The following is a 46,057-nucleotide window of genomic DNA, read 5'->3' on the forward strand; positions in this document are numbered from 1 at the left end:
CCCGCTCGATATCGCTGCTGCTGCCGCCATAGCCCTACATCTGGTATGTCACTTTGTTTCAGTTGTGGATAATAAGCACGACCCGCCCCGGGTGGCCGGTGATCACCGGCCACCCGGGGAGAACCACACACGGTGCACCCCGGGACCGAGACCGCCGTACCCCCGGTGTCCGCAGGCGGCGGGGAACCCGACTCCTCGCGGGACAGCCGTCCGTACGAGGCCGCCGGCCCCACCGTCTCGGCAGCCAGACCCACCCCCGGCTCCGCCCCGCACTGTCTTCTCCACGTCCGTACTGGTCAGCGTCCCATTCGACCGGAACTCGCGGGGTTTTCATGACCGCAAACGCGCCACGGGGATTCAGCACGTCCAGGCGGTGATCGCCCTCGCCCGCCGACGCGTCAGCGTCATCCGGGCTCCGATTCGTGACCGCGGTGCTGCGAAGTGACACCGTCGGTGACTGTGACAGCTCGACACCAGCCTTAGGGAGCGATCTCGCGGTGAGCGGCGGGCCGGGGTGCCTTCGCGGCGGTGCTGCGGGCCGCGGCGCGGGCTGCGGCGTCCGGGAGGGTGAAGGCGAAGACCGCGGTCGCCGCCGCGAGAGCGGCCAGGGCGAGGTAGGTGTACTGGTAGGCGGAGACCGGCGGGTCGGCGGCCGCCGACGCGGGGGTGCTCAGGACGAGGGCGGTGGTGACCGCGACGGGCGCCAGGGCTCCGCCGGTCTGGCGTACCACGGTGTTGAGCGTGGACGCCTGGGCCAGGTCGTGGCGGTCGATGTTGGCGAGCGAGGCCACCGTCGTCGGCATGAAGACTCCGCCCATGGCGATGCCGAGCAGGAACATGTAGACGCGGAACGTCCACAGGCCGGTGTCCTGGTCGCAGGTCGCGAACAGCACGAGGACCGCGGCGACGCCGGCCATGCCGCACCCGATGATGATCCGCGGGCCGACACGGGCGTAGAGGACTCCGGCGACCTGGACGGTCAGCAGGACGCCGAAGGCCTCGGGGAAGGTGCTGGTGCCGGACTCCAGGGCGGTGCGGCCCTGCGCCTGCTGGAGGAAGAGCGGGCCGAGGTACATGGCGCCGAGGATCGGGATCAGGCCGACCAGGTTGATCAGGTTGGTGTCACGGAAGAGGCGGTCGGCGAACAGGCGGAGCTTCAGCAACGGTTCGGCGGCGCGCAGTTGGTGGACGGCGGTGGCGGCCAGCAGGACCGCTCCGAGGGCGAGGGAGACGAGCACGGCGGCGGAGGACCAGCCGCGGTTGGGGCCTTCGGATATCCCGAACATCGCGGCGCCGAGGCCGGCGGCGCTCAGCAGCAGGCCTGTCAGGTCGAAGCGGCCGGGGAGCCTGCCGCGGTGCCCGGTCAGGAAGAGCAGACCGAACAGGACGACTGGGAGGCCCACCGGGACGTTGACGTAGAAGACCCAGCGCCAGGACAGGTGGTCCACGAGCAGGCCGCCGAGGACGGGGGCGGCGGCCGGGGCCATCTGCTGCGGGATGATCATGTACCGGGAGATCCGCACCTGGTCGGACGTGTTGAAGGTGGCGAAGAGCAGCGCGGCGGAGGCCGGGAAGAGCACGCCGGCGGACAGGCCCTGGAGCGCGCGGAAGGCGACGAGCTGGACGAGGTCGGCGGCCAGGCCGCACAGCAGGGAGGAGCCGAGGAAGGCGGTGAGCGCGGTGAGCAGGACGCGCTTGCCGCCGAAGCGTTCGACGAGCCAGGCGGAGGCGGGGATCGTCATGGCCAGGCACACCGTGTAGGCCACGACCACCCCGTCGAGGGCGGCCGTCGTCAGCTGGAACTGCCGGGCGATGGAGGGGAGCGCCACCGTGGTGATCGCCCCGTCGACGATCGCGATGAAGGTGACGCTGACGCACATCACGGGCACGACCAGCCGCTGGCTCAGCCGGAGGGAGCGCGGCGGTCTGCGGGAGCGGGAGGAAGGAGACTGCGACACATGCTGAGCATACTCACTATGTCGGTGCTCATAGAATCGGTTTCACGGCGGAACGCGCGACGGGGAGCGGCACATGGCAGTGCAGGGCAGCAGTGACGTCCTGATCGACGAGCTGTACGACACGACGTACCGGCTGCGCCGCTTCGTGGAGGCCCGGCTGAGGACGAGCGGGGCATCGGTGGCGCGGCTGCGCGCGATGCGGATGCTGGCGCGCAGCGAACGTCCTCTGCGGATGCGGGACCTGAGCGAGATGACGGGCGTCGCGGCGCGCACCGCGACCAGCATCGTCGACAGCCTGGAACGAGACGGTCTGGTCGAGCGCGTGCGTCACCCCGAGGACCGGCGCGCCTTCCTGCTGCGGCTGACCGACGCGGGCCGCGCGTGCCACCGTGAGGCGGAGGAGGTGGACCGGCTCGCGCTCGCGGAGGCGACGGCCGGGCTCAGCGCCGAGGACCGCGCCCGGTTCCGGGCCCTGCTGGCCGTCGTCCGCGAGGCGACGGCCGGACAGGACTGATCCCGGGGGACGGCCGCTTCGTCCCGGCCCGTCAGGATCGACCGGGCCCACGTCCGCCACCGCCCGCCGGTGATACCCGTGCACCTTCGCGGTCGGCACCCCGTACACCGGGCACGGCACCGGGACATCCCGTGTCCGGGCTGTCACCCGGACCACCTCACCATCGTCCACCATCCACCACATCCTCGATGATCAACGCCGATCGCCCGGAAAACACCACATTCGCGGGAGAGTTGACCTCGCCCGCACCTCGTGATCGCAGCCAGGCACCGCAGCGTCACCACCGGCTACGGAACAGACCCGTTGATCAGACACTCCCCCGCATCCCCCGGTTGCTGCCGTCGAGTGATTTGTCTGACCGCATGCATGTCGCTGGGCCGTGGAACACGGTCCGCGATCTGTCCATGGCTCGCGCGATGCATACCGGTGCGTCGTTTCCGGCGGCGTCGGAGGAGCGGGTCATGGGCTCGACCGTGGCAGGCAGCGACGGACGTGCAGGAAGCCGCCGGCCGCGCGGCGAAGCTGCTGGCGGGCGCGGGCCTGACCGAGTGTCCAGTGAACCTACGCGGCCGGTCCGCACGAAGCATGTCCTGTTCGACGTCGACGGCACGTTGATCGACGCGGTGAGCAACCAGCGCAAGGTCTGGGGAACCTGGGTGGAGCGGTACGGGCTGGATGCGGAGGAGGTCCACCAGGTGCTCTGCGGACGCGGCCGATGGAGACGTTCGCCCAGGTCGCTGCGGACCGAGACCCGCGTGAGGGCCTGGCCACGCTGCATGCGCTGAAGGACGAAGACGTCCGATCCGGCGTCTGCACGGCCTCGACGGCGCGTCGGAGCTGATGCACGGCCTGCCATTGAAGTCGTGGGCGCTGGTGCCCTGGAACTACGAGCACCGGGTCCGCGGCCGTTTCCTGCGGACGGGCTTGCCGGTGCCGGGCGTGATCGTGCACACGGCCGCTGTCGAGGAGGGCAAGCCGTCTCCCGTCCCGTATCTGCCGGCCTCCGAGCAACTCCGAGCCGAGCCGGGAGACTGCCTGGTCATCGCAGCGGCCTGCGGCGCGTGACGCCGTCACCGTCGCGGGATGTTCCCGGAGTGTTCGAGACGGCCGTCCGTGAGTGCTCGGTCGGGCGCCATCGTGGCCTCTCCTCCGGCGGGGGCCCGGGCATCCCGCACCGCGCACCCCTTCGTGTGTTCAGGGCTTCTCCTCCTGTTCCCCCATCGCGCTCTTCGAGTCACGCTGGTTCGCCTGCGTGTCGGTCGGACGGCCTCGGGCTCTTCACGGTCGCCGTCGATTCATCAGGCCGCTTGGAGTCGATCACCTAGGCTGGCGCGGTGACTGATGAGCAGCAGTGGGTGCAGCCGTCGGGAGTGTGGGCCACGGCGGTGGGGGTGGCCAGGGTGCGGGCGCTGGAGACCGAGCGGGAGGACGCGCTGTTCCGCGACCCACTGGCGCAGGCCTTCGCCGCGGTCGGTGGCCTGTGGCCCTCCTCGCCGCCGCAGCCCGACGGCGAGGCCGCGCGCCGCCGCCGGCTGGCCGTGGCGTTCTCCGTCGTCATCAGAACGAAGTTCCTCGACGACCTGTTGCGGCAGGCCGTCGCGTCCGGGATCCGGCAGGTCGTTCTGCTGGGCGCCGGCATGGACAGCCGGGCCTTCCGGATGGACTGGCCCGAGGGCACCCGGCTGTTCGAGGTCGACACCGCCGCGCCACTGGACTTCAAGGCTTCGGTGCTGCGCCGGGAGCGGGCCGTCGCACTCTGCGAGCGGATCACCGTCGCGGCGGATCTGCGTGAGGACTGGCCGGCCGCGCTGGCCGCCGCAGGGCACGACCCGGCGGCGGCGACCGTGTGGATCGCCGAAGGACTGCTGATCTATCTGCCCGAGGACGCGGTGGAACTGCTGCTGGCCCGGATCGGCGCGCAGTCGGCGGCAGGCAGCCGGATGGGGCTGACGTTGGGCTCGCGCGGCGTGATCGAGCGCTTCGGCGCGGACGCCGTGCCAGGATCGGCGGCGTCGATGTGGGTGTCGGAGATGCCTGACGATCCGGTGGGCTGGCTGGCCGGGCACGGCTGGGAGGCCGACAGCCACACCCTGCGCGAGCGCGCTGCCGCTTACGGCCGCCCGATCAGCACCCCGCCGCGGCGCGAGGAGCGGCCCGGCGGACTCATCTCGGCGGTCCGTCGGCAGACCGCCTCCCGGTTCCCTGGCTGATCCATTCCAAGGGGCCGTGCCAGGCCGCTTCGCGGTGCCCTACTCGTGTCGACGGGTCCGCGCGGGTCCGGTAGACGTATGCGCCTTCCAGTCGGCGCGCCCGCCGACACCCATGACACCGACGTCGGCAGCCAGGTCTGCCTGCGACTGCGTACGCAGTTCTCGGCGGGTGATGCTGGCCACCGCGGCCGGGAACAGGGGCCTCAGAGGCTGGCACCAGCGAAGCCACGGCGGGGCGTAGACGTGGGGGGCGCGGTGGGCGATGCCGGTGGTGAGCCACTCGGCCACCTGCGCCGGGGTGTGCACCCGGCGGGCGAACCAAGGCTGGTTCCGTCGCAGGGCGCGGAGAACGGGGTGCTCGTCGATATTGCTGACCATGTCGGTGCCGGTCCAGTGCAGGTAGGCGATGCCGACGCCCACACCGTCGGGTTCGACTTCACCACGCAGCGCTCGCGCGAAGGACTCTGCGCCCGCCTTCGAGGCACAGTAGGCGCTCATCATCGGCGCGGAGCCGAAGGCAGCCGTGGAGGCGATCTGGAGGAAGTAGCCGCGTGTTTCCGTCAGTTGGGGCAGGAATGCCCTGGCGGTGTTGGCGGCTCCGACCAGGTTGACGTCGATGACGCGCTTCCACAGGTCGGCCGCGGTCCGGTTGAAGGGTCCGCCGACGGCGATGCCGGCGTTGGCCACGACGACGCTTGCCGGGCCGAGCTCTGCCTCCACCCGGTGGGCGGCACGGTCGAGCGCGGTCTGATCGGTGACGTCGGCCTCGACGCAGATGCTCCGGGTGGGCAGGGAGGCAGCCGCCCGGCACAGGCTTTCCTCTTCACGGCCGAGGAGCGCGACACGCATCCCGGCATCGGACAGGCGTCGCGCCAGGGCTTCGCCGATGCCGCGGGCCGCTCCCGTCACGGCGGCCACGCGGCCTTGGAGCGGTGTGTCCCCAGTGAGCCTGTCTGTGGCGGTGCGGGCGGTGTGGCGCATGCGGGCCTCGGCTCTCGTGACTTGCTTGTTCTGCACGATCTTCTTTCCGATATACCCGGAATACACCCGTTTGCTGCCCGACGTGCGCCGCAGGGCGGGCGACTCGATGCTGAGAGGAGTGTTGTCCTCCTCCGACACAAGGACGGGTACGGCTCATGGACAAGGCACGGCTCATCAAGACGGCCGCTGAAAACCTCGGCAGGCACGACGAGGACGGCGGGTTGTCGCCGGAGGAGATCGAGCGCGTACTCGATGCCGTCTTCGGCACCGTCGAACGCCCGGGTGCGATCGCCCAAGCCCTGCGAAGCGGTCAGACGGTGTCCGTGGGCAGCTTCGGCAGCTTCCGCAGCGACGACGGCACGCCGGTCTTCCGGCCGGGCACGGCCCTCAGCGAGTTCCTTCAGGGCCAGGTCCGCTGACCTGACGGACCCTGCCCCGCAGCGCGTCGCGGTACGACGTCCAGCGCGAGGCGACACCGGGCGGCCTGCCACTGGGGCTGCACCTCTCCCCCGCATCCGCCTCGGGTCTGCCCCCCTCTACGGCAGACCGGCCTCCGGCGCGAACTGGGCACTGCCGCTGCCACTGCCGTCAGCGGCCGTGACGGGTGACGCCTGCGCCGGGAGACGCCGTACGGCCGGGACGCACAGCAGCGCCAGGGCGGCGGGGACGGCGATGACCGTCATCCCGTACAGGGTGGGCCGGACGCCGAGTGCTTCGGACACCGGGCCGGCCAGTGCGAGGCCGAGCGGCATGAGGCCTGCCGACAGCAGGAAGTCGTAGGAGCTCACGCGGGACAGGGCTGCTTCCGGCACGTGGGTCTGCAGCGCGGTCTCCCAGGTGACGAAGAAGAGGGAGACGGCAATGCCGGTGACCGCTTCGAGGACGGCGATGAGGGCGACCGGGGCGCCGGATCCGATGACGATCGCCTGGCAGGAGGCCACGGCCAGCGCCGCGGCGGCGAGCACCATGGGACGCCTGGCCGTGAGCCGGTAGGCGCAGACGTCCCCGACGACGGAGCCGATGCCGAAGCCCGCGGTGATGACCGACCAGCTCGCGGCACCGCCCCACTCCTGATCGGCCAGGACGGGTCCCAGCACGAACACCGACGGCAGGACGACGACGTGGTAGACCGCCATGGCCGCCATGCCGGACCACACCCACGTGCGGCTGCGCACCTGTACCCAGCCGGCGCGCAGTTCCCCGAGGAATGCACCGGCGCTGTGCCCCGCCGTCTCGGCCGCCGCGCTTCGGGGTCGCAGCCGGGCCAGGAAAGCGGCGCTGACCGCGAACGTCACGGCGTCCAGGGCCAGGGCGCCGCCGGGTCCGGCCAGCACGACCAGGCCGCTGGCGAGGGCCGGGCCCAGTACCAGCCCGGCCGACTGGACGAACCCGCGCAGGGCATTGGCCTCCCGCAGCCGTTCGGGCCCGACGACCAGAGGCATCAGCCCGGTGGACGCCGGCATGAAGAAGGCGTCCGCGGTTCCGAACACGATCATCAGCAGCACGAGATGCGGTACGGCGGCGACGCCGGTCAGCAGCAGTAGGGCGGTCAGCCCTTGTACGGCGCACCGCACCACGTCGGAGACGAGCATGATGCGGTGCCGCCGGAAGCGGTCCGCCCACACGCCACCGACCAGGGCGAACAGGAGCATGGGCACCAGGCCCGCGGCCGCCACCGCTCCGACGTCGGAGGCCGACCCGCCCACCGAGAGCACGGCGAAGGGCACGGCCACGAAGGACACGCGGTCGCCCAGGACGGACAGGGACTGCCCGATGAACAGGCGGGCGAACTGCGGCTCTTCGCGCAGCACAGGAGGAATCAGGGATCTCACGAGCGGCCGATCGGGGGGGCGGAGGGACAAGATGTGCAGCGCCCGATCCTAAGGAGGACCGTGGTCACCGGTCACCTGGATTTCTGCCGGGCAGCAGCCAGACCGTGCACTGACGGGCCGGGTGGGTGAGATATCCGACATCCCCTCCCTGGTTACAAGTCGGCTCGTCCAGCGGAGCGATCGGGACGCCGGTACACAGCCGCTCGACCGGGCCGGTGGCTCGAGTGTGCCGCAGGACTCCGCAAGATCAGCAGGATGGTGTGTCCCACCGCAGGAGAACACGCCAACGCCCGCGCTCCCTCGTCGGAAATGGTTTGAGCGAGGCGGCGCCCCACTGCTGCTTTCGCGGTGGACCGTGAAGTCGTCGTAGGGAGGTGAGCCCCGTGAACACAGTTACCCGTGGGTGCTCCCTCAACGCGTCACGGTCCGGCGGCTGACGTTCGGCCGGCTGGCGGCGGGCCGGTTTCACGATCCGGCGCCGCGAGTGGGAGTACGACGTGCCGACCGACTCGCGGGCCACAGGGCTCGGAGCGGTCCTGCCGCCTTCCGGCGTGACGATCGTGCCCGCCGGTCAGACGGACGAGAATCTGCTGCGGGCGGTGGACCGCGCGGTCCGTGACGAGGTCGAGGCGACCGTCGGGTGGCAGTCGATGCCCGCGGAGGTGATTCCCCGCCCCGAAGGCGACACCATCGTCGACCCGACGAAGTACGCGGTGGCCGCGGCGCCGGACCGCTACCTGGGTCTGATCCGGGTGGTGACGGTGAAGCGGCCGCGCATCGGGCTGGTCGCGGTCCGGGCCGTCGAGCAGCGCCGCGGCATCGCGCGGGCGCTGCTGGCCCACGCGCAGGGTACGCTGCACCGCTCCGGGTTCGCCGCGGCCTGGACCGAGGTCCAGGAGTCCAACCAAGCAGCCTCGGCGTTGTTCGAGGGCATCGGCGCCCGGCCGATGAGCAGCGACCTGGAGCTGGTGCGATGACGAAGAACAGGAACGTCATCGAGGTCGAGGGCAAGGTCGTCGAGTGCCTGCGCAGCGCGATGTTCACCTTGGAGCTCGAGAACGGCCACCAAGTGCTCGCGCACATCAGCGGGAAGATCCGCAAGAACTACATCAAGATCATGCTGGAAGACCGAGTGCTGGTGGAACTGCCGCCGTACGATCTGACGCGCGGCCGGATCGTGTTCCGGTACCGGAACTAGCGGCGGTCGGCGCCTTCTACGGTGGCTGATCCCCCCGGGCCCCGGTCACGGCGTTTCCGTGACCGGGGCCCGGATGACGGCTCGCACGGCCGCGGCGGCCACCGCCAGCAGGTCTGGGCCGGGCCGAACCACAGCTGCGGGGGCAGCAGTTGCCAGGCGACGCGCGGATGTGTAGGCGGGCCTCGGTCCGCTCGTTGTTGAGGGGGCGGCTACGCGGGCGTCGTGACAGTCCAGGTGAGTAGAGCATGGCCGGCGCAGCCCTTGTAGGGGGAAAAGGTTCCCCCCTTTGCCGACGTACTGCTCAAAGCGGGCGCTTTTAGGTCCGCTGCGGCTGTCCGCAGCGCTCAGCGGTTTTCGATCAGGGCGAGCGCCTCAGCTGTCGGACGTACGTCACCGAAGGAGCGGTAGACGGTGTGGAGGGTCGCGTTGTGGTCCTGGTCGCGGGCGGCGGCGTTCGCGTCGGCGACCATGATGACCCGGTACCCAAGGGTGAAGGCGTCGCGGGCTGCGGACTCACAGCACACGTTGGTCACCGTACCGGTGACCAGCACTGTGTCGATCCCGCGCTTGTGCAGGAGTTCGGGCAGGAAGCAGCGGCCGGGAAAGAAGGCGCTGGGTGCGGACTTCTCCACCAGGACATCGCCGGCGCTGACGGTGAACTCGCGCCACAGCCTCTTCGGGAGCGGGCCGCTGCCGCCGGAGTGGCGGAACATCTCTGCGGCTTGAGGGCCATGGAACTCGTCGCCGACCGGGGTGCGTTCGGTGCGTGCGGGCAGTACCCAGGCCACCGTTCCGCCGGCCGCGCGCAGCCGGTCGGCGAGGCTTTGGATGTTCGGCACGATGCCGCGGCAGTAGGGGTTGGCGTCGACGAAGAACGGCACCATGTCGACCACCACCAGGACGGTCCGGGCTGGGTGGAGGCTGTTGTAGGCGAACCGACGGCCGCGGCGCTGCTCCTGGCGCCGGTATTCACGGTCCTCGATGTGCCAGGCATGCGTGCGGGCCTCGTTCTCGGTCACGACGGGATTCCTGTCATTCGTGGTCCGGGCGGAGTTTTCGGTTGGTGCCGGACCTGCCGATGTCCAGGTCCAGGAACGATGTCAGCGCGGTGCCGCTGTTCCAGAAGCCGAGCAGGTTGACGTCGATGAGTACCAGTCGGTGCTTGGCGGCGAAGTCACGGGCGGGTTTGGTGAAGACGCACGAGGCCACGAAGACGGGAGTGTCGGCGCCGTGTTCGGCACGGGCGGTGCCGTTGAAGGTCTGGATGTCACGGCTGCCGACCGTGCGGTGCTTGGCGTAGCGCTTGCACTGGATGACGAAGCGGCGGCCGTCGGGCAGGAGGCCGGTGACGTCGGCCCCGAGGTCGCCGGCGCCGCCGACCCGTTTCACGTCGGTGCAGCCGTCCCGGCGGCACAGATCGGCGACGTACTCCTCGAACTGCCGGTCGTCCATTGACCAGACGGCGTCCAATGACCGGCGGGCTCGGCGGCGCGCGTCCTCGGCCAGTCGGGCCTGCTCCGCCTGCGCCTCGTGCCGTCCGGCGCTCACCAACTTGGCGACGACGACCCCGACGGCTGCCACGGCTGCTACAGCAAGCAGCACTGTCCCCATGAGCGGGTCCCCCTTCCGCGTTCTGCTGACCTGTTGCTCCCCAACCGTCGGGCCGCCCATCCAGCGCCCTGACGGGTGGCTGTCCCGGCGCGTTGTCTTTGTCGGTTCCTCCCGCCAGGGCTACCCCTGAACTGGTTGAGGACATGCCGAGCGCGGCAGCCCGAGACGCGACGACCCCGACGCGCTGCTCCCCCGCTCGAACAGTTCACGACCGACCCATGACGGCTTGACCTCGGCAAGCCTGGCGCACGCCGTCGCAACGGCAGGGAGCCTGTCCGCTCCCCAGCCAGGTAGGGCACAGGCCCCACATGTCACCAGTTGCGGAACGCGGTTGGGGCCGCGCGCAGCCGTGAGCGTCCTTCGACGTGGTGGCGGTGAGGCCTCAACGGGCAGGTTGGGCCAGGGCCCGCAGCCCTCAGCCCTCAGTCCGCGGGCCGCAGTCCGCAGTCCGCAGTCCGCAGTCCGCAGTCCGCAGTCCGCAGCCAGCAGCCCTGGCAGCACCCGCCATTCCCGGTGCCCAGGTCCGGGAGCGCAGCCCGCCGCCGGGACCGCTCGGCTACCGAATCGCTCCCCTCACACCGAGCCGGCGCCGTCGCGGTGACGTTCATGCCACCCTCGGCCAGGACCTCGAGGACCTCGGTGAAGAGGTCACAGGGCTCACCGTCCGGTGTCTGGGTCTGGGACAGGTACGCGCGTGCGGTCGCGGCGTTGCGCCAGAGCCGCTTCCTGTAGCTGCAGCGCCCGCCGGGTGCCCTTAAGCAACGCGGCTCGTAGCTGTTCACTCCGGGCGAACCCCCGCAGGACGAGCGAGGGCGCCGGCTGCCTGGGCGGCAGTAGCAGGGGGGCGGATCCTGCTGTCTATCCGGGCAGGCCCACCAGAAGGGCGGCGGCGCAGAGGACGGCCGCCGTGCCGAACAGGAGCAGTGCGCGCCGGATGAGGGCGTACTTGGTGGCGGCGATCTTCGACACCTCGTAGATCTGGTCGACGACGGAGGCTCCCGGGGTCCGCAGCGTCCGTACGAGCCGGTCCTCCAGCGTCTCCTTCGGACGGGTGACGACATCGCCGAAGTAGCTCACCAGGTGCGCCGGGGCGGCCGTGGTGCGGCGGGTGCGGGGGCAGACGGCCCAGCCGAGGAGCGTCACCCCCGCCACCGCCGCGCACAGGCCCGCCCACCACAGCCAGGCGACAGTGTCGGTCATGGGCCGGGCGTACACCCGGCCCCTGAGCGCTGCGGAGAGAGCCGCCCCGAGGGCGACCCCCGCCCCGGCCAGCAGCAGGGACGCCTTGGCGTCGGCCTGCCGGACCTCGTTGCGGGCGTCGGCCAGCAGCCGGTCCGCGTAGGCGCGGAACTCCGCGCTCTCCGGTCCCGGGCCGGTCACCGCGGGTCCAGGGAGGCGAGGCCCGGGGAGCCAGGGTCCGGGGAGCCAGGGTCCGGGGAGCCAGGGTCCGGGGAGGCGGGGACCGGGGAGGCGGGGACCGGCGCGGCCGAGTCTGTGGCGGCGATGAACTGGCGCCGGATCAGCTCCAGTTCCCCGTCGCTCACCACGCGCCGCACGCTGACCGAGGAACCCCCGCCCGGCTGGCCGAGCAGGACGTCGGCGGCCCCGGGGACCGGCAGGCTGAGCACCGCCAGTGTGGCGCAGAACCGGTTGCGCGCGATGGGCGTCGCGTGGAACGTGCGCACCGGGACCTCGTGCCAGGTCCCGGCCGGGAAGCGGGCGGCGCGCAGGGTGGGGACCACGTCGAGGTCCTCGCCGGTCTCGTGCAGTTCGTCCCTGCCCATCACCCCCGTCGGCCGGACCTCGTAGACGCGCAGGCGCCGCGCGCCGGACGGCACCTCGCGCGGGTCGTGCGGGCCCGGGTCGACGGGCCCGTACTGCGACTCCCGGTACTCGCCCGCCAGGACGCGGGAGTACAGGCGGAAGCAGTGCTGGTGGATGGACGGGTGGCCGGGCAGGCCCCGGCGGAGCCCGTCCGGCCAGAAGTGGACCCGGACGAGGCCCAGCGCGGGCACCTGAGCGATCTCGAAGGTCGCGAAGCCGGTGGGGTGCCACAGCCCGCGGCCCAGCCGGCCCGCCCGGATCGCGGCCACCGTGCCGGCCAGCAGGTCCCCGGTCGCGGCGGCCGCCTCGTCGAGGAAGCGCAGGTGCGCGGGCTCACGGCCCGGTCCGGGTATGGACACGGGGACGGGGACCGGCACGGGTACGGGTACGGCCGCGGGGTCGCCGACCGGGGTCGGGGTCACCGCGTCTCCCCCGCCGGGGACGGCCGCTCGGTCTCCGCCGTACGCACCTGGTACACGAAGGCGTCGCCCTCGTACTCCTTGGCGGTCAGGGACGTTTCGCCGAGTGCCGTCCAGGCACCGAACGGCGACCCCGACTCCGACGGTTTCACCTGCTCAGCGAGCTGCCCGCTCACCGCGACCAGATGCGATCGCCGTGGAAGGGACGCGAACATGGGTGCACTCCTCTCCTTCGAGGCCGTCGCCAGCCCCTGTTCCAGCCGGACCGCCTCGATCACCGCGGTGCCGTCGAAGGCGGCGGCGAAACTGCGGGCGCCGGCGATCCGGCCGTAGCTGTAGTCGCCCTGGTGGAGCACCATGCGGGTGCCCACGCGCTTCTCGGGCGCGCGTATGGAGCCGTTGAGCCGCTCGATGAGGCCCACGAGGGCCTCCCAGCGGGTGACGATGTTCGTGATCAGCGCGGTGGTGTTCGTGAACGCCCGCTCGGGGAAGGCGGCCACGAACCCGTCGCCCGCGAACTGGGCCTGGGTGGTGCCGAGGTCGCCCAGCATGGTGTGCAGTTCGTGCGCGACCTGCCTGCGGAACTCGTCCTGCGCCCGGTCCGCCGTGGTGGAGAAGGTGTGCATGTGCTCGAACGCGTACCGCAGCGCGGTCCCGTATCCGGCGAGGTCCACCACGCAGAGCACCCCGCGCTCCTTGCGGTGGAACAGCTCCGGCGGTACGTCGAGGCCCTCCTCGCTGATGACGAGCCGGCGCATCTCCTCCTGGAGGACGTACTCGACGTTGCTCATCAGCGGCTTGCCGAGGAACCAGCGCTCGCTGCGGCCGTGCTCCTCGCCGGGACGCACCTCCGTCGCCGTCAGGTACCCGCGCAGCGGCAGGAAGACGTAGCCGCGCCGCTGCTCGGGGTCGGCGAGGTTGCGGGAACTGGAGGCGTCCACGCCCACCAGGCCGTGCCGGAGGATGTAGTACGCCTTCACCGTGCTCGGGGAGCGCGGGGACACCTTCAGCTCCAGGAAGGGACTGCGGCGCCGGAGCTGGGTGTCCCGCAGGCCCATCTGGTAGGCGAGGTGGTTGAGGTCCCGCTCGATGTCGATGCGGCCCGCCGCATCGGTGGCGAGCTGCAGCAGGGATCCGGCCGTCGTGGGCGGCGAGAACTCGATCGGGACCGGGTAGGCGACGAACGGCGGCGCCCAGTACCCCTCGTCGTGCGGCGGGCTGTTGCGCTGTCCGGCGAGCGGATAGCTCGGGTGGACGAGCATCAGGTGGTGGTCGTCCTGCCAGGAGACGGCGATCTCCAGCGTCGAGATGATCCACACCTGTGACGGGGGCACCGGGAGCGGCATCTTCCCCGGGCTCTCGTCGGTCAGGACCTGGTAGGTCATCTGCTCACTCTCTGTTCACCCTCACGGCCCGCCGGGGGTCAGATGCTCGACCGGATGGCAGGCAGCGCGTCCGCCACGTTGGACGACACCTTGCGGCCGAACGGCGTCTCGGACCGGGCGAGTTCCTCCGCCAGCCGGGACGGCTCGATCCACACGTGCGGCAGCTCCAGATCGAGCGCGGCGACGCGGTTGAGGAAGTAGCTGAACTCGTAGGCGGTGTAACTGTTCGACGTCTTGGAGAACTTGAGGGAGTAGTTCGTGTAGAACGGCGTCCCGCTCCAGGTGCCGTTCAGGTCGGCGATGACGTTGTTCACCCCGGTCTGGATGGCCGATACGTAGGCGTCCTGACGGCCGACGCGCAGCTGTTCCAAAGCGTCCGAGAGGGCGCGGAACGTGGATCCCTCGGTGAGGGCCAGGATCGGGCGGCTGCCGTCGTCCGGGCCGTCCGGGGCGGCGGCCAGTTCGTCGCGGGTGAGAATGAGCGACGCGTAGGGGAACATCCAGGTGTCCCAGGTGCCGGCCGGGTGCGGGTCCACCACGAGGATCTGCTTGGCGCTGTTGACGACCACCTGGGGGGCGGTCAGCGCGTACCGCTGGGGGACGACGGCGGCGTCCAGGCGTTCGTCGTTGAGGTCCGAGTCCCGGTCCCAGGAGTAGTCAGCGTTGGTCATGGGGTCACTCTCTGCTTTCTGTTCGATGGTCTCCGCGGTCCGCGAGGGCGTTCGCGTTCTGCGATTCCCGGTCTGTGGTTTCGCAGTCTGCGATCTGCGGTCCGGTCTGCGGTCTGCGGTCTGCGGTCTGCGGTCGCACTCTAGGGTCCGCGGAGGCGTTCGATCTCCCGCCGGGCGCGGGACTGCGCCCGGGACAGGAAGACGTCGGTCGGCCGGAAATCAGGGTTGCCGCTGTGCCGGAACAAGGGGGTGCGGGTGCGCACCGAGCCGGAGGGCGTGACCTCGGTGAGCGGCACGGGCGATCCTGCCGGAGGCGGATGGGTCTCGGCGGTGAGCACCGAGACCCACACGGTGCCCAGACCCTGCCGGAGGGCGGCCAGGCAGCGGTGGACCCCGTCGAGGATCAGCAACCCGTTCGGGTGACGCTCGACCAGCGGGCCGAGCAGCAGCGTGCCGTCCGGCGGCGGCCCGGCGATGACGGGCCGGTACGGGGCGATCCCGGCGCGGGTGAACGCACGTAGCAGTGCCTGGGCCGACGTGTAGGGGCCGGGCGCGACCAGCTCGATCACGCTGCGGAGCGAATGCAGACCGACCTGTTCGCATGTGACTTCCACCGCCCCGAAGCGGTCGCCCCAGACGTCGGCCACCGCCTGTCGCCAGGCCCGCGCGGCCAGGTCCGGGGAGAGCGGGGTCATCGGCGGGCCGCCGTCGGCGCGGGGCTGGCGGGGAGCCGCCAGGGCGGGTCGTCCAGCCGTGAGTCCGCCCCGTCCACCACCGACAGGACCACCAAGTCGCCTGCCGGGGTGCCGAGATGGCAGAGGTCCCCGGTGAACGTGCCCCGGTCGCCCCGTTGGAAGTCGCCGCGGTCACGCATGTGGCTGACGAGGACCGGGAGTCGGCGGGCCACCTCACCGGGCAGCGCGGCCGACACCTGTTCGGGTACAAGGCCGAGCAGGGTCGGCAGATACGCGCTGTGCGCGTCCGCCACCACCCGGCCGCTCACCGTCACGTTCCGCAGCAGCGTGCGGGCGGCGGTGAGGCCGGTGAGGGGCGCGTCGGCGGGGTCCTCGTAGCGGAAGAAGGGGCACAGGATGCCCGCGCCGGTGCGCAGCCGGATCCGCCAGTCCTTGCCGTGCTCGCGCAGCCGGGCCTCGGGGTGGGCGCGGCCGTGGGCCGACAGGCGGCGGGTGATTCGGACGGCCGCCTCCGGGCCCACGTCGAACACCACGTCGTAGTCGTGCATGCTCGACACGGTGGGGTCCCCGAGCAGCAGGCGGGCCGATCCCGTGAGTCCGAGCGGACCGGCGGGCAGTGCGTCGCCCAGGACGCGGGCCAGCTCGGCGAGATGGGACTCGGCGTAGCGGCGCAGGAAGGATCCGGGCACCGTGTCGGTGCGCGGGTCGACGACGGCGGACAGGTGCAGGTCGACCTGGGAGAGCGGCACGATCGACTTCGCCGAGAAGGGGTGCGCGTGGTCGAAGCAGGTGCCCGTCGGGAAGCGGACCAGCTCCCGCTCCCGCTCGGACATCCCCCGCCCGTCCGCCACGTACGCCTTGCGGTACCGGGACCCGAACAGCGCGTATCCGCCCGCCGCGGACGGCACGAAGGCCAGTTCCCCGACCAGGTGTCCGGGCGGGTGGCAGTGGCCGTGCACCGCCAGGATCCGGCCGTCCTTCAGTAGGACGTAGTCCTGGTCCCGGATGGGCGTCCTGTTCCCCTCGGCGCCTTCCGGGCGCCGCGGTGCCGGGGTCCGTGCTCCCGCTCGCATGCCGGCTCCGCCTTTCGCCGTGTCGGAGGTGATCAACGCCGATGGCAGGTTTCCGGCGTCCGGCGGGCTCCCGCCCGCGCGACCCTCCGGCCGTGATCGACAGTCCTCCCAGGATGGGCCGATACCGCACGCGTGCCCAGGGGTTGCCCGCTAGCCTGGTGGTCCGGCAACAGGCAAGACCTTGGAGCGCACCGTGGAATCCTTCGGCACGCGACTGCGCCGGTACCGGGGCGAACGGCAGTGGTCGCTGTCGGATCTCGCCGCGCGGACGCACTACTCTCCGGGGCACCTGAGCAAGGTGGAGAACGGCCTGCGCACACCGACCCGGGAACTGGCGGCGAGTTGTGACGCGGCGCTGGGCGCCCGGGGCAGCCTCCTCGCGGCGCTGGGCGCGGGCCGGACCGACGACGCGGCGCGAGGCGCGGGCGGGCCCGGAACGTCGGCGCCCGCGGCGGCGTTACCCGACGAGGCCGCCCTGCCCGCACTGCCCGCCACCCTGTCCGCCGGAGCGGCCACCCCGGTCGTCGCGGCGCTGACCACCGTCCTCGACGGGCTGCGGACCACCGCGCAAAGCGCCGGCCCCGGAGCCGTGCTGGAGAGCGCGGCCGCACAGGTGCGGGCCCTGCGCGACATGGCGGCGCACGCCCGCGGCCCCGAGGCCGGGCATCTGCTGTCCCTGGCCGGCCGCTACGCGGAGTTCATCGCCTGGATGTGCCAGGAGGCCGACGACGAACGGTCCGCCCTCGGCTGGGCGCGCACCACGGCCTCCCTCGCCCGGCACGTCGGCTCACCGGACATGGAGGCCAACGCCGTCCTGCGGCGCTCCCTGCTCGCCCTCTACTGCGACGACGGCGCTGCCACCGTCGAACTGGCCTCCGCCGCGGCCGGCTTCACGGCCTCCCCGGCCACCCGGGTGCGGGCGCTGCTGCGCCTGGCCCAGGGCCACGCCCTCAGCGGCGACGACCTCCGCTGCCGCCGCGCGCTCGACGACGCGTACAGCCTGCTGTCCGGCACGGCGCTTTCCGGCACGGCGCTCTCCGCCACGGCCGTGGGTTCGGTCGCGGGTGCGGCCGTGGGTTCGGTCGCGGGTTCGGTCCAAGGCTCGTTTCCGGGTCCGGCCGCGGGTCGGTTCCCGACGGGGCCGCCCTCGCCGCCGCGTCCGGCGCCGCTTACGCCGCCGGTCACGGGAGCGGTCACTACGGCACCCGGCACGTCGCCGATCCCGCCGCCATGGCGAGGGGCTGGTGCCTCCAGGTGCTCGGCCACCACGAGGAGGCGCTCGGCCTGCTGGGCGCCGAGGCGCGCCGCATCCCGGCCCACGCGCACCGGGCGCGGGCCCGGTTCGAGGTCAGGGTCGCGCTCGCCGCGCTCGGCACCAACGACGTCGACCGGGCCTGCGCCACGCTGCGCGACGTCCTCACGGTCGCGCCGGGCCTCGACTCCGCCACCCTTCGCACCGACCTGCGCGGCTGTGTCCGGGCCCTGTCGCGGCACCGCCGGCACCCGGCCGTCGCGGAGCTGCTGCCCGTCGTCAGCCGCCAGGCGTCCCGCCGTACGGCCGCATGACCGCGCCCGTGCCCGTGCCCGTGCCCACCGGCATCTTCGTCAACTACCGGGTGGGCGACTGCGAGACGGAGGCGGCGCTGCTGCACCGCCTTCTGGCCGACCGGTTCGGTGACGAGCAGGTGTTCTTCGCCAGCAGTTCCATCCGTCTGTCCGAGGACTTCACCGAAGCCCTCCCCGAGGGCCTCACCCGCTCCTCCGTCCTGATCGCCCTGATCGGACCGGAGTGGTTGACCGTCACCGACGCCCACGGCGCCCCGCGGATCCATCTGGAGAAGGACTGGGTCCGCCGCGAACTCGCCCACGCCTTCCAGCACGGGATCCCTGTCGTCCCCGTCCTGGTCGACCGGGGACGGCGCATCCGGATGCCCTCGGCCGCCGAACTGCCCGACGACCTCGCCAGACTGGAACGCTGCCAATACCTGCGGATGCACTACCAGGACCTGCGACTGGACCGCCTCTTCGCGGAACTCGCGGTGCTGACCCCGCAGACCTTCGCCCACCGCGTCCTGCTGCCCGCCGAGGAACTGCCCCCCGAGCCCGTCCCCAGCATGCTGCTGCGCGCCGAGTACGGCGTCGTCCCCTTCCACGGCCGGGAGACCGAGCAGGAGGAGTTCCACGCCTGGTGCGAGGAACCGGCGGGATCGGCCGTACGCCTGATCACCGGGCCCGGCGGCCAGGGCAAGACCCGTCTCGCCCTGCACCTGTGCCGGCAGGCCGCCGAGCGGGGTTGGTTGGCGGGGTTCGTCGACGAGTCCTGCGCACCGGACGACCTCGCCGTGCTGGCCCGCTGCACCGCGCCCCTCCTTCTGGTCCTCGACTACGCCGAGGCCCGCGCCGAGCAGTTGCTCGTCCTCGCCGCCGAGTGCGTACGCCGCGACGCCGGCGCCGGGCCGGTGCGTCTGCTGCTGCTCAGCCGGGCCGGCGGGGAGTGGCAGCGCCCGCTCGCCGAGCACGCCGACGACCGGATCGCCGTCCTGTTCGCGGCCATGACGGAACGCCGGCTCGCCCCGCTGGTGCCGTCCGCGGCGCAGCGGCAGGCCGAGTTCGTCGGCGCGGCCCAGGAGTTCTCGGCCCACCTGGCCGGTACCCGCCCCGAGGCCGCCGTGGTCCCCGCCGACCTGTGCGCCGCCCGCTACGACCGGATCCTGGACGTGCACGCCGCCGCCATGGTCGCGCTGCTCGAACAGGACGAGCCGCTGGGCAGCGTTCCTTCGGCTTCACCCGACCCGGTGGCCCGGGTGCTCGCCCACGAACGCCGGTACTGGAGACGGCTGCTGGCGGTCCACGGGCTCCCCGAGGACACCTCGCTGCACGCGGACGCGCTGATCGCGGTCGCGACCCTCTTCGGGGCCGGCACCGAGGAGGGGGCGCTCGCCCTGCTGTCGGACACCCCCACCTTCGAGGACGCGTCCGTGCCGCTCCGGCGCCGCCATCTGCGCTGGGCCTCGGCCGTCCTCCAGGGTGGCCCCGGACTGCACCCCCTGCGCCCCGACCGGCTCGGCGAGGAACACGTCTCGCGCGTCCTGGCCTCCCTCCCCGAGGTGGCCACCGCCCCCCTGCCGGGGCTGGACGACGGCCAGGCCCGCCGGGCGCTGACCGTCCTCGGCCGCGCCGCCGTACGCCACCCGGTCGCCGCCCGCACCGTCACGGCGCTGCTCGCCCACGACATCGACCGCATGCTGCCCCTGGGCATGGAGGTCGCACCCCAGCTGGAGAATCCGCGCGTCTTCGCCCGGACCCTGCTGGACGCCCTGCAGGCGCACGACGACGACCACACCGTGCGCCTGGTCCTCACCCACCTGCCCGACGAGAGCGTCGCCCTCGCGGACCTGGCGGTGCTCGCCAGCGAACTCACCCTGGACAACGTCAAACGGCACGCGTCCGTCAACCCGGCCGCCACCGCCCGCCTGCTGCTGCGCTACACCTACCACCTCAAGAGCAGCGGGCGCCGCCGGGAAGGCCTGCGCGCGGCCGAGGAGGCGGCCGGGCTCTTCGAGCAGCTCGCGGCGGACAGCCGCCAGACGCATCTGGCCGACCTCGGCCGCGCCCTGCACAGCCTCGCCGTCATGCTCGACGAGACGGGCGAGCGGGAGCGGGGCCTGCGCACGATCCGCCGCGCCGTCGAGGTGCGCAGGGAGCTGTGCGAGCAGAGCGATGTCTACCTGCCCGAGCTGGCGCTCTCGCTCGACGTCCTCGGCGCCGACCTCGCCGAGCGGGGCCACCGGGCCGAGGGCCTCGCGGCCGGCCGGGAGGCCGTACGGATCTTCGAAGGGCTCGCCGCCGACCGTCCGGTGCTGTACGAGGCGCAACTGGCCACCGCCCTCGGCAACCTGGCGCTCCAGTGGGAACGCTTCGGCGATCCCGGCGAGGCATGCGCGGTCTCCGCGCGCTGCGTGGACGTGCTGCGCCGCCTGTCCGACCAGAACCCCGACGCACACCTGCTCAAGTACGCCGAGGCACTGAACCACCACGCGTCCGCACTGGCCAGGGCGGGCCGGCGCGCGGAGGCGCTCGCCCCCGTCGTGGAGGCGGTGGAACTGCTGCGCGGCCTCGTCGAGACCGACCCGGGACTCACCGAGGACGCCTCCAACCCGAGCGTCCGGCTGGCCTCGGCGCTCGTCAACCTGTCGATCGTGCAGTCCGCGAACGGACTGCACGCCGAGGCGCTCGCCTCGGCGGTGGAGGCGGTGGAGGCCCACCGGCGCCTGGCCGAGGCCCTGCACGGGGTCTACCGGCCGCGCCTGGCCGTCGCGCTCACCACGCTGGCCGCCCGGCACGGCGCGGCCGGCAATCTCAAGGAGGCGCTGGCGGCGGCCGTCGAGGCGGTCCGCATCCGCCGGTCCGACCCGGAGGGCCGCCCGGCGGACCTCGCGCACGCGTTGGGCAACCTCGCGGCGCTGCTCGCGCGGGCGAAGCAGTGGCCGTACGCAGAGCAGACCGCCGCCGACGCCGTGGCGGTCTACCGCTCGCTCGGGGATCTCGACGAGCAGGCGCACGCCGAGGCGCTGGCGGGGGCGCTGCACACCCGCGCCGCGGCGGCGAGCCACGTAGAGGGGGCCACCGACCGCATGATCGAGGCCATCGACGCCTCCGTGGAGCTGCGGCGCGCGCAGGCCGCGACGCTCGGGGGCCGCCACGAAGCGGCGCTGACCAGTGCCCTGTTCGCCCAGGCGGTCCTGCACGAACGGGCCGGCCTGCCCGACGCCCCCGCGATCCACGCCGAGGCGACGAAGCGCCGGGACGATCTCCAGAAGCCCGCGCCCTGAGCGCTCGTGGTCCGGCACGTCCACGGTCGTCTCGAGGCCCTGCCACTGTCCGGTGCCGGGCCGCGCGGCCGCCGTACCTTCGAACCTGCTCGAATCCTGGCACGGAACGTCGCGGTGGCAGGCCTCATCGGCGCAGCCTGGTGGCCCGCGGCGTGGTCGCCGGGGGAGCCGAGGGGGGACCTCACGGGTGCCCGCATAACAGGAGGGAGCGACGTGCGAATTCGTGTGCTTCAGGAGGTAGGGGGAGTATGAGTACCCGGTCACGTGCCGTCAGGTTCCTGGCGGCCGGTGCTTTGCTGTCCAGCGGGCTGACGGCCGCCGCCGGCGCGTCGGCCGTCGCGGCGCCTGCCGCGGCTCAGTCGGGTTCGAGTGCGCCCGTCGCCGCCGCCGCGGTGGGCTGCGGCGGCTCGTACAGTCGCGGACCGTACTTCTACGCCGGCGTGGACGCCAGCACTCGTGCGGGCAAGCGCATGGTCATGGACATCCAGGGTCCGTGGACCACTGCCGGTACGCAGGCTCACATGTGGAGCTGGTACAACGGTCAGAGCCAGTACTGGTGTCTGGCGCCGGTCCAGAACGGGAGCTCTGGCGGCACCTTCTACGGGGTCCGCAACTACTACACGGGCAAGTGCCTGGACTCGGGCGCCACCGGCTACGGCACCCTGGTCAAGCAGCAGGACTGCAGCCTGTCCAAGTACAGCCAGCTGTGGTGGATCACGAACAAGGGTTCGTACTCCACGCCGGAAGGCTCGAAGACCGCCTATGAGTTCAGGAGCCTGGCCAACGGCCAGGGCTACTGCCTGGACGTGAAGGACTTCGGCTCCACGGACGGCACCGTCCTTCAGACCTGGTCCTGCAGCAACGGGAGGAACCAGCGCTTCTACTGATGCGCAGGCTGGGCGCAGGGGACAGATCCAACCCTGCGCCCAGCCCCGGGTGAACCGGGCGCAGCCGTCGCGGGCGGCACGCTCCAGCAGGCCGTGACCGACCGCGCCGTACGTCGCCCCGTGCCCACGCCGGTGCTCGGCCGTGAGCGTCAGCCCGACCGAAGTGGCCGGATACGGCGGGCACCGGCCGCGGTGCCGCCGGCGCGCGCGGCCGACGGGCGGCTGGTGCCGGCCGTCGACGTCACCTGCCGGCTGCGACCGGGACGCCCACACCTCACCGCAGCGGACTCTGTGCCACACCTACGGCCGGGGCAGAACCGGCACATCCCCGCCCCAGCCGGCCATGCTCAATCGTCTGAGCCCTCGGACCGAGCCGCGGCTCGTGGTCCGCGCCCCCTGCTGGACGCCCCGCGTCTGAACCGCGGGAACGGCACCGCCACCGTCACCGCCCGGCAACTGCGCGAGCTGGTCCAGCAACTGATCAGTACAGGTGAGTGGCAGCCGGGTGACCTGGACGCCCTCGTCGTCGGGGCCGCCGGACAGGACGCACCTCGCCTGGCCTCTCTGCCGGACGGCCTGCCGGTGCAGGTGCTGTCCCGGATGCGCTCGGGCCGCATCCTGCGCGGAGCCGTCCTACCCCGGCAGCCGCACACCCCGGGCCGTCCGTCTCGCCACGGCGGCGATTTCGTTTCGGGCAGCCGGCCACCCGGGGTGCCCAGACACACCCGACACCCGGCTCTGCGGCCAAGCCACCACCTGCGCCCCCAGCACATCCGACCCACCGTCGCCTGTCCAGCCCGGGCGCCGAAACCCTCCAACCCCGGCCCCGGACTGCCGCCAGGACGCAAGGACACCCGGCCCGCCCCACGCCACGACGTACGCGCCCCGAACAGCAGACCCCGCGAAACAACGAACGAAGAAGCCGATCACCCCACGGCCCCGCCGCACAGGTCAAAGATCAAGCCACAGCCTCCCCTTCGTCGACTGGACGTACCTCACCCCCACCTCGATTCCGTGCGCTAGCCAGCGAGCTGGGCTGCGCGGCGAGCGCGGCAGGCTCAGCGAGGTGCGCGGCCGCCGTACGCCACGCGCTGGTCACCGCCGCGCGGGCTCGCGCCGTGCGTACGGTGCTGTCGCCGGTCAGAACGATCGGAGCGCCGATATGGACATGCAGTGCGGGCCGGCGCAGCGGGGCTGTGGCGAGACCGGCGATCTGCTTGATCACGCTGCCCGACGTGATGCGGCGGGCACCCGCCTGGCCGACGGGCACGACAGGGGCACCGGTGCGCTCGCAGAGGCGGGCCAGGCCGGTGCGGAAGTCACCCGGGGCCGCTTCCGCGACGTCCCTGCGGCGGGGCAGGCCGCCCTCGGCGTAGATGAGCAGGTACCGGCCCTGCTCGAGCGCGCGGGCGGCCAGGTCGAGCGCGGCCGGGGCCCGTCGGTCGCCGCGGTGCACAGGGATGTGTCCCTCGCGGGTGAGGGAGCGGCCGAGTACGGGCAAGCGCCACAGGCCGGCGGTGGCCATGATGACCGGTTCGATGCCCAGGCGGTGCAGGGCCGCGATCACGACGGCGGGGTCGGCGAGCGAGGTGTGGTTGACGGCGATGATGCTGCCCGGTGCCAGGTCGGCGCCGGGGTCGGTGGTCACCGACAGGCGGCCGAAGGCGGGCACCAAGGTGTCGGCGATGCGGCTGAGCACGGAGCGGTCTCCAGATCTCGACGATGTTGGTCTTCATCGTCGGCGGCGGGGCGCCCGTCGGCCTGAGTTGTCGTACTCATCTTCCCCGCCTGCTGGTGCTCAGCTCGGACCTGTCGCAGCCGACGGCCCCGGGCCGACGTCCGTGCCGATGCCCGCGCCGCGCCTCGTCTTCGGGCCACTGCGGCTCCGCCACCGGTCTCACCGTGTCGCGCAGACTCCGTCTCACGAATGCCCGCCGTCCGTTCGCGCGAGGTGGCACCGTCCGGCCCGGACTCCTCGCCGGTGCGGGCTCGTCCGTGCTTCGTGACGCAGTCGCCGGGGAGTCACGCCGGCACGGTGCCGGGCAGCCGACGTCCTGCGGCGGGCGGTCCGCAAGACGCGTCCCTTCCCAGTCTGGTCCGGGCCGTGGACCGGGAGACGGCGGCCGCCTTGCAGCGGGGGTTCCCGGCCGGCTGCGGGCACGGCACGGAAGGCGGGGGCCGGGGGCCATCGAGCCGTGGAGCCGTGGAGCCGACGGCTGCCGTCGGCGCGCGGTCAGCCGCCCGGGCCGCCCGTGTCCTGCCGGCCCGTCCGGTGCTCCGCCAGTTGCCGGAGGATCACCCAACGGGTCACGGCGTATCCGAGCAGACCGGTGTATGCGGCCATGAAGGCCACGAAGGCCCACAGGCCGAGGCCGGACAGCCCCAGCGCACCGAGCAGCCGCAGCACGACGGCGGCGACGACGCCCGCCGCCACCCCGATCAGCAGGCCGAGCGCCCACCACCGAGCGGGCAGCCGCGCAAGCAGGCGCCCCGACCTGGGGGGTTCGTCCGCCGCCACCAGGCGTCCGGCGGTGAGCTCGTGTCGTACTCCTTTCGTGATGAACAGCGCCACCAGCAACGACAGCAGGACCGAGGTCACGAAGACGTCGGTGGTGATGCCGTTGCTCCCGGCGAGCGGGACGAAGTCCGTGCGGCGATGGCCGAGCCAGGTGATCAGCGCGTTGACCACTACGTTGATGAGCGCGGCGGTCGTCGCCTGCCTGCGCAGGTAGGAGGTCACCGGCATACGAGTCCTCCGTTGCACGGCCGGGTCCGCTCCCGGCTACAGCCTGACCACGAGGCGCACCGGGTCGCCCTCTTTCGTCCGCAGCCGCTCCACACCCCGGGCGATTTTCTCCAGGGGCAGCACCTCGGAGACCGAGCGGGACAGGTCGAGGCGGCCGGCCGCCAGCAGGCGCATGAGCTGGGTGAGGTGGCGGCGGGTGTAGCCGTCGTGGCCGAGGACGGAGTGGTTGTGGTGGGCGAAGAGGATGGTGTTCTCGGCGAGGTGGACCGATTGCGGCGACATGCCGATCACGACGGCCCGTCCGTACCGGCCGAGACAGGAGACTGCCTGTGCGAGGGCGCTGCCGGCGCCGGAGAGTTCGGCCGTCAGGTCCAGCCCCTCGCCGTCGGTGAGCCGCCGCACCTGCTCGTGGACGTCGGTCGTCGTCGGGTCGAAGGCGTGGTCGGCTCCGGCCTCCAGCGCCCGCCGGCGGGCGGAGTCGAGGGGGTCGACGGCGACGACGAGGCTCGCCCCGGCCAGGAGGGCGACCTGGACCGCGTGCACGCCGAGGCCGCCGACACCCCATACGCCGGCCCGCTCCCCCGGGCGCAGCCCACCGCGTTCGACGATTCCCGAGAACGGTGTGGCGACCGCGTCGGCGCAGATCGCCGCCTGCTCGACGGGCACCCCGTCGGGCACCTCCACCAGGGTCTGGAACGGTGTGATGACGTACTGCGCCCAGGCGCCGTCCCAGTTCTGCCCCATCGTCTGCGGGGTGAGGCAGCCCTGTACGTCACCGCAGTGGCGGCAGGAACCGCAGGCCCTGCCCGGCGCGACGACCACCCGCCGGCCCGGCTGCCAGTAGGGGACGTCGGCGCCCACCCGGGCGATGGTGCCCGCCGGCTCGTGGCCCGGGGTGACCTCTTCCAGCGGGCAGTCGAGGGTGTCGTCGATCATATGCACGTCCGACAAGCAGATCCCGCAGGCGCCGACGCGGGCCAGCGCGTCGGACGGTCCCGGCTGCGGCACCGGCACCTGCGCCACCCGCAACTGGCGGTCGGCCCGAAAGAAGCGCGCCGCACGCATGGTCGGCGTCGTCATCAGCTCACCTCCGGTGAACGCGTTGACACGATCACCGTGTGACCAAATGACCGACATCTACGCTTCTGGCGGACCCAGCCCGGCAGCGGATCCGGGCCCCTCGTCCCGCCGTCCCTCTCTCCGGGCCCTCGGCTGTGCCCACCCGCCCTCCTCGCCCACACGCCCCGAGGCGCCGGTTCTGTGCAGCCCGGTTCGGCTGAATGCGTCCTTCGCCGAGGCAACCGCTCACTGCTAGCGTCGGGCGAGGTGCGGACCGGGCGGGTACGGGGGCGGGCGACGGGGGCGGGCGATGTCAGCAGCCGAGGTGATCGATCTGGTCGCGCTGGGCGAGGACTTCGTCCGCGATCCCTATCCGGTCTATGCGGCGCTGCGGGAACGCGGCCCCGTGCACAAGGTGCGGATTCCAGAGGGTACGGAGGCCTGGCTCGTTGTCGGGTACGAGGCCGGCCGGGCGGCGCTCGTGGACCCGCGGTTGTCCAAGCAGTGGAAGAACGCCTCGCCCTCCTTTCCGATCCCCAGTCCCTCCGCGGGGCCGCACATGCTCAACTCCGATCCGCCGGACCACGAGCGGCTGCGCAGGCTCGTCGTCCGCGAGTTCACACCGCGCCGGGTCGAGCAGCTCGCGCCGCGTGTGCAGCAGATCACCGACGAATTGCTCGACACGATGGTGGCGCTTCCGGAAGGGCGGGCCGATCTCGTCGAGGCGCTCTCGTTCCCGCTGCCGATCTCGGTGATCTGCGAGCTGCTGGGGGTGCCGATGCTGGACCGGGCCGCTTTCCGGGCCTGGACCAGCACGATCCTCACCGACCCCGACCCGGAGGCGCGGTCGGCGGCGACGGGTGAGACGTCCGCTTACCTCGTCGACTTACTGGAGCGCAAGCGCCTGGCCCCGGGCGAGGATCTGATGAGCGCTCTGATCCGCACCACCGATGAGGACGGTGACCGGCTGTCCGCGGACGAACTGCGCGGTACCGCCTGGCTGCTGCTGGTCGCGGGGCATGAGACCACGGTCAATCTGATCTCCAACGGCGTCTTGGCCCTGCTGACCCATCCCGACCAACTCACCGCACTGCGCGAGGACATGACGCTCATCGACAACGCGGTGGAGGAGATGCTGCGCTACGACGGGCCGGTGGAGACGCCGACGTTCAGGTTCACCACGGAGCCGGTCGAGATCGGCGGTACCGTCATCCCCGGCGGTGGTGAGCTGGTCCTCGTCGCCCTGGCGGACTCCAATCACGACCCGGCACGCTTCCCCGACCCCGACCGCTTCGACATCCGGCGGGCCGCGGGCGGTCACGTCGCCTTCGGTCACGGCATCCACTACTGCCTCGGCGCGCCGCTCGCCCGCATGGAGGCGCGGGTCGCGATCCGCGCCCTGCTGGAGCGCTGCCCCGACCTCGCACTCGACGCCCACCCGGCCGCCCTGACCTGGCGCCACGGCATGCTCATCCGGGGCCCCCGCCAGCTGCCGGTGCGGTGGAAGGAGCCGCGCCCTTGAGCTCGCGCGATGGCACACCCGCCGACGCCTGCGAACCGGCCGGCTTGTAGAGCAGCGAACGATCGCGGTAACCGCTGGGCGGACGCATCTCGGATCCGACCCTTCGGAGTAATCATTACTGGTCACAGTGTGCCGCTGACCAGGAATCATGAGCCGGATGAGCAATGTGTGGCAAGGGACAGTCATGTACGGCTCCCGATTCGTGGTTCCGGCGTCGGGTGTGAGGCCGAGGCATGTGCTGTGCGCGGTCGGGGTGGGCTTGGATGCCGGCGCACTCAGCGCGGCAATCGAGGAGGCTGGTGGGGGGGAGTTCACGCTCGCGGAGTTGCGGAAGCGGCCGGATCCTCGCATGCGCGCGGCGTTCGGCGCCGCGCTGGACGCCCGCCGGTCCGTCCTCGATGACGAGTTCACCGACGACGACTGGGCTGCGGTGGATGCCCACGACTCTGTCGCTTACGTGCTCTCACCGCGTATCTCGCAGTCCACCGCCCTCGATGTCTCCGAGCGGGCGCTGGCTGTGACGGCCGCACTGCTGAACTGCGGTGCCACCGCGGTGAGGAACGAGTCCAGTGGAGTGACCTGCGGGCGTGAGCGGTGGCTTGCCCTGGCGGACATGGCTGCGGCTGCTGGGGATGCGTATGACCTGGCGACCGCGCTGAGCCGGGCGTGGGTGGTACCGGCTCTCCGGAGCGAGCGCGATGGCGTGCTGTACAGCTGCGGCATGCATCTGCTCGGCGAAGCCGACGTGGAAATAGCGCCTGGCCGTCAGCACCTGGAAGAGCCAGAACTGCAGCGTGAGTGGGTGACCACCCTGCATATCGCGGCGTACTACCTGCTCACCGACCAGCCCGAACAGGGCATCCGGAACGGTGAAGGGTTCCGGATCTCTCCGGATGCACCCCGATGGGTCATGCATCGACTGGAATGTGAGCGTTACTCCTCAGAATCATTCCTCTTCAACCCCTACGGATATTGGCGGCTCACCCCCGGGTAGGACACAGGAACCTGAGAAGCCTGTGCCCAGGTCCGGCGGAGGTACAGGCATGGACGAAGCCCCGGGCGGAGCGCGACGGCCGTGGGCGGGTGCGGCCCGAGGCCCGCGGCCGTCGCCGCACCCGCCGCCGAACGCCCGAGGGACACGGCAGGGCGGGGCCAGGTCCGCAGGCCCGCGTTGCCACCGGCCGGCCCGCGTCGCGGCGTCACAGACCGCCGCCGCGACGACGGGAGCGGCACCGTGGGAGCGGCACCGTGGGAGCGGCATAGCCGGCACGGTGCCCCGCCGGCGCACGGCCGGCAGGCCGCAGGCCGCTTCCGGTCAGTTGCCGTCCACGCCGTGGTCCTGCTCCGCCACCTTCCGCAGGGCCTCGGCGACGACTTGGGCGTCCTCGTCGCTGAGGTATACCGAAAAGCGGCGGTGGATGCTGCGCAGATACACCGGAGCGGTGGCGCGCAGCATGGCAGCGCCCTCCTCGGTGATCGCCGCCCAGGACACCCGGCCGTCATACGGATCGGGCGTCTTGTGCACCAGCCCTGCGCGCACCATGTCGTCCACCAGACGGCTCACTCGGGTGCGACTCAGTACGACGCGGTCTGCGACCTCCCGCATGCGCAGGCCCTCCGCGCCGGCCGCCTTGAGTTCGAGCAGTACGTCGTACCACGTGAGCGGGACACGACCGTCGCGCTGGACGTCGCTCTCGATCGCCTGCAGTGCGGCCTTGTGGGCGAGCAACATCGCCCGCCATGCCTCTAGTCCGTAGTCGCGGTCAGCCATCAGGCCATTGTATTCAGGGTTGCGTGCGTGCGCACACAAACGTTAAAGTGTGTGCGCACGCACGGAAATCCCGGCTGGTGTGGTCGCGTGCGTTCCCACACGGCCCGTGTCTCATCGGAGGTACCACATGGTGCAGAACCTGACCCGCGACGAGGTCAAGCAGAAGATCGACGCCGGCGCGACGGTCCTTGAGGCCCTGCCGGAGCAGTACTGGGAGGACGCCCATCTGCCGGGCGCCCACTGCCTGCCGCTCGACCGGGTGGACACCCTCGCTCCGGAGCTGGTGCCCGACAAGCAGTCCGAAGTGATCGTCTACTGCACCGGTCCCACCTGCCCGAACTCCGGCCAGGCCGCCGGTCGGCTGACCCAGCTCGGCTACCAGCAGGTCTACACCTACAAGGACGGCAAGGAGGACTGGATCGGCGCCGGACTGCCGACCGAGTCCGCGAAGCAGGCACAGGGAAGCGGAGACGACCGATGACCGAGAACACGATCACGCCGACTCGCTCGGTCGGCGGTGTGGAACTGCCGGCGCCGGGCATCTGGAAGGTCGACCCGGGCCATGCCGAGGTCGGCTTCATGGGACGCCACCTGATGCTGACGAAGGTGCGTGGGCGCTTCACCTCGGTGGACGCCACCGTCCACATCGGCGATCGGCCCGAGGACACCACGGTGACCGCGGTGATCGACATGGCCAGTGTCGACAGCGGTGACCGGACGCGCGACGACCACCTGCGCTCCGGCGACCTCTTCGACGTGGAGAACCACCCGCGGGCCACCTTCCAGTCCACCTCGGTGACCTGGGACGGCACGACCGGAAAGCTCGTCGGAGACCTGACGATCAAGGGTGTGACCCACCCCGTCACGCTCGATGTCGACTACCTGGGCTACGTCCGCGACCCGTGGGGCGGCGACCGCACGGTCTTCTCCGCCGCAGGCCGGGTCAACCGGGAAGACTGGGGACTGACCTGGAACATGGCCCTCGAGACCGGCGGCATCCTCGTCTCCAAGGAGATCGAACTGTCACTGGAGATCGAGGCGATCCAGCAGGTCTGAACCCTCGACGCCCCGGGCCCGGCACCCGTCCGGGCCCGGGAGACGTCCGGCACTGGCGGCGTCCAGCCCGGGAGGCGGACGGGCCGGGAGGCATCCGGGCCGGGAGGCGGACGAAGGGCGTTCCACGGGCGGCGGCGTGTGCGTCCCCGCGGGCACCGGCCGCCCTGACGGCGCCCGGCGACTGTACCCGTCTCACCGCCGAGGATCCCACCTCCACGCCGGTCGATCACCTAAGCCGGATGAGTACGCGTGCTCAGGCGCGCCGTCGTGTCCGGCTCCTAACCTCCGTCACATGCACGAAGACCATTTGGTTCGCGGTCCCGGCCTCCGGGCGGGCATCACAGCCGTCGCCTCCTGCCTGCCCGGGCACGAGGTGACGTCCCAGGACCTGCAGCAGCGGATCACCGAAGAGTCCGGCCTCCGGTTGCCGGACCGGATGCTCGAACGCGTCACCGGCATCACCTCACGCCGGACCGCGGCACAGGACGAGTACGCCTCGACGCTCGCGGTGCGGGCGGCCCGCAGGGCGCTCAGCCGGGCCGGACTCGCGCCCTACGACGTGGACCTGCTGGTGTTCGCCTCCGCCACCCGGGACATGGCGGAACCGGCGACCGCCCATGTCGTCCAGGCCGAGCTGGGCTCGGCCGCGCACGCGCTGGACGTGACGAACGCGTGCAACAGCTTCGTCAACGGCATCGACACCGCCCGGTCGATGATCCTGGCCGGACGCGCCCGCCGGGCTCTCGTCGTGACCGGGGAGACACCGAGCCGGGCCGTCCGGTACGACCCCCGCGGCCTGGACCAGTTCCGGAACGGCTTCGCGGGCTACACCTTCGGGGATGCCGGGGCCGCGGTCGTGGTCGAGGCGGTGGACCGGGGCGGCATAGTCGACGTGGGCACCGAGACGCACTCCGAGCACTGGGACGTGGGCGGCATCTTCGGCGGCGGCTCCCGTCACCCCCGCAGTGCGGAGCACACGTACTTCACCGGCGACGGGGCCGGTCTGCGCACGGTGTTCGAGAAGGCCGGAACCGCCGTGCTGGACCGCATGAAGGAGCGCACCGGCCTGGACTGGGACGACTTCCGTCACATCCTGGTGCACCAGGTCACCATGCCCTACCTGGAACGGTTCGTGGAACTCACCGGTGTCCCGCGCGAGCGGCTCGTCGTCACCCTCCCCCGGCTCGGCAACATGGCCAGCGCCACCCTGGGCGTGCAGCTGGACCTGGTCCACGAACGGCTGCGCTCCGGCGACCGGGTGCTGTTCGTGGGCCTGGGCGGCGGCGTGAGCATGATGACGATGGTCTGGGAGAAGTCGTGAGCGCCCTGTGGGTGGTCGTCCCCGCGCACCAGGAGGCCACGCGTATCGGCGCCACACTGCACGCGCTCGCCGCGCAGCACGACCGTGACTTCACCCTCGTCGTCGTGGACAACGCCTCCAGCGACGGCACCGCGGCGGTCGTCCACGACTTCGCCCGGTGGGCACCCTTCCCCGTCCACGTCCTCAGCGAGCCGGAGAAGGGCACCGGCTGCGCGGTGGACACCGGCTTCCGCTACGCCATCGGCAACGGCGCCACGATGCTGGCCCGCACCGACGCGGACTGCCTGCCGCGCCCCGGCTGGACGGCCGCGGCCCGCGAAGCCCTGGGACGGGGCGCGGGCCTGGTGTGCGGGCGCATCGACGCGCGCCGCGACGAGCACGGACCCCTCGGGCGCGCCGCCTTCCGCACGCTGGTCCGCATCGCCGCGTTCTTCGGCCGCATCCGCCCCGCGCACCGGCGCCGGCACGGCTACCTCACCCCCTACCGGATGCACGCGGGCAACAACATGGCCGTCACGGCCGGCCTGTACGAAGCCGTCGGCGGCATGCCGCGCCGCCCCTCCCCCACCGACCGCCTGTTCCTGAACCGGGTCCGCCGCCACACCACCGCCGTGGTCCACGCCCGCGACATGGTCGTGGAGAACTCCACCCGGCGGCTGCGCGCCTACGGTCTGCTCGGCACCGCCCGCTGGTACCTCGACAGAGGGCCGGGCCGTCACACGGAGGACCCCCGCTGATGCTCGACGCACTCCATCACGCTCTGCGCGCCGCCCCCGACCGGCCCGCTGTCCTCGGCGCCGCCCGCACCGGCGCCGTACGCGTCAAGGCCACCTGCGCAGACCTGGCCGACCTCACCGACCGGTACGCCGCCGCTCTGCACCGGCGCGGCATCACCCGGGGCAGCACCGTCGGCGTCGCCGTACGGCCCGGCGCCCGCGCCCTGGCCGTGATGCTCGCCGTGCACCGGCTCGGCGCACGGGCCGCGGTCCTCGACCCCGGTGCCGGACCGGACGTGCTGCGGGCCCGGCTCGCCCTCGCCCGGCCCGATGCCGTCCTCGCCGACGCCGCCGCCCAGGCCGTGGCCGGATGGGGCCGACGGCTCGCCCACCACGCGCGTCTGGCTCTGCCCGATCTCGAGGACCTGGGCCCGGTGGCCACCGTCGGGCCGCGGCTGCCCGGCTGCGCACCCGTTCTGGACGGCGACGCCGTACCGGCAGCCCTGCCGCGCCCGGTGGACGAGGACGGCGACGCGGTCATCGTCTTCACCTCCGGCACCACCTCCCGGCCGCGCGCGGTGGTGCACACCCGCTCGTCACTCGCCGCCGGCATGACCGCGGTCGCCGCGCTGGCCCGGCCCGAGGCCGGCCGGCCCGTCCTGGGCGGCACGTTCTTCGTCCTCGTCCCCTCCCTCGCCGCCGGCGCGGCGGTCGCACTGCCCGCCCGCCCGCCACGTCTGCTGGCGCGGCAGCTGGCCGGGCTGGACCCCCAGCTCACCTACCTGACACCGCCGCAGCTGCGCCGCCTGCTCGCCCGGCGGGCCCGCTTCACGGGACGGGTGTGGACCGGGTCGGCGCCGGTCAGCGCCGGCCTGCTCACCCGCGTCAAGCAGGCGGGCGCAGACGAGGCATGGGGGGTGTACGCGCTGACCGAGCTGTTCCCCGCCGCCGCCGTGGAACAGGCCGACAAGGCCGCCTTCACCGGGCAGGGCGACCTGGTGGGCGCCCCGCTGCCCGGAGTGACCGCCAGGACGGACGCCACCGGCCAGCTGCTGCTGTCCGGGCCCGCCGCCCGCCACCGCTACCTGGGCGAGGACCCGGACCCCTGGATCGCCACCGGGGACCGGGCGCACCTGGACGGCGGCCGGATCGTGCTCGAGGGCCGCTGCAAGGACATGGTGCTCAGGCGTGCCGAGAACATCTACCCCGGCCTGTACGAGCCCTCCTTGCACATACCCGGGGTGGAGTCCGCACTGCTGGTGGGAGTGCCGGCCGCCGACGGCGACGAACGCCTGGTCGCCGTCGTACAGCCGGTCCCGGGCACCGACCCGGCCGCGCTGCGGGCCGCGCTGGCCGGGCCGCTGCGGCGGATGGGGTCCGCACGCCCGGACGCGGTCCTGCTGGCCGACATCCCGCTGTCCGGACGCTCCCGCAAGCCGGACCGCGCCGCCGCCTCACGCCTGGCCGCCGCCCGCCTCGGCGCCGCCCGTCCCACCGCCGGCGGCCGCGGATGAACGCCCGGGACGACGCGCCCCTTTGGGTGGTGGTGCCGGCGTTCAACGAGGAGGCCGGGATCGGCGCCACCCTGGCCGCGCTCGCCGCCCAGACCGACACCCGCTTCAGCCTGGTCGTCGTCGACAACGCCTCCACGGACACCACCGCGGACGTCGTACGCCGCTTCGCCGCCCGCGCGCCGTTCCCCGTGCACCTGGTCCGCGAGGACGAACCGGGCACCGGGGCAGCCGCCGACACCGGATTCCGCTACGCCATCGAACGCGGCGCCGAGCTGCTCGCCCGGACCGACGCCGACTGCCTGCCCGCCGCCGACTGGATCAGCGAGGTACGCGCGGAACTCGGGCGCGGCACGGAACTGGCCTGCGGCCGCAGCGTCCCCCGCGCCGACGAGCGGCCCTCGCCCGCCGAGCGGTACCTGCTGCCGGCGGTGATCCGGGCGACCGCACTGTACGGCCGTTGGCGGCGGGAACACCGCCACCCGCGCTACCGCGCCCCGTACGTGCTGTGCCACGGGCACAACATCGCCGTCACGGCCGCCCTCTACCTGCGCTGCGGAGGCGCGCCCCGCGTCCCGCTGGCCGGGCCGCCCGAGGACGTCGTCCTGCTCAACCGGGCGCGCGAGCACAGCGACCGCATCGCGCGGGCCGAGCGGATGGTGGTCCACTCCAGCCTGCGCCGTCTGCGGGCTTGGGGCGCCCGCCGGACGCTGCTGTGGTGCTGGGACCGCCGCTACCGCCCCGCCGACGAAAGAAAGGTGCACGTCCGATGACCCCGCCGCCCCGTCCGGCCGCCGTCCGGGCGGCACGCCGCCGCGACCGGCGCGTCTACACCCGTTCCCACCCCCTCCTGTTCGCCCTGCTCGCCGCCACCCGCCGCCGGCCGGTGACCCGGATCGGCGGAACACTGCTGATACACGGCAGCGACCCGTACCGCCACGCCCTCACCCGCATACCGCTGGACCGCACCGCCGCCGGCACCACGGCAGGCGCGGCACGGCAACTGTCCGCCGGCACCGTCCTGTTCGACCAGGACGGCACCGGCCACCGCGACACCCGCCGCGCCGTCGCGGACCGTCTCGGCGCGGCCGGCGTGGAACGGCTGCGGCCGGTGTGGCAGGAGGTACTGGAACGCCGGCTGGCCCCGCTCGCCGCCGGCCGCACCGTCGACCTCGTCCCGGTGGCACACGAGCTAGCCGGAGCCACCGTCCGCGCGCTGCTCGGGGCCCACGCGAACCCGCAGCACATCGCCGACGCCGCCGTCCGCACCGCGGCCGCCGCCGTACGCGACCACCTCCCCGGGCCGCGACGGCCCGGCACGGCACACGCAGCAGCCGAGCCCGCGGCACAACTGCACAGCCTGCTCGCGCCCGGCCGGAGCGGGACACCGGGCCGTCACCGGCCACAGCACCCGCTCACACCCGGCGAAGCCGAGGAGACGGGCCTTCGGGCGATGCTCGCGGTCGCCGCCGTCACCACCACCGTGGCCGCTCTCCCCCGCGCCGCGGCCTGGTGCGCCGACGCGGCACTGTGGGAGCAGGCCGCCGACGACCGGCTGCGGCCGGCGCTGGTGCAGGAACTGCTCCGCGTGCTCGCACCCTCCCCGCTGCTGCCGCGCGTGGCGGCAGCCGACGCCGACCTCGGCGGGTGCCCGGTCCGGGCCGGCGACCGGCTGATTCTCGTGGCCCGGCACGCGGCCCGGGCCCACTCGGCTCCGCCGGACGCCCTCAGCCCCGCACCACCCGCCGTGGCACACCTCGTCTTCGGCGCCGGCCCTCACGCCTGCCCGGGCGCCCGCCTGGCCCGCGCCCAGCTCGACGACCTCCTCGCCGCGCTCGCCCCTCACCGGCCCAACGTGGTGCGCGCCCGCGCCGACCGCACCTCGGCCCTGCCCGGCTGGCGCTCCCTCACCGTCCGCGCCGCCCTCCCTCCGGGGCAGGACCGATGACCACGATCGCCGTCACCGGAGCAAGCGGCTTCTGCGGCTCCCACGTCGCCGCCACGGCGGCCGCCCGGGGCGCCGACGTACTGTGCGTGGGGCGCCGCCCCGGTCCGGCCGGCCGGCACATCCCCTGGGACGCCGCCCGCGAAGTGCCCGACCTGTCCGGCGCCGACATCGTGGTGCACTGCGCCGCGGCGGTCGGCGACCCACCACCCGGCTCCGCCGCCGAGGCCGCGATGCACGCCGTCAACGTCGACGGCACGGCCCGGCTGCTGCAGGCCGCCGCCGGCCGGCCGGTGGTATGGGTCAGCAGCGCCAGCGTCTACGCGCCCGACCCCGATCGCACCGCCCTCACCGAAGACCATCCCGTACGGGACCACCTCAACGCCTACGGCCGCACCAAAGCGGCCGGCGAGACGCTGGCGCTCGCCGCGGGCGCCGTCGTGCTGCGCCCACGCGCCGTCTACGGCACCGGCGACCCGCACCTCGTACCCCGGCTGCTGTCCCGCGTCCGCCGTGGAGTGCTCCTGCTGCCCGGGCCCAGCGTCCCGCTCAGCCTGACCGCCGTGGAGAACCTCACCGAAGCATGCCTGGCCGCGGCCGACTGGCCGCCGGGCCCCTACAACATCGCCGACCCGGCACCCTACGACCGCGACGAAGCCGTCCGCGACGTCCTGCACGCCCACGGCACGAACGCGCGAATCCGCCACGTCCCGGTGGCGGCCGCCCGCGCCGCGGCGCACGCCGCCCACGCACTCGCCCGGCTACGCCCGCACACGCAGCCGCTCCTCACCCCCTACGCCGTGCACCAGCTGACCGGCTCCCTCACCCTGGACACCACCAGAGCCCGGGCCCAGGGCTGGACCCCCCACCACACCCTCACCCACTACACGACGCGATTCGCACCGAGGGCGGGGGCGAACGGCTGAGGCACTGCACACCGGTGACATGGACGCCGCAGGCGGTGCTCGTGTTGCGTCACTTGCTTCCGCCCCTACGGTGAAGACGGCGATTGTGCTATTCAGGAGATGTGCGGTGGGGGATCTCGGGGCCCGATCGCACGGACTCGGGAATGTCTCTCCGGCGCAGGCCGGAGGCAGCGAGCTGAGTGAGCCTGCATGGACCCCACCCCTTCCTCGTCGTCCCGGCCGCCGTTCGACATGGTCAGCGGTGCCCTGTCGGATTACATCCGCCGGGCCGGAACCACCGAGGCATCGGGTCCTGCCGCTCCCCAGAGCGACCCCAGTGCCCGTCGGCCCGCAGGTGACAGCGCGGAGGCCGGAGGTCAGGAACAGATCCTCGGGGTGGTCAATCTCAACACGAAACTCAGGATCACCAGCTTCAATCTGAGCGCCGCCGCTTTCGCCGGGGTGAGCGTCGCGGCGGGGGCCGCTTTCGCCGAACTGCTGCCACCGGAGGACGTGGCGACGGTCACGCAGCGGCTGCGGAACGTCATCGAGACGCAGGAGGCGCACGTCGCCCGGGTCCAGCGCTTGCGGCGCGACGACGGGACGGAGCTGGTGGTCTCGATGAGCATCCTGCCGGCCGCAGCGCCGCAGGGAGGCCTGACGGTCTCCCTGATCGCCATGGCCAAGCGGCTCCACCTGTACGCGGCCGCGGCCGCGATCGGGACGTCACTGGACATCGGCGAGACCGCCCAGTCCCTGGCCCAGTCCCTGCTGGCCTGGGGAGACGTGGCCGCCGTCGACTTCGACTTCGCCGTGTGGACGGGGGAGGCCGTCACCGAGCAGGCGCACGAGCGCATCCGGCTGCGCCGGGCGGCCCTGGCGCCGGACCGGGCCTGGCCCGAGGGATACGTGACGTGCGGGGACAACCTGCCCCGCGAAGCGAGCCGTCTGCTGGTCGGCGCGGTCATGCGCGACGACGTACCGCAGGCCATCGTCCTCACCGACCGTGAGGCGATCGCGCGGGCCCTCGGCGATCCGCGGCTGGTACGCGCTCTGGTGCCCGGCGACCTGCCGGCGAACGTGGCATGCATACCGTTGGTCGTCGAAGGACCGGAAGGCACACCAGGGCCCATCGTGCTGGGCGTGACGGAAGTCTGGCGGCGGCAGGAGCGCCCCTTCCGCGACAGCGAACTGCTCGACCTGCAGGAACTCGTGGCCAAGACCGCCCGTCACGTGGACCTGGCCCGCCAGCACCAGCGTGAGCACGCACAGGTCCTGGCGTTGCAGCGCCGACTGCTGCCGCGGACCAGCAGCGACACCATCGAGGTCGCCACCGTGTACCAGCCCACCACCCCCGACAGCGCGGGTGTCGGCGGTGACTGGGTGAACAGCTTTCCGCTGCCCGGTGACCGTACCGCCCTGGTGGTCGGCGACGTCATAGGGCATGGTCTGGGGGCCGCGGCGGCCATGGGCCAGCTGAGCATGGAGGCCCGCGCGCTGTTGTCGGCGGGGCTGGGCCCCGGGGAGGTGCTGGAGCGTCTCGACGAGACGGTCACGCTCCTGGACGACACGGACGCGGGCCTGGCGGCCGGCTACAGCGCGCTGGGCTCGACGTGCTGCATCGCGGTCTACGATCCGGTCGACCATCGGGTGGTGATGTCCAACGCTGGACACCTGCCGCCCGTCCTGGTCCGTCCCGACGGCTCCGCCGCAACCATCACGGCGCAGCCTCACCCGGGCCTGGGAGCCGAGTTCGCGGTGCGGGAGCCGTTCGACGTGCACGAGTTCACCGCGCCGCCCGGCTCGCTTCTCGCCCTCTACACCGACGGTCTGGTCGAGGACCCGGTGGCCTCCATCGACGACGGCATCAGCCGCCTCAAAGACGTGGTGCGTGAGGTGCATCCCTGGGACGATCTGCAGCAGGCGGCACGCCGCGTGGTCGCCGGTCTGGCCCCGCAGGGGCGCCTGCGCGACGACGTGACCCTGCTGCTCGCCCGGATGACCGGCCGCCACAGCCGGGACACCGCGACCTGGCGGCTGCCCGCGCGCGACGACACACCCGCTCGCGCCCGCACCCTGGCCTCTTCCCTCCTGCGGCGATGGCGCACCGGCGACCGGACCCGGGACGACGCCGGTCTGGTGATCAGCGAACTGGTCACCAACGCCGTCCTCTTCGGTACCGGACCCGTCACCCTGCGACTGGTGAGAGCGGGGAGGCGCCTGACGTGCGAGGTCGGCGACACCGGCAACAGCCGGCCGCGCCTGCGCCGCAGCGACGTACTCGACGACCAGGGACGCGGCCTGCTGGTGGTCCACAAACTCACCACACGCTGGGGAGTACGGTGGACCGCCACCGGCAAGGCCGTCTGGGCAGAACTGAACATCCCGCGCGTCCACTGAGACGAACCTGACGAACGCGCGGCGCCTGCGTCCCGGGCCGCACCGGCGCCGTGGCGAGCCGGACCCACAGGGTTGCCAGGGCACTCGCTCGGCTCGCGGCCCGCTCATCCGTGGGCCCGGGGGCGGTCAGGCGGTGGACGCCAGGTGCCAGGTGGCCTGGACCAACGCCCGTTCCGTGCCGGTCAGGTAGACGGCCGCCGCCAGCCATGCGCGGGCGTATGCGTCCGGGTCGGTGTCCTCCAGGCGGCCGAACGCGTCGCGGGTGCGGCGGGCGGCCTCGCCGGTCAGCTGCGCGGTGAGATCAGCGGCCGTCGCGAAACCGCTGCGGCGCAGCCGTGCCGTGACGCCGTCGCCCGGCGCTTCGGCGACGGTCCTGCGGCCTCCCGAGACGGCGATCTCCACCAGCCGGCGCAGCCGCCACAGGGGGGCTTCGGCCAGGGGGTCCGGGGGGACGTCGGTGGATCCGTGGGGCCGGTCGAGGGTTTCGGCGGGTGGGAAGTGGGCCACCTCCAGACGGTCGTAGCCGAGGTCGGCGTGGCCGCCCCAGTCGGCGGGCAGCCGGAGGGTCGCCTCGATGCCGGGCACGGGCGCGACGGCGAGCGGGCGGAGGGTGGCGGCGCGGTCGGGGTCCAGCCGGCCGATGACGCGCAGACGCAGTCCGGGGCGGGACGCGAGGCGGCGGAAGTTCGCCGTGTGGGCCAGGCCGGGGTGGCTGTTGGCCGGTGTGAGCCGGACCAGCAGGCCGTCCACACCGCGAGGGCGCAGTTCCCGCGCGAAGATCTGGTCGCCCGCGGCTCCGGTCAGGACCAGGTCGCAGCCGATCAGTGCACGGTTCGTCGTGCCCTCCTGCTCCGGGTCGGCGTCGGCCGGTGCGCTCAGGCGCTCGGCGACCGCCTCGTCCAGGGGGCGGGCGAACAGGGCGGCCAAGGGCCCGTCCGTCCAGGGCCGTCCCGTCAGCGGAGTCGCGCGTACTCCCTTGCCTGCTCCCAGGCGGCCGTCCGGGGAGAGCGTCGCCCCGGAGACCAGCAGACCGCCGCGGGCGAGACCCGCGTGGTCCAGGGTGTGCGAGCCGAGGGCGACAGTGGCGGTGCCGGCGCCCCGGGCCCGGGCGACTCCGCCGGGCTTGACGTCGGACACGGAGAACCACTGCCCGTCGTCCCCGACCAGATGGGTGACGACACCGCCGTAGCCGGTGGCGGTGACGACCGGTTCGCGGCACACGCCGTGGACGCGGAGGCCGCCGCCCGGCCGGTAAGCGCGGCGGGCGATGCCGATCAGGGCGGGGTCGGGGTCCTGTGCCGTCAGCCGGTGCGCGATGAGGAGCACCTCGCGCAGGCCCGCGACCAGGTCCGCCAGGCGGTGGCCGTCGTGGCGGGCGCGGGCGCCGCGCACCTGGCGCACCACCCGCAGGGCCGCCGCCTCGGCACGGTGCAGGCCGGCGAGTCGCGCGGTGTGCGCGGCACGCAGCAGCTCCGCCTGCGGCACCGCGCCCGTCGCCGGCACCCCGCCGGTGAGGACGGCCGCGGCCGCCGACCAGAGCCCGCGTGCGGCGGCCACCTGGGCGGCGGTGGGAGCCGTGCGCGCGGGTGCCGGGGCCGCCCCCGGGCCGGCGGGTCCGGGTGCGGCGTCGGCCGCCGGACCTGCGGGTCCGGGGGCCTGGACCGCCGCCGCCGGGTCTGCGGGTTCCGGTGCGGTGTCCGCCGTCGCTTCGGCCGGTTCGGCCGGGGCCGTGGTGTCCGCCACCGGGCATGCGCCGAGTACGGCCGCGCGATGCAGACAACGCGGCGCCAGCAGGCAGGTGCACGTCACCTGCGCCGCCTCCGTGACCGCGCCCGACGGGCCGGGCACGAGAACGACCTCGGCGTCCTCGCCGCAGCGGACCCTGCGCGCGGTTCCGTCGTCGACGACCGGCGCGGTGGTGTACGTCTCCACGGCGGCGTCCAGCCTCTTGCGCAGCCGGGCGGTCAGGACCTCCACGGCGGCCGCCACGACGTCGGGCGCCGCCGGGGGCAGTTCGGGATTCATCGGTTCTCTCCGCGCAGACGGTCGCCCACCCAGCGGGCGAGGGCTTGGGGACTGAGGGCGGCCACGGGCATCCCGGCCGCGACGAGTTGCCGGGCGACGGGCACCGAGTAGCGGGGCGTGCCGGTGTCGTCCAGGGCGGCGCAGCCCAGCAGATGTACCCCGGAGCCGGCCAGGGACCGTACCTCGCCCAGGAGTCCGCCCAGCGGGGCGCCCTCCTCGAAGTCGCTCACCACGACCACCAGGGTCCGGCTGGGGACGGTCACGAGCGTCCGGGCGTGGGCCAGTCCGGCGGCGATGTGGGTGCCGCCGCCGACTCGGACCTCCAGCAGCAGCGACAGCGGGTCGTCGACCCGGTCGGTGAAGTCGATCACCGTTGTGGAGAACGCCAGGAAGTGCGTCGACAGGGTGGGTACGCCGCCCAGGACCGCCGCGGTCAGCGCCGACCACACGACGGACGCCTCCATCGACGCGGACACGTCGACGACCAGGATCAGGCGCCAGTCCGCCTCCGTGCGGGAGCGGGTGGAGAACACGGGTTGCTGCGGGACGACCAGCGTACGGCCGTCGGCGGTACGGCGGGTGTGGGCCAGGTTGGCGCGCAGGGTGCGCGGCAGGTCGAGGCGGCCGCCGGGGCGGCGGGTGGGACGCGGGGTGGCCAGTCCGGTCAGCGCGGGCCGCATCCGGGTGGCCAGTTCCCTGGCCAGTTCCTCCACCAGGCGGCGCACCAGCGGGCGCAGCCGGGCGAGGTGGTGTTCGGGCAGTCCGCCGGCGAGGGACAGCACGGAGGTCAGCAGGTCGATCGAGGGGCGGACCGCGTCCGGGTCCAGCTCCGCGAGCACGTCGGTACGGCCCTGGTCGGCGGCGCGGGCCAGGACCTCCTCGCGGACCTCCGTCCCGAACAGCGCCTCCAGTTCCTCGGCCCATTCCCTGGCGGTGGGGAAGGACGCCTCCTGGCCGCCGCCCTGGCCCTGGCCGTCGCCCCGGCCGAGGTCCGCGGAGCCTTCGCCGCGGCCCGCGCCGTACAGCTCGTCCAGGGCGTGGGCGTACCGGCGGGCGTGCTGCGGCAGTCTGTCGGTCTCCCGGCCGAGCAGGAGACGCCAGCGGTCGGTGGGCGGGAGGTCGCGGGCGGCCTGCGGCGCGGGCCCGGGCCGGGGTGCGGGGTGTTCCGGGTGCGTCTCCTGGGTGGCGGGGTGGGCCGGCTGCTCCGTGCTGAGCGGGAGGCCCAGTGCGGTGAGCGCGGTGCGGCCCGCGGTGTCCGCGGCCGTCCACAGCGCGAGCAGGTCGGGCGGGGCGTTCAGTGACAGGTCGACGCGGTGGCCGAGGCGTTCGGTCACCGTGTGCAGCAGCCGGTCGCGACCGGCGGGCGTGAGGGTGTCGAAGCCGCCGCGCAGGGCCGGGAGCCGGTCCAGGAATTCCTGGTCGGACAGCGTGTCGATGCGTTCGAGGAGCGGGTCGAGAGCGGCGGGCGCCGACTGGAGCAGCGGTGCGGCGCCGCTCAGCAGCCCGGTGAGGCGGCGGGCCAGCGCACGGCGTCCGTCGGGGGTGGAGGCCGCGTCGGTCCATCCGGCGGCGCGTGCGCCGAGGTCGGCGACGGGGTCCAGGTCGAGCAGGGTGCGGGAGGCCAGGGCGGCGCCCTGCATGAGGGGCGAACCTTCGCGGGCGAGGGTTCGCAGGGCGTCGTCCATGCGCAGCCCCAGGCGGTGTTCGCCGGCCCGCGCGGACAGTGCCACGAGGGCGGCCGCGTCCTGCGGATCGTCGCTGCCCGCGAGTCCGGGCAGCGCCCTTACGGCCGCCTCCAGCAGCTCCGTGGCCAGGTGGGCGGCGGTTCGGCGGGCCTGTGGGGTGGTGCCGGGGAGGTGCTCGCGCCGCAGTGCCTCCATCAGGTCGAGCGCGGTGAGCAGTTCGGGGAGGGTGGCCGTGGTGGGAAGCACCTCGGCGGCGTCCGTCAGGCGCTCGGCGAGCAGGGCGGGCAGGTCGCACCGGGCGGCCGCCTCCAGGCCGGCGAGGACCAGGGCGGAGGTGGGCCCCCCGTCCGCCGCCTCCTTGCGGAACGTCTCGCGCAGGGTGCCTTCGGCGGCCAGGGCCGCGGTCACCCCCCGGGTGCCGGCCAGGTCCAGCCGTACCGGGACGGACGGGGACCAGGACAGCCGCCAGCGGGTGGTGAGGGCGGTGCCGTCGCCGGTGCCTGTCACGCGCACGGGCTCGCCGTATCCGGCCGCGCACACGGCGAGGCGCTGGAGCAGGATCTCGCGGCGGCCGTCGAGGGCGGAGCGGAGCGGGTCGAGGCGTATCTCGCGGGGGGCGGGGTCGTCGGGGTGGGGCAGCCGGAGGGCGGCGAGTTCCGCCTCCACGGAGGGGCCGAGGCCGGAGCGGGGGGTGCCCGGCGCGGTCCGGCCGCGGTCGGTGCCGACCAGGACGGTCTCCAGGGCCCGTGCGAGGGCCCGGCCGCGGCCGAGGGGTTCCCCCTGGCCCATGACGGCGGTGAGTGCTTCGAGGATCTCGCTGCGTCCGGGGGCGGCGAGGCCGCGCAGCGCGGCCAGGTCGCAGGCGACCCGCAGGGTCTCCGCGGCCTCGCCGGTGCCCGCGGTGTGCCCGGCAGCACGCAGTTCCCGGCACACGTCGGTGATGGCGCGCGCTGCGGCCCGGCGCAGTTCCTCGGGGTCGCCGGCGGCGGTGAACACCGCCTGCTGCCAGCGCGGGTCGCGGATTCCGGCCGGGTATCCGGAGCGGGAGTCCAGCAGGTCGAAGGCGTACGGGACGAGGGAGGTGACGACGGCCGGCCCTTCGCCGACGGCAGCCGGCCGGCCGGTGGTGCTCCGACGGGGGGTGTCCGGCGCCGGGGCCTGCGGAGCGGTCGACGCGGGGACACCCGCGGCCGTCGGCCCGGCGGTGTCCGGGGCCGTCGACGCGGGGACGTCCGCGGCGGTCGGCCCCGCAGTCTCCGCGGCTGGCGGCCCGGCGATGTCCGTGACAGCCGGCCCTGTGGTGTCCGGGGCGGCCGGCCCGGCGACGTCCGTAGCCGTCAGTCCCGCAGTGTCCGCGGCGGCCGGCCCGGCGTTGTCCGTGGCGGTCAGCGCCGGGGCGTGGAAGGCGCCCACGACGGCCGCGACCCGGCGTCCGCCCTCCCCCGCGCGGGCGATGGTCTCGCGCATATGGGCCTCCCGGGCCAGGTCGGCCTCGGGGACGCCGCCGGCCGACTCCGCGTCGCGGCGCAGTGCCCAGCCGACTCCGAGGGCGGCCCGGCGGATCGCCTCCGGCGTACAGCCGGGGGCGAGGACCTCCACGCAGCGGTCCCACAGGTCGTCGCCGTCGCGGCCGGTGCCGGCGGCGGCGAGGGCGTCCGCGAAGGGGGTGGCTCCGGATCCGGGTCCGGTCTCCGCCGCGGTGACCGCGGTGCGGGTGTCGCCCGCCGGCAGGGCGGCCTCGGTGTGCCAGCGCGGGTCGGACATCGGCAGGTCGCAGCAGACGACGTCGGCGCCGCGCTCCCGGGCCCAGCGCACGGCGGCGAGTTCGGGCGAGAAGTCGGCGAACGGGTAGAACCCGAGCCGCCCGCCCGCGCCGGTCCCGGCCAGCGCGACCGGCGCGACGGTCCCCGGGGCGGCCAGGTGCGCCAGCCACGGCTGGAACTCGGCGGGCAGTTCCACGCACACGACCTCGGCGCGGCAGGCGTCCAGCAGGGCGGGCACCGCGGCGGCCAGCGCCGGGCTGTGGTGGCGGACGCCGAGCAGGTACGGCTCGGTGTGATCGGCGAGGACGGCGACGGCCGCCCTCGGTTCCAGGGCAGTCGTCACCGCAGGTTCTCCCGCAGGTCCCACAGGCGGCGCCACAGCGCGGACCCGTCCTCGGCGCGGCGGCGCACCGGGCCGTCCCAGTAGCCCAGCAGCCGCGCGTGGTCGGCCGGGTCGTCCTTGCGGACCACGCCGAGGAGGTGGCCGGGGACCAGGTCGAGGGCGTCGCCGCCGGGCAGGTAGGCGGTGGCCACGCCGAGCGAGACGGCGACCTGCACGGCTTCGGCGGTGGACATCACCGTGCCGGGCCGCTCCACGTCCCAGCCCTCCGCGGACCGGCCTGACCGCAGGTCGCGGAAGGCGGTGACCAGGACGTCGAGGACCGCGTCGTCGACGCCGAATGCCGCACCGGCCCGTTCGACGGCGGCGGTGGCCTGCCGCCGGACGAGCGCCGTCTCGGCCTCCACGTCCCCGATGGGGTGCACGGTCTCGAAGTTGAAGCGGCGCTTGAGCGCGGCGGACATCTCCGACACACCCCGGTCGCGCAGGTTGGCGGTGGCGATGACGGTGAACCCGGGGGCGGCGGCGACCTGGGCGTCGTCCGTGCCGGACAGCTCGGGGACGCTCATCCGGCGGTCGGACAGGATCGACACCAGGGCGTCCTGGACCTCTGGCAGACAGCGGGTGATCTCCTCGATGCGCGCGACCCGGCCCGCGCGCATCGCCGCCAGCACCGGCGAGTCGACCAGGGCCTGCGGGGTCGGGCCCTGGGCGAGGAGCAGGGCGTAGTTCCAGCCGTAGCGCAGGGCGTCCTCGGTGGTGCCGGCGGTACCCTGCACGGTCAGCGCGCTGGTGCCGCTGACGGCGGCGGACAGCAGTTCGGAGAGCATCGACTTGGCGGTGCCGGGTTCGCCGACGAGGAGCAGGCCGCGCTCGCCGGCGAGGGTGACGACGCACCGCTCGACCAGGGCCCGTTCCCCGATGAACTTGGGGGTGATGACCAGCTTGTCGGGCAGGGTGGCGTGGGGCTTGGGCAGGGTGAGGGGCTGGTCGGCGCTGCCGCAGACGAACGTGACCACGGAGCGGGGGGTGAGCCGCCAGCCGGGCGGGCGGGGGCCCTCGTCATGGGCGGCGAGGAAGGCGAGTTCGGTGGCGTGGCGTTCCTCGGCGTAACGAGGTCGGAGGAACCGAAACTCACTTGTGTCAACTGCGCCATCTGTTGGCAGCATCCCGGCAGCGGAACATCACCGTGCAAGTGCTGC

The 46,057-nt window shown here is 73.3% G+C and carries 37 protein-coding genes and 5 pseudogenes; 23 read left to right on the plus strand and 19 right to left on the minus strand.

Going from position 1 to position 46,057, the window contains the following annotated elements; translation table 11 throughout:
* Nucleotides 1–268 precede the first annotated feature (268 nt).
* Nucleotides 269–483: pseudogene (locus AB0G63_RS32405) on the plus strand (IS110 family transposase); the annotation flags it as partial.
* Here AB0G63_RS32405 and AB0G63_RS32410 read toward each other — a convergent pair.
* Nucleotides 480–1,880 carry a DHA2 family efflux MFS transporter permease subunit gene (locus tag AB0G63_RS32410; RefSeq protein WP_360757729.1) on the minus strand — a complete coding sequence of 467 codons (1,401 nt, stop codon included), beginning with the start codon at nt 1,878–1,880 and terminating at the stop codon, nt 480–482. The pseudogene AB0G63_RS32405 and the gene AB0G63_RS32410 overlap by 4 nt on opposite strands.
* Before the next feature lie 151 nt (nt 1,881–2,031).
* On the opposite strand from AB0G63_RS32410, the gene AB0G63_RS32415 reads away from it, so the two are divergent.
* Nucleotides 2,032–2,472, plus strand: a complete 441-nt coding sequence (locus AB0G63_RS32415; protein WP_360757645.1) for a MarR family transcriptional regulator — start codon at nt 2,032–2,034, stop codon at nt 2,470–2,472.
* Between the two features lie 36 nt (nt 2,473–2,508).
* Here AB0G63_RS32415 and AB0G63_RS32420 read toward each other — a convergent pair.
* Nucleotides 2,509–2,689 (minus strand): annotated as a pseudogene (locus AB0G63_RS32420) (ISL3 family transposase); the annotation flags it as partial.
* Between the two features lie 331 nt (nt 2,690–3,020).
* Between AB0G63_RS32420 and AB0G63_RS32425 the strand changes: the two are divergent.
* Together AB0G63_RS32425 and AB0G63_RS32430 are read left to right on the plus strand one after the other, a co-directional pair.
* A pseudogene (locus AB0G63_RS32425) lies at nt 3,021–3,516 on the plus strand (HAD hydrolase-like protein); the annotation flags it as partial.
* Nucleotides 3,517–3,842: 326 nt separating this feature from the next.
* On the plus strand, nt 3,843–4,682 hold the full coding sequence (locus tag AB0G63_RS32430; protein ID WP_360757732.1) for an SAM-dependent methyltransferase: 840 nt from the start codon (nt 3,843–3,845) through the stop codon (nt 4,680–4,682).
* Nucleotides 4,683–4,721: 39 nt separating this feature from the next.
* Here the strand turns inward: AB0G63_RS32430 and AB0G63_RS32435 are convergent, their stop codons facing one another.
* Entirely contained in the window at nt 4,722–5,663 is a 942-nt protein-coding gene (locus AB0G63_RS32435) for an SDR family oxidoreductase (protein ID WP_360757734.1), read from the minus strand.
* A gap of 155 nt (nt 5,664–5,818) precedes the next feature.
* Between AB0G63_RS32435 and AB0G63_RS32440 the strand changes: the two genes are divergently transcribed.
* Nucleotides 5,819–6,082, plus strand: coding sequence for a hypothetical protein (locus tag AB0G63_RS32440; protein ID WP_360757648.1), 264 nt, complete (start codon nt 5,819–5,821; stop codon nt 6,080–6,082).
* Nucleotides 6,083–6,199: 117 nt separating this feature from the next.
* Here the strand turns inward: AB0G63_RS32440 and AB0G63_RS32445 are convergent, their stop codons facing one another.
* Complete coding sequence (locus tag AB0G63_RS32445) at nt 6,200–7,474, minus strand: MFS transporter (protein WP_360757651.1); 1,275 nt, start codon at nt 7,472–7,474, stop codon at nt 6,200–6,202.
* Nucleotides 7,475–7,935: 461 nt separating this feature from the next.
* Between AB0G63_RS32445 and AB0G63_RS32450 the strand changes: the two are divergent.
* Together AB0G63_RS32450 and infA are read left to right on the plus strand one after the other, a co-directional pair.
* A pseudogene (locus AB0G63_RS32450) lies at nt 7,936–8,472 on the plus strand (GNAT family N-acetyltransferase); the annotation flags it as partial.
* The gene (infA, locus tag AB0G63_RS32455; protein ID WP_360757654.1) at nt 8,469–8,693 is read left to right on the plus strand and encodes a translation initiation factor IF-1; all 225 of its coding nucleotides are present in this window, start codon (nt 8,469–8,471) and stop codon (nt 8,691–8,693) included. The pseudogene AB0G63_RS32450 and the gene infA, both read left to right, overlap by 4 nt.
* 344 nt (nt 8,694–9,037) lie before the next feature.
* Here infA and AB0G63_RS32460 read toward each other — a convergent pair whose 3' ends face one another.
* The 8 genes from AB0G63_RS32460 to AB0G63_RS32495 all read right to left on the minus strand — a co-directional run bounded on the left by AB0G63_RS32460 (nt 9,038) and on the right by AB0G63_RS32495 (nt 16,371).
* A complete protein-coding gene (locus AB0G63_RS32460) occupies nt 9,038–9,712 on the minus strand; it encodes an isochorismatase family cysteine hydrolase (RefSeq protein WP_360757656.1) in 675 nt (224 codons plus the stop codon).
* A 13-nt stretch (nt 9,713–9,725) separates the two neighbouring features.
* Nucleotides 9,726–10,304, minus strand: coding sequence for a restriction endonuclease (locus tag AB0G63_RS32465; protein ID WP_360757659.1), 579 nt, complete (start codon nt 10,302–10,304; stop codon nt 9,726–9,728).
* A gap of 858 nt (nt 10,305–11,162) precedes the next feature.
* Nucleotides 11,163–11,684: a Pycsar system effector family protein gene (locus AB0G63_RS32470; RefSeq protein ID WP_360757662.1), complete on the minus strand. Its 522-nt coding sequence runs from the start codon at nt 11,682–11,684 to the stop codon at nt 11,163–11,165.
* Nucleotides 11,681–12,550 carry a hypothetical protein gene (locus tag AB0G63_RS32475; RefSeq protein ID WP_360757665.1) on the minus strand — a complete coding sequence of 290 codons (870 nt, stop codon included), beginning with the start codon at nt 12,548–12,550 and terminating at the stop codon, nt 11,681–11,683. The genes AB0G63_RS32470 and AB0G63_RS32475 overlap by 4 nt, the downstream gene beginning before the upstream one ends.
* Nucleotides 12,547–13,932, minus strand: coding sequence for a hypothetical protein (locus AB0G63_RS32480; RefSeq protein WP_360757667.1), 1,386 nt, complete (start codon nt 13,930–13,932; stop codon nt 12,547–12,549). The genes AB0G63_RS32475 and AB0G63_RS32480 overlap by 4 nt, the downstream gene beginning before the upstream one ends.
* 38 nt (nt 13,933–13,970) lie before the next feature.
* Nucleotides 13,971–14,603 (minus strand): hypothetical protein, encoded by a 633-nt coding sequence (locus tag AB0G63_RS32485; protein WP_360757670.1) that lies wholly within the window; start codon nt 14,601–14,603, stop codon nt 13,971–13,973.
* A 140-nt stretch (nt 14,604–14,743) separates the two neighbouring features.
* On the minus strand, nt 14,744–15,298 hold the full coding sequence (locus AB0G63_RS32490) for a hypothetical protein (protein WP_360757673.1): 555 nt from the start codon (nt 15,296–15,298) through the stop codon (nt 14,744–14,746).
* Nucleotides 15,295–16,371 carry a hypothetical protein gene (locus tag AB0G63_RS32495; RefSeq protein ID WP_360757675.1) on the minus strand — a complete coding sequence of 359 codons (1,077 nt, stop codon included), beginning with the start codon at nt 16,369–16,371 and terminating at the stop codon, nt 15,295–15,297. Before AB0G63_RS32495 ends, AB0G63_RS32490 begins: the two co-directional genes overlap by 4 nt.
* Nucleotides 16,372–16,564: 193 nt before the next feature.
* Between AB0G63_RS32495 and AB0G63_RS32500 the strand changes: the two are divergent.
* The 5 genes and pseudogenes from AB0G63_RS32500 to AB0G63_RS32520 form a co-directional block, all read left to right on the plus strand.
* Nucleotides 16,565–16,747: pseudogene (locus AB0G63_RS32500) on the plus strand (helix-turn-helix transcriptional regulator); the annotation flags it as partial.
* 854 nt (nt 16,748–17,601) lie between these two features.
* Nucleotides 17,602–17,937, plus strand: coding sequence for a hypothetical protein (locus AB0G63_RS32505; protein WP_360757740.1), 336 nt, complete (start codon nt 17,602–17,604; stop codon nt 17,935–17,937).
* Entirely contained in the window at nt 17,934–21,203 is a 3,270-nt protein-coding gene (locus AB0G63_RS32510) for a toll/interleukin-1 receptor domain-containing protein (RefSeq protein ID WP_360757678.1), read from the plus strand. Before AB0G63_RS32505 ends, AB0G63_RS32510 begins: the two co-directional genes overlap by 4 nt.
* A gap of 248 nt (nt 21,204–21,451) precedes the next feature.
* A complete protein-coding gene (locus AB0G63_RS32515) occupies nt 21,452–22,090 on the plus strand; it encodes an RICIN domain-containing protein (protein WP_360757681.1) in 639 nt (212 codons plus the stop codon).
* 192 nt (nt 22,091–22,282) lie between these two features.
* Nucleotides 22,283–23,113, plus strand: coding sequence for a transposase (locus AB0G63_RS32520; protein ID WP_360757737.1), 831 nt, complete (start codon nt 22,283–22,285; stop codon nt 23,111–23,113).
* On the opposite strand, the gene AB0G63_RS32525 is transcribed toward AB0G63_RS32520, so the two are convergent.
* From AB0G63_RS32525 to AB0G63_RS32535, 3 genes are all read right to left on the minus strand, one after another.
* Complete coding sequence (locus AB0G63_RS32525) at nt 23,049–23,789, minus strand: lysophospholipid acyltransferase family protein (RefSeq protein ID WP_360757683.1); 741 nt, start codon at nt 23,787–23,789, stop codon at nt 23,049–23,051. The two genes, AB0G63_RS32520 and AB0G63_RS32525, sit on opposite strands and share 65 nt — an antisense overlap.
* A gap of 534 nt (nt 23,790–24,323) precedes the next feature.
* Nucleotides 24,324–24,836 carry a hypothetical protein gene (locus tag AB0G63_RS32530; RefSeq protein ID WP_360757685.1) on the minus strand — a complete coding sequence of 171 codons (513 nt, stop codon included), beginning with the start codon at nt 24,834–24,836 and terminating at the stop codon, nt 24,324–24,326.
* Between the two features lie 36 nt (nt 24,837–24,872).
* On the minus strand, nt 24,873–25,916 hold the full coding sequence (locus AB0G63_RS32535; RefSeq protein WP_360757687.1) for a zinc-binding dehydrogenase: 1,044 nt from the start codon (nt 25,914–25,916) through the stop codon (nt 24,873–24,875).
* 289 nt (nt 25,917–26,205) lie between these two features.
* Here AB0G63_RS32535 and AB0G63_RS32540 point away from each other — a divergent pair, with 289 nt between their 5' ends.
* Both AB0G63_RS32540 and AB0G63_RS32545 read left to right on the plus strand, forming a co-directional pair.
* Complete coding sequence (locus tag AB0G63_RS32540; protein ID WP_360757690.1) at nt 26,206–27,417, plus strand: cytochrome P450; 1,212 nt, start codon at nt 26,206–26,208, stop codon at nt 27,415–27,417.
* A gap of 157 nt (nt 27,418–27,574) precedes the next feature.
* Nucleotides 27,575–28,411, plus strand: a complete 837-nt coding sequence (locus AB0G63_RS32545) for a hypothetical protein (protein WP_360757693.1) — start codon at nt 27,575–27,577, stop codon at nt 28,409–28,411.
* A 321-nt stretch (nt 28,412–28,732) separates the two neighbouring features.
* Here the strand turns inward: AB0G63_RS32545 and AB0G63_RS32550 are convergent, their stop codons facing one another.
* The gene (locus AB0G63_RS32550; RefSeq protein ID WP_360757696.1) at nt 28,733–29,188 is read right to left on the minus strand and encodes a MarR family winged helix-turn-helix transcriptional regulator; all 456 of its coding nucleotides are present in this window, start codon (nt 29,186–29,188) and stop codon (nt 28,733–28,735) included.
* Nucleotides 29,189–29,315: 127 nt separating this feature from the next.
* On the opposite strand from AB0G63_RS32550, the gene AB0G63_RS32555 reads away from it, so the two are divergent.
* The 9 genes from AB0G63_RS32555 to AB0G63_RS32595 all read left to right on the plus strand — a co-directional run bounded on the left by AB0G63_RS32555 (nt 29,316) and on the right by AB0G63_RS32595 (nt 39,042).
* Entirely contained in the window at nt 29,316–29,669 is a 354-nt protein-coding gene (locus tag AB0G63_RS32555) for a rhodanese-like domain-containing protein (RefSeq protein WP_360757699.1), read from the plus strand.
* Entirely contained in the window at nt 29,666–30,244 is a 579-nt protein-coding gene (locus AB0G63_RS32560; RefSeq protein WP_360757701.1) for a YceI family protein, read from the plus strand. The genes AB0G63_RS32555 and AB0G63_RS32560 overlap by 4 nt, the downstream gene beginning before the upstream one ends.
* A 292-nt stretch (nt 30,245–30,536) precedes the next feature.
* Nucleotides 30,537–31,565, plus strand: a complete 1,029-nt coding sequence (locus AB0G63_RS32565) for a ketoacyl-ACP synthase III (protein ID WP_360757703.1) — start codon at nt 30,537–30,539, stop codon at nt 31,563–31,565.
* Entirely contained in the window at nt 31,562–32,302 is a 741-nt protein-coding gene (locus AB0G63_RS32570; RefSeq protein ID WP_360757706.1) for a glycosyltransferase family A protein, read from the plus strand. The genes AB0G63_RS32565 and AB0G63_RS32570 overlap by 4 nt, the downstream gene beginning before the upstream one ends.
* Complete coding sequence (locus tag AB0G63_RS32575; RefSeq protein WP_360757709.1) at nt 32,302–33,795, plus strand: class I adenylate-forming enzyme family protein; 1,494 nt, start codon at nt 32,302–32,304, stop codon at nt 33,793–33,795. Before AB0G63_RS32570 ends, AB0G63_RS32575 begins: the two co-directional genes overlap by 1 nt.
* A complete protein-coding gene (locus AB0G63_RS32580; protein WP_360757711.1) occupies nt 33,792–34,565 on the plus strand; it encodes a glycosyltransferase family 2 protein in 774 nt (257 codons plus the stop codon). Before AB0G63_RS32575 ends, AB0G63_RS32580 begins: the two co-directional genes overlap by 4 nt.
* Nucleotides 34,562–35,740, plus strand: coding sequence for a cytochrome P450 (locus AB0G63_RS32585; RefSeq protein WP_360757714.1), 1,179 nt, complete (start codon nt 34,562–34,564; stop codon nt 35,738–35,740). Before AB0G63_RS32580 ends, AB0G63_RS32585 begins: the two co-directional genes overlap by 4 nt.
* Nucleotides 35,737–36,663 carry an NAD(P)-dependent oxidoreductase gene (locus AB0G63_RS32590; RefSeq protein WP_360757716.1) on the plus strand — a complete coding sequence of 309 codons (927 nt, stop codon included), beginning with the start codon at nt 35,737–35,739 and terminating at the stop codon, nt 36,661–36,663. The genes AB0G63_RS32585 and AB0G63_RS32590 overlap by 4 nt, the downstream gene beginning before the upstream one ends.
* A 189-nt stretch (nt 36,664–36,852) precedes the next feature.
* Nucleotides 36,853–39,042, plus strand: coding sequence for an ATP-binding SpoIIE family protein phosphatase (locus AB0G63_RS32595; protein ID WP_360757718.1), 2,190 nt, complete (start codon nt 36,853–36,855; stop codon nt 39,040–39,042).
* Nucleotides 39,043–39,168: 126 nt separating this feature from the next.
* Here the strand turns inward: AB0G63_RS32595 and AB0G63_RS32600 are convergent, their stop codons facing one another.
* From AB0G63_RS32600 to AB0G63_RS32610, 3 genes are read right to left on the minus strand one after another with little or no spacing between them, the layout of a single operon-like run.
* Nucleotides 39,169–41,067 (minus strand): hypothetical protein, encoded by a 1,899-nt coding sequence (locus AB0G63_RS32600; RefSeq protein WP_360757721.1) that lies wholly within the window; start codon nt 41,065–41,067, stop codon nt 39,169–39,171.
* A complete protein-coding gene (locus AB0G63_RS32605; RefSeq protein ID WP_360757724.1) occupies nt 41,064–44,858 on the minus strand; it encodes a DUF5682 family protein in 3,795 nt (1,264 codons plus the stop codon). The genes AB0G63_RS32600 and AB0G63_RS32605 overlap by 4 nt, the downstream gene beginning before the upstream one ends.
* On the minus strand, nt 44,855–46,024 hold the full coding sequence (locus AB0G63_RS32610) for an AAA family ATPase (protein WP_360757727.1): 1,170 nt from the start codon (nt 46,022–46,024) through the stop codon (nt 44,855–44,857). Before AB0G63_RS32610 ends, AB0G63_RS32605 begins: the two co-directional genes overlap by 4 nt.
* Nucleotides 46,025–46,057: the final 33 nt, after the last annotated feature.

The sequence above is a fragment of the Streptomyces sp. NPDC020996 genome (assembly GCF_040641355.1).
Classification (GTDB): domain Bacteria; phylum Actinomycetota; class Actinomycetes; order Streptomycetales; family Streptomycetaceae; genus Streptomyces.

What these genes read in the sequence shown, in the direction of transcription:
- AB0G63_RS32410 (WP_360757729.1), bottom strand. Translation starts at nt 1,880, where the DNA reads ATGTGCGTCAGCGTCACCTTCATCGCGATCGTCGACGGGGCGATCACC.
- AB0G63_RS32415 (WP_360757645.1), top strand. Translation starts at nt 2,032, where the DNA reads ATGGCAGTGCAGGGCAGCAGTGACGTCCTGATCGACGAGCTGTACGAC.
- AB0G63_RS32435 (WP_360757734.1), bottom strand. Translation starts at nt 5,663, where the DNA reads ATGCGCCACACCGCCCGCACCGCCACAGACAGGCTCACTGGGGACACA.
- AB0G63_RS32440 (WP_360757648.1), top strand. Translation starts at nt 5,819, where the DNA reads ATGGACAAGGCACGGCTCATCAAGACGGCCGCTGAAAACCTCGGCAGG.
- infA (WP_360757654.1), top strand. Translation starts at nt 8,469, where the DNA reads ATGACGAAGAACAGGAACGTCATCGAGGTCGAGGGCAAGGTCGTCGAG.
- AB0G63_RS32465 (WP_360757659.1), bottom strand. Translation starts at nt 10,304, where the DNA reads ATGGGGACAGTGCTGCTTGCTGTAGCAGCCGTGGCAGCCGTCGGGGTC.
- AB0G63_RS32480 (WP_360757667.1), bottom strand. Translation starts at nt 13,932, where the DNA reads ATGACCTACCAGGTCCTGACCGACGAGAGCCCGGGGAAGATGCCGCTC.
- AB0G63_RS32485 (WP_360757670.1), bottom strand. Translation starts at nt 14,603, where the DNA reads ATGACCAACGCTGACTACTCCTGGGACCGGGACTCGGACCTCAACGAC.
- AB0G63_RS32490 (WP_360757673.1), bottom strand. Translation starts at nt 15,298, where the DNA reads ATGACCCCGCTCTCCCCGGACCTGGCCGCGCGGGCCTGGCGACAGGCG.
- AB0G63_RS32495 (WP_360757675.1), bottom strand. Translation starts at nt 16,371, where the DNA reads ATGCGAGCGGGAGCACGGACCCCGGCACCGCGGCGCCCGGAAGGCGCC.
- AB0G63_RS32505 (WP_360757740.1), top strand. Translation starts at nt 17,602, where the DNA reads ATGGCGAGGGGCTGGTGCCTCCAGGTGCTCGGCCACCACGAGGAGGCG.
- AB0G63_RS32510 (WP_360757678.1), top strand. Translation starts at nt 17,934, where the DNA reads ATGACCGCGCCCGTGCCCGTGCCCGTGCCCACCGGCATCTTCGTCAAC.
- AB0G63_RS32515 (WP_360757681.1), top strand. Translation starts at nt 21,452, where the DNA reads ATGAGTACCCGGTCACGTGCCGTCAGGTTCCTGGCGGCCGGTGCTTTG.
- AB0G63_RS32530 (WP_360757685.1), bottom strand. Translation starts at nt 24,836, where the DNA reads ATGCCGGTGACCTCCTACCTGCGCAGGCAGGCGACGACCGCCGCGCTC.
- AB0G63_RS32535 (WP_360757687.1), bottom strand. Translation starts at nt 25,916, where the DNA reads ATGACGACGCCGACCATGCGTGCGGCGCGCTTCTTTCGGGCCGACCGC.
- AB0G63_RS32540 (WP_360757690.1), top strand. Translation starts at nt 26,206, where the DNA reads ATGTCAGCAGCCGAGGTGATCGATCTGGTCGCGCTGGGCGAGGACTTC.
- AB0G63_RS32545 (WP_360757693.1), top strand. Translation starts at nt 27,575, where the DNA reads ATGAGCAATGTGTGGCAAGGGACAGTCATGTACGGCTCCCGATTCGTG.
- AB0G63_RS32550 (WP_360757696.1), bottom strand. Translation starts at nt 29,188, where the DNA reads ATGGCTGACCGCGACTACGGACTAGAGGCATGGCGGGCGATGTTGCTC.
- AB0G63_RS32555 (WP_360757699.1), top strand. Translation starts at nt 29,316, where the DNA reads ATGGTGCAGAACCTGACCCGCGACGAGGTCAAGCAGAAGATCGACGCC.
- AB0G63_RS32560 (WP_360757701.1), top strand. Translation starts at nt 29,666, where the DNA reads ATGACCGAGAACACGATCACGCCGACTCGCTCGGTCGGCGGTGTGGAA.
- AB0G63_RS32565 (WP_360757703.1), top strand. Translation starts at nt 30,537, where the DNA reads ATGCACGAAGACCATTTGGTTCGCGGTCCCGGCCTCCGGGCGGGCATC.
- AB0G63_RS32575 (WP_360757709.1), top strand. Translation starts at nt 32,302, where the DNA reads ATGCTCGACGCACTCCATCACGCTCTGCGCGCCGCCCCCGACCGGCCC.
- AB0G63_RS32580 (WP_360757711.1), top strand. Translation starts at nt 33,792, where the DNA reads ATGAACGCCCGGGACGACGCGCCCCTTTGGGTGGTGGTGCCGGCGTTC.
- AB0G63_RS32585 (WP_360757714.1), top strand. Translation starts at nt 34,562, where the DNA reads ATGACCCCGCCGCCCCGTCCGGCCGCCGTCCGGGCGGCACGCCGCCGC.
- AB0G63_RS32590 (WP_360757716.1), top strand. Translation starts at nt 35,737, where the DNA reads ATGACCACGATCGCCGTCACCGGAGCAAGCGGCTTCTGCGGCTCCCAC.
- AB0G63_RS32595 (WP_360757718.1), top strand. Translation starts at nt 36,853, where the DNA reads ATGGACCCCACCCCTTCCTCGTCGTCCCGGCCGCCGTTCGACATGGTC.
- AB0G63_RS32600 (WP_360757721.1), bottom strand. Translation starts at nt 41,067, where the DNA reads ATGAATCCCGAACTGCCCCCGGCGGCGCCCGACGTCGTGGCGGCCGCC.
- AB0G63_RS32610 (WP_360757727.1), bottom strand. Translation starts at nt 46,024, where the DNA reads ATGCTGCCAACAGATGGCGCAGTTGACACAAGTGAGTTTCGGTTCCTC.